Genomic DNA, 56,312 nt, shown 5'->3' with positions numbered 1-56,312 from the left:
CCTCGGTCGTCTCCACGGTCGAGCGGGCGATGCCACCGGCGTCCAGCGTGACCTCCGTCTCCGCGCCGGTTGCGGTGATCTTGCCCGGCAGCAGGTTCATCGCCGGCGAGCCGATGAAGGTCGCCACCATCTCGTTGCGCGGGTTCTCGTAGAGCTCCAGCGGCGCGCCGACCTGGGCGATGCCCTTGTTGGCCAGCACCACGATCCGGTCGGCCAGGGTCATCGCCTCGACCTGGTCGTGGGTGACATAGACCATCGTCCGGTCGGGCATCTCTTCCTTCAGGCGGGCGATCTCGATCCGGGTGGCGACGCGCAGCGCCGCGTCGAGGTTCGACAGCGGTTCGTCGAAGAGGAAAATCTTCGGATCGCGGACGATCGAACGGCCGATGGCGACCCGCTGACGCTGCCCCCCCGACAGGGCCTTGGGCAGGCGGTCGAGGTAATCTTCCAGCTGCAGCTTCTTCGCCGCATCCATCACCGCCGCGTCGATCTCCTCCTTCGACTTCTTCGCCAGCTTCAGGGCGAAGGCCATGTTTTCCCGCACCGTCATGTGCGGGTAAAGCGCGTAGGACTGGAACACCATGGCGATGCCGCGCTGCGCAGGCGGCACGTCGTTCATCCGCTGGCCGTCGATCTCCAGCGTGCCGCCGGTGATCTTCTCCAGTCCCGCGATCATGCGCAGCAGCGTGGACTTCCCGCAGCCGGAGGGGCCGACGAAGACGATCAGCTCGCCGGCCTCGATCTCGAGGTTGATGTCATTGAGGACGTTGACCGCGCCCCCGTAGGTCTTCGAGACATCCGTCAGCGTCAGGTTGCCCATTCTTCCTCACTCCCCTTCTTTTGCCAGCACAGCATAACCCCAGCCGGGCAGTTTGACAGCCTTGCCCTCCGGCGCGACGGTCCCCTGCAGCCCGTCGGCGACGCTGGTCCAGTTGCCTGCGGGCAGGGTCAGATCGGCCTCGGCCTCACCGAGGTTGAAGGCACAGAAGAGGGTCTCGCCCTCCCCGTCGCGGATGAAGGACAGCACCGTGCCCTCGGCCGACAGCGGCGTCTGGCTGCCGCGCTTCAGGACCGGGTGATCTTGGCGCAGCGCCACCGAGCGGCGGTAGTGGTTGAGGGTCGAGGTGGGGACGTTTTCCTGCAGGTCTACGGCCTTGGCGGCCTGGCTGCCGCTGACCGGAAGCCAGGGGCGTGCGTCACCGCCGGTGCCGAAACCGGCGTGAGGGTTGTGCGCCTCCCAGACCATCGGGGTCCGACAGCCGTCGCGGCCCTTGAACTCGGGCCAGAACTGAATGCCATAGGGATCCTGCAGGTCCTCGTAGGCCACGTCGGCCTCATAGAGGCCCAGCTCTTCGCCCTGGTAGAGGCAGACCGAGCCGCGCAGGCACATCATCATCACGTTGAAGCAGCGGATACCCGCATCTTCCAGCTTCCACCGGGTCGGATGGCGCACAACGTCGTGGTTGGAAAACGCCCAGCAGGCCCAGCCGTCGCTGGCGACCTGGTCGACCAGATCCATCGTGGTCTTCACGTAGTCGGCGGAGGGCGTGTCACCGGCCAGCAGTTCGAAGGCATAGCACATGTGCATCAGGTCGTTGCCGCGGGTGTACTGGCCCAGGATCTCCAGCCCACGCTGGTCGTCGCCCACTTCGCCGACGGCGGCGGCATCATAGGGCTCCATCACCGCGCGCAGCTCGCGCAGGAACTCCAGGTTCTCCGGACGCGACTTGTCGTAGAGGTGGTCCTGCCAGATGTAGGGGTTCACCGCGGGCGCCGTGTTGGCCACCCGTTTCTCGGGCGGCAGCGCGGGGTTGTCGCGCAGCTCGGCGTCGTGGGTGTAGAAGTTGATCGTGTCCAGGCGGAAGCCGTTGACGCCGCGGTTCAGCCAGAAGCGGGCCACGCTCAGCAGTTCCTGTTTCACCGCCTCGCAGTGGAAGTTCAGGTCGGGCTGCGAGGTCAGGAAGTTGTGCAGGTAATACTGCTGGCGCCGCGCGTCCCATTGCCAGCCCGAGCCGCCGAAGATCGACAGCCAGTTGTTGGGCGGCGTGCCGTCGGGCTTGGCGTCGGCCCAGACGTACCAGTCGGATTTCGGGTTTTCGCGGCTGGCACGGCTTTCGGCGAACCAGGGGTGCTGGTCCGAGGTATGTGACAGCACCAGGTCGATCAGCACCTTCAGGCCCAGCTCGCGCGCGCGGCTGGTCAGGTCGTCGAAATCGCGCAGGGTGCCGAACATAGCGTCGACGTCGCAGTAGTCGCTGACGTCATAGCCGAAGTCCTTCATCGGGGAGGTGAAGAAGGGCGAGATCCAGATCGCGTCGGCGCCGAGAGAGGCGATATGGTCCAGGCGCTGCGTGATGCCGGCCAGATCGCCGATCCCGTCACCGTTGGCGTCCTGGAAGCTGCGCGGATAGATCTGGTAGATCACGGCACCGCGCCACCATTCCGCGGTCTTTTCGGCAGAAGCAATCGTTGTCGTCATGGGGAGCATTCCTATTTCACGGACCCGGCCAGAAGGCCGCGGACCAGGTATTTCTGCATGAAGAAGAAGACGAGCAGCGGCACGGCGATGGAGACAAAGGCCGCTGTGGCCAGGATCTCCCAGTCACCGCCCCGGGTGCCCATCAACTCGACAATCTGGTTGGTCATCACCGTGGTTTGCCCCGAGGCGTCGATCAGGAAGACCTTGGCCACCAGCAGGTCGTTCCAGGTCCACAGGAACTGGAAAATGGCGAAGCTGGCCAGCGCGGGGAAGGACAGCGGCAGGATGATCCGGGTGAAGATCTGGAATTCCGTCGCGCCGTCCACCCGGGCGTTCTCGATGATGTCGCGGGGCAGGCCCGCGATGTAGTTGCGCAGAAGGTAGACCGCCATCGGCAGGCCGAACCCCGTATGCGCCAGCCAGACGCCCATGTAGCCCTTCCCGATGCCGATGTTCAGGTGCAGCTTCAGCAGCGGGATCAGCGCCAGTTGCAGCGGCACGACCAGCAGGGCCACGACGCCGGCGATCAGCAGGGCGCGGCCGGGGAAATCCATCCAGGCCAGGGCATAGGCCGCGAAAGCGGCGATCAGGATCGGAATGACGGTGGCGGGAATCGTCACCGTCATGGTGTTCAGGAAGGCCTTCTGCATCCCATCGGTGCTGGAGCCGGAGAAGAGGACGCGGTCATAGTTTTCCAGGGTGAAGGTGGGCGGTTCGGACACGGTGCCGAAGACCCGCTCCCCCCGGCTGCCCTCGAAGGGTTCGCTGTTCTCCAGCCGGTAATCGCCGTTCTCCGCGATGGTGATGGTGCCGCCGTCGCGCAACTCGGCCACGTCACCGGGCGCATAGGCGCTGACATCGCGAGAGGAGGTGCCCCAGGCCGACAGCGTGTTGGCCTCGGCCCCGCCATCGGTGAAGACATTGCCCTCGATCACGTAGAGATCGCCCTCCTGCACCTGGTCCTCGGGCGAGGCAATGCGGAACCCCTCCACCTGTTCGGTGGCAAAGAGCGATTTCCACCAGCCGCTGGTGGAGATCTGGTCGCCGGTGCGGAAGGACGAGACCAGAAGGCCGAAGGTGGGGATGATCCACAGGATCACCATGAAGGCCACGGCAAGATGCGTCGCCCAGAGAAGTGCGGGTTTCTGTCCGGCAATATTTTTCATCACCGCCTCCTCAGTTCATTTCCTTGCGCGCGTTGCGCACGTTCCAGACCAGGATCGGCAGCACCAGCACCATGATGACGATGGCCGAGGCACTGCCCACGCCCCAGTCCCGGGCGACGAAGAGCTTGGCGTACATGTAGTTCGCCAGAACCTGCGTCCCCCACTGGCCGTTGGTCATGGCAAAGACGATGTCGAAGATCTTCAGCACGATGATGGTGGTCGTGGTCCAGACGACCATGATCGTGCCCTTGATCTGCGGCACCTTGATCTTGAAGAAGATCTGCATCGGGTTGGCGCCGTCGACGATGGCGGCCTCGATGGTTTCTTCCGGGATGCCGCGCAGGGCGGCCGACAGGATCACCATGGCAAAGCCCGTCTGGATCCAGACCAGCACGGCCATCAGGAAGAAGTTGTTCCAGAAGGGAATGGTCAGCCAGGTCTCGGGCTGTCCGCCCAGGGCGACCACGATGGCGTTGAGGATGCCGATCTGCTCCTGCCCTGCGGGGCGGGCGTCATAGACCAGCTTCCAGATCACCGAGGCCCCGACGAAGCTGATCGCCATGGGCATGAAGATGATCGACTTGGCGATATTGCCCCACTTGATGCGGTCGGTCAGCTGGGCGGCCAGCAGACCGAAGACCGTGGCCAGCCCCGGCACCACCAGCAGCCAGAGCATGTTGTTGATGATCGCTTCCCAGAACTTCGGCTCGTTGGCCATCTGGATGTAATTGTCGAGCCCCGCCCAGACATAGCCGCCGCCCGGGACCCGCTCGGTCAGCGACAGGCGCAGCGTCTCGACCACCGGGTAAGCCAGGTAGAGGCCCAGGGCGAACATGGCGGGGAACAGGAACAGCCAGGGCCGCACCATGTTGGCGATGTTGATGTTGCGCCCGGCGCGCGGGCCGCGTGGCGGAAACAGGGTATCCAGCAGCAGGTTGGACCCGAGAAAATATCCGATGCATACGCTGATGCCGATCACGATCGTCAGCAATCCCTGCAATGCCGGTGCCATGGTACCCTCGTCTGCTTGTCGCCGAAGTCAGGCGCGGCCCGGAAAGTTGCCTCCGGGCCGCGCGATCGCAGGTTTCCCCGCGATTGGGTTTACTTGATGGCGTCCCAGGACGCCTGGATGTCCGCGCCGACATCTTCGGCAGACTTGCCACCGACGTAGTCCACCATGCCGGTCCAGAAGGACCCGGCGCCGACCGCGCCCGGCATCAGGTCGGAGGCGTCGAAGCGGAAGGTGGTGGCGTTCAACAGGATGTCGTTCATGTTCTTCAGGGTCGGATCCCCGAAGACCGAGGTGTCAACATCCTTGTAGGGCGTCAGGAAGCCGGACATGGCCATCCAGGTTTCATGCGCCTCGGTGGTCTGCAGGTACTTGATCAGATCCTGCGCGCCCTGGCTGTCGTTGGTGATCGCCCAAAGCGTGCCGGCGCCCAGCACCGGGGTGCCCAGATCGCTGTCGCCATAGGCCGGGAAGTAGAAGAAATCGACGTCTTCGCCGACCACCGCATCATCCGGGAAGAAGGTCGGGATGAAGGACGCCTGCTTCAGCATGTAGCACTGCGGCGGGAAGGAGAAGAGGCCCTGCGGTGCATCGCGGAAGTCGGTCGCGGCCACGGCATTGGCGCCACCGGCGACGAAGTCGTCATTCTTGGCGAACCAGCCGAATTCCTTGATCGCCTCGATCACCTTGGGATCGTCGAAGGGCATGTCGTTGCTGACCCAGGCGTCGTATTCCTCGGGGGTGGCGACGCGCAGCATCAGGTCTTCGACCCAGTCGGTCGCCGGCCAGCCGGTTGCGGCGCCCGACCCCAGGCCAATGCACCAAGGCGTCTCGCCGTCTGCCGCCATCTGCTCGGTCAGCGCCTTCAGCTCTTCCATGGTCTCGGGCACGTCGTAGCCCGCATCCTCGAAGTTCTCGGGCATATACCAGACGAGGGACTTCACATCGACCTTGAAGAAGAAGCCGTAGAGGCTGACTTCACCATCGGGGCCGGCAAAGCTGCCCAGGTCGACCCAACTGTCACCGGCGGCGTAGTGCTCGCGCACCCAGTCGTCGGTGCCGTCGGCCAGCGGCGTCAGGAAGCCGTTACGCGCCATGTCCTGCGCCAGGCCCGGCTGCGGGAAGATCGCGATGTTCGGCGCCGAGCCCGCCTCGGCGTCGATGACGATCTGCTGTTCAAAGCTGTCGGAGCCCACGTAGGACACGTCGTGGCCGGAGGCTTCCGCGAAGCCTTCCAGAACCTTTTCGACCTGCTCCTGGTCAGGGCCGAGCCAGGGACCGAAAACGGTGACCTGCTCTGCTTGTGCCGCGCCGACCGTCAGGGCCAAGCTCGCCACGCTCGTGTAAAGTACTTTGTTCATAGCCAAATTCCCTCCCGAATGCGCCATGCGCCATCTTGTTTGCTCCGAATCCAGTTCAAAGCGCTTTGAGGCGTGTGACGATAAATGACACGCACCCCAGTGATGTCAACAATTTGCCGAAAATTCAAGTTTAGCAGGACGTCAGGTCAGCACTCACGCCCTTTTATCAAGGGCATTGACGTGACGGGTCTTTGATTGCACACAGAAAGCCGCACCGATTTTCAAAGCGCTTTGGATAGCTGATGAACCTGAAAACCCTGGCAGAAGCCCTCGGCCTGTCGCAGACCACGGTCAGCCGCGCCCTGAACGGCTACCCGGAGGTCAGCGCGGCGACGCGCCGCAGGGTCGAGGAAGCCGCCGCGCAAATGGGCTATCGCCCGAACAGCCGGGCCAAGGGCCTGGCGACGGGGCGCGCGATGCTGATCGGCCAGGTCATCCCCACCTCGACCGAGCATGAGATGGTCAACCCGGTCTTCGGGGATTTCGTCGCCGGCGCCAGCCAGAACCTGGCGCGGGCGGGCTACGACATCCTGCTGACCCGGGTGCCCGGCGACGACGAGGGCAAGGTGTACCGCGAGTTCCGCGCCCGGGGCGCCGTCGACGGGGTGATCGTCCAGGCGCCAGCGGTGAACGACGAACGCATCGCGCTGCTGAACGACATCGGCCTGCCCTTCGTGGTGCACGGCCGCTCCACCGGGGTCGACCTGCCCTATTCCTGGATCGACGTGAACAACACCCAGGCCTTCCGCCGCGCGACCGAGTTCCTGATCCAGCTGGGCCATCGCCGCATCGCGCTGATCAACGGGCTGGAACGGATGGATTTCGCCTTCCGCCGGCGCAAGGGCTACACCCACGCGCTGGAGGCCGCAGGGCTGAGCTCCGATCCCATCCTGATGTGCACCGACGAGATGACCGAGGAATTCGGTTTCAAGAAGACCCGGCACATGCTGTCGCTGGAGGACCCGCCGACGGCGATCATCTGTTCCTCGATCCTGTCGGCCATCGGCATCCGCCGCGCCCTGCAGGAAGCCGGGCTGGTGATGGGCCGCGACCTGTCGGTCATCACTCATGACGACGACCTGTCCTACCTCAAGAACGGCCAGGACCTGCCGATCTTCACCGCCACCCGGTCCTCCGTCCGCATGGCGGGCGAGTTGCTGGCCGATGCACTGGTGCAGCTGATCTCCGCACCGGACGAGGGCCCGATCACCCGCCTGCTGGAAGCGCAGCTGGTGGTCGGCAGCTCGACCGGCCCCGCCCCTCTTCAGGCCGCGCGCCTGGGCTGACACCCCTTTCCGACCCGGGCCCCGGCCCGCAGCAGATGAGAGACCCATGACCTTCTCCCGACAGGATTTCCCCGAAGGCTTCCTCTTCGGCACAGCCACCTCCTCCTACCAGATCGAGGGGCACGCCTTCGGCGGCGCCGGTTCGACCCACTGGGACACCTTCGCCGCCACCCCCGGCAACGTGGTGCGCTCTGAAAACGGCGACCGTGCCTGTGACCACTACCACCGCTACGAGGAAGACCTGGACCTGGTGAAGGGCGCGGGCTTCGACTGCTACCGCTTCTCCACCTCCTGGGCGCGGGTCCTGCCCGAGGGGCGCGGCACGCCCAACCCCGAGGGCCTCGATTTCTACGACCGGTTGACCGATGCCATGCTGGAGCGCGGCATCAAGCCCTGCGCGACGCTGTATCACTGGGAACTGCCCAGCCCGCTGGCCGACCTGGGCGGCTGGCGCAACCCCGACATCGCCAACTGGTTTGCCGATTTCGCCGAGGTCATCATGGGCCGCATCGGTGACCGCATGCATTCCATCGCGCCGATCAACGAACCCTGGTGCGTGGCCTTCCTGTCGCATTTCCTGGGCCACCAGGCGCCGGGGCTGAAGGACATCCGCGCCACCGCCCGCGCCATGCACCACGTGATGAAGGCCCACGGTACCGCCATTCAGGCGATGCGCGCCATGGGCCTCAAGAACCTGGGCGCCGTGGTGAACATGGAATGGGCCGATCCGGCCGATGACACCCCCGAGGCGGCCGAGGCCGCAGCCCTTTACGACGGCTACTACAACCGTTTCTTCCTCGGCGGCATGTTCAAGAAGGAATATCCCGCCAATGTCATGAAGGGGTTCGAGCCGCATATGCCCGAGGGCTGGCAGGACGATTTCGACGTGATCGCCAGCCCGCTCGACTGGGTCGGGGTGAACTACTACACCCGCAAGCTGATCGCGCCCGACGACGGCCCCTGGCCGCATCACCACGAGGTCGAAGGCCCCCTGCCCAAGACCTTCATGGACTGGGAGATCTACCCCGAGGGCCTCTACAAGTTCCTGAAACGCACGGCGGAGGAATACACCGGCGACCTGCCCCTGTTCGTCACCGAGAACGGCATGGCCAATGCCGACGTGATCCAGCCTGACGGCACCGTCAACGACCCGGAGCGTCTGGACTTCGTGCAAAAGCACCTGGCGATGATGAAGAAGGCGGCGGACGAAGGCGTGCCGGTGAACGGCTACTTCCTGTGGTCGCTTCTGGACAACTACGAATGGTCGCTCGGCTACGAGAAACGCTTCGGCCTGGTGCATGTCGACTTCGAGACGATGAAACGGACGCCGAAAAGCTCCTACTATGAGTGGCAAAAAGCGCTTCGCTGAGCAAACCCGGGCCGCGCCTTGACGCGGCCCTGACCCCTTTGACAGAATCCGTCAACGTATGGATGCCACCGGAAGAGGGCCGCCGATGATCTATCTCTGCGGATTTCTGTCACTCGCCCTGATCGGGCTGTCGGCCGGGGCCTACCTGCAGCTGCCCCGTGCCAGTCACCTTCCCATGCAATGGGGGCTGGATGGCCGCCCGACCTGGTCAGCGCCCCGCGGGCTGGCCCTGTGCCTGACGCCGCTGCTGGCCGGCGGTTTCGCGCTTCTGTTCCACCTGCTGGCCGATGCCGGACCCGCGGCGATCGCGCTGATCCTCGGCGCCTTCACCGCCGCCCATATCCTGCACCTGGTGCTGGTGCGCCGACACCTGACGCAGGACTAGGCCCTACTTGATCCCTGCCCGCAGGAAGGCCTGGACGAACTGGCGCTGGAACACCAGGAACAGCACCAGCAGCGGCGCGATGACCATCACGGTCGCCGCCGAGATCACCGAGATGTCCACGCCGTTCTCCGGCGCGCCGAAGATCGACAGGCCCACGGTCAGGGGCCGGGCGCTTTCGGTGTTGGTGACGATCAGCGGCCAGAGGAAGTTGTTCCAGTGCGTCGCCACCGAGACCAGCGCATAGGCGATATAGGTGGGCCGGGCGGCGGGGACGTAGACGCGCCACAAGACGCCCAGCAGGGAACAGCCCTCGACCCGGGCGGCCTCGTCCAGTTCCATCGGCACGCCCTTGAAGGCCTGGCGCATCAGGAAGATGCCGAAGGCAGAGGCCATGTAGGGCACCCCGATCCCCGCGATCGTGTCCACCAGCCCCAGCGAGGCGGCGATGGCGTAGTTCTTCACGATCAGCACTTCGGGCAGGATGAAGAGCTGCAGCAGGATCAGGGTGAAAACCGTGCCCTTGCCGCGAAAGTCGATGCGGGCGAAGGCAAAGCCCGCGAGGGTGCAGAGGAAGAACTGCCCGGCCAGCACCAGCGTCACCAGCAGGAAGGTGTTAAGGAAATAGCGCAGCCAGGGCGCGCCGTCCCAGGCGGTGCGGAAGTTGTCGAGGATCAGAGGCGCCGAGAGGGTGAAATTCACCGCATCCGTCGTGGCATGAAATGCCGCCCAGAGGGCAAACAGCAGCGGAGAGATCCAGACCAGCGCCAGCAGCAGGGCCAGCGCCGCCTCGATCCGGGGCATCAGGCGCGTCATTGGTAGTGGGTCCTTCTGTCCAGCAGTCCGAACTGCAACGCCGCCACGATCCCCAGCACTGCCAGTACCAGCACGGTGGTGGCCGCCGCCATGGGACTGTCGAAGAAGGCGAAGCTGAGCTCCCAGATATAGTAGAGGATCAGTTTCGAGCTGTCCGATGGCCCGCCCTTGGTGAGGATGAACAGGTGGTCGATCAGTTTCACCGAGTTAATCAGGGCATTGACCAGGATGAACAGCGTCGTGGGCATCAGAAGCGGCAGCACGATGCGGCGGGTATAGGTCCAGCGGCTGGCCCCCTCGATGTCGGCGGCCTCTTTCAGCTCTGGCGGGATGGTTTGCAGCGCCGCCAGGTAGAAGATCATGAAGAACCCGCTCTCCTTCCAGATGGTCACGATGCAGATCGCCCAGAGGGAGGTTTCGGGCCGCCCGAGCCAGTTCATCGAGCCCAGGCCGACGAGGCCGAAAAGCTGATCCAGCACGCCGATGTCCGGTGTGTAGAAGAACAGCCACAGGTTACCTGCCGCGATCATCGGCAGGACCGTGGGGGTGAAATAGGCGGTGCGCAGGAAGGATTTGCCGGGGATCTTCGAGTTGGCCCAAAGCGCCATCACCAGCGCCAGCGCGATGGAGATGGGGATCGTCACACCGGCATAGAGCAGGTTGTTGCCCGCCACCTTCCAGAAGGTCGGATCCTCGAAGAGGAAGCGGTAATTGTTCAGCCCGATGAACTCGGACGGGCGCCGCCGCGTCTCCCGCGAGAAGAAGCTGGCCCAGAGCGTGGCGACGGAGGGATAGAAGGCGAAGGTGCTCAGCATGACCAGCGCGGGCGAGAGCAGGAGCCACCCGTGGATTGCCCGGCGCCTTGTGGCGATGCGGAATGCGTCTGTCATGCTGAGCCTTTTCTGACCCGCGCCCGGGGATGCAGGCATGGGCGGGATCCGGGGGCCCGTAGGCCCCCGAGGGGAGTACAGCCGGGGGCCCGCAGGCCCCCGGGGGAAAGATTACTGGTAGGCCCGCAACAGGCGCTCGGCGGCGGATTGCGCCTCGCCCAGGGCCTCCTCGGCCGACTTCTCGCCGGTCAGAGCGGACTGGATGGCGTTGTTCAGCCCTTCGCGGACGCGAGCGGTTTCAAAGGTCGAAAACTCGGCCACGGCCACTTTCAGCTGATCCCGGGCGACCAGCGCCGGAGGGAACTCCTCGGCATAGGCTTGCAGGGCCTCGGTCTCATAGGCGGCAGGGGAGACGCCCATGTAGCCGGTGGCGATGGACCACTCGGCCGCCTTCTCGGGCTGGGTCATGAACTGGATCAGCTTCAGCGCGGCGGCCTTTTCCTCATCGGTGCTGTCCTTGAAGAGGTAGAAGTTGCCGCCGCCCGTGGGCGAGCCGGGTTGCACATTGGCGGGCAGCATGGCGACGCCGAAGTCGAACTCGGCCGCGTTCTTCACCGCGGTCAGGTTGCCAGTGGAATGCCACATCATCGCGGTCTGCCCTTCGAGGAAGGCCTGACGCAGGGTGCCCCATTCGACGGTGCCCTCGGGCATGATGCCCTCGTCGACTGAGAGCGACTTCCAGAACTCCAGCGCCTCGACGGCCTCGGGGGCGTCGAAATAGGTTTCCAAACCGTCGCCCGACATCAGCTCGATCCCGTTCTGCACGGCCAGGGCCTGGAACATCCAGTAGGGGTAGCCGGTCGAGGGGATCATCAGACCGTAGTGGTCGTCATTGGTCAGGGCGCGGCCCATCTCGACCATCTCGTCCCAGGTTTCCGGGGCGTGCTCGGGGTCCAGGCCCGCCTCGGCGAACATGTCCTTGTTGTAATAGGCCACGATGGTGGAGCGCTGGAACGGGATGCCCCAGGTCTTGCCCTCGACCTGGCCGTTGGCCATCAGCCCGGGGTAGAAGCTGTCGATCCACGCCTGGCCGCCCTCGCCCAGAACGTCGTCGAAGGGTACGATCATGTCCTGTTCGATCAGGTCGTAGGCGTCAATGGAGAACATGACGGCCAGCTGGGCGGGCTCGCCCGCGTTCAGCGCCGCCAGGGCCTTGATGCGGGTGTCGTCGTAGTTGCCGGCGTAGATGGCGTTGACGGTGATGTCGGGGTTCGCGGCCTCGAATTCCTCGACCATGCCATCGACCACCTTGGTCAGCGGGCCGCCCACGGCGATCGGGTAGTACATGGTCAGTTCGGTGGCGCTGGCCGGGTTGACGGCAAGGGCGCCGGCGGCGAGCATGGCCGCGGCAGAAACTTGGCGGATCATCGGGATACCTCTTCGGTCTGCTGGGATGGGGCCTTTCGGCCATCACGGGGTGCGGTTTGGCGATCGGTCGCCCCGTAATTCTGCTGCGGGTCCTTTTGTCCGCCCGGGGCGGGGAAAAGGACCCGGTGTTCGTCCGGCAGGGCCAGGCCCATGGCCGTGCCCTCCGCCAGCTCGCGCCGCCCGGTCAGGATTAGGCCAAGACCGCGCGCCCGGGGATGGCCCAGCAAAACCCGGGTCTCGCCGCCCAGAAACTCGCAGGCCTCCACCTGGGCCACCAGATCGGCGTCATCGACATGCGCCCGCTCGATCTTCTCGACCCGGATGCCGATCTGCGCGGCGCCTTGCCCCAGGGCTGCGCCTTCGACCAGGGCCATGGGCGGGTCACCGATGAACTCGGCCACGAAGGGTGTTGCAGGGCGGGTGTAGAGGTCTTCCGGGGCGCCCTGCTGCTGCACCGCGCCGTCCTTCATCAGCACCACGTGGTCCGACAGCGACATCGCCTCGGACTGGTCATGGGTGACATAGACCACGGTCAGCCCCAGGCGCCGTTGCAGGGTCTTGATGTCGCGGCGCACGGAATGGCGCAGCTTGGCGTCGAGGTTCGACAGTGGCTCGTCCATCAGGCAGAGGGGATGCCCCGCCACCACGGCACGGGCCAGCGCCACGCGTTGCCGCTGGCCGCCAGAAAGCGCGCCGGGCTTGCGATCCTCCAGCCCTTCAAGGCCGGTCATCGCCACCGCCTCGGCCAGCTTCTCGGCCTGGGCCGCCCGGCTGGCGCGGCGGACCTTCATGCCAAACAGGATGTTTTCGCGCACCGAGAGGTGGGGGAAAAGCGCGTAGCTCTGAAACACCATCGACAGGCCGCGCGCGGCGGGCGCGGCATGGGTCACGTCCTGCCCACCGATCAGGATTTGCCCCGATTGCGGCACCTCCAACCCGGCCAGCAGGCGCAGCAGCGTGGACTTGCCGCAGCCCGAGGGGCCCAGGATCGACACGAAGGCGCCGCGCGGCACCGAAAGCGAGACGCCGCGCACCCCGCCCTTGCCGTCCCATTGACGACGGATCTCGCGCAGCTCGACGAAGGGATCAGACATGAACCCCCTCCATCGCCAGCACCAGCTTGCCCGGGTAGCCGTCCAACAGCGGCTGCCAGTCAGCCCCCGGCGCGCGGTCCAGCACGACCATGCCCGCCTCGTTCAATTGCCCGCCCACGGCCGCGGCGCGGCGGCCGAATTTCGTCCGGTCGGCGACAAGGATCGAGCGGCGGGAATTGGTCCGCATCTGTTCGCGCATCTGCACCTCGGCGGCGTTGAAATCCAGCAGACTGCCGTCATGGTCGATGCCGCCAACGCCATAGATGCCGAAATCCGCCCGGTAGGTGCGGAACAGCTCCACCGCCTCGGGGCCCAGGATGTCGCGATCCGGCAGGCGCATCTCTCCGCCCGGCAGGATGATCCGGTTGCCGGGGTTTTCCGACAGCGCCAGGGCCGCGTTCAGGTTATTGGTGATGACGGTCAGCGCCTGCTTCTCGGCCAGGGCGCCCGCGACAATGGCGGGCGTCGTCCCGATGGAGATGAACAGCGTCGCGCCGTCGGGGATGACACGGGCCACCTCGCGCGCAATCGCCGACTTCTCGTCGAAGTTCAGCACCGCGCGGGCGTGGTAGGGCAGGTTCGCCTGGCCCTCGATATACTCCGCCCCGCCGTGCAGGCGCCGCAGCTTGGCCTCTTCGCAAAGCGCGTTGATATCGCGGCGAATGGTATGGGCGGAGACGCCAAACGCCTCGGCCAGCCCGTCGACCATCACGCGGCCCTCGCGGCGCGCCAGCTGCAGAATCTGTTCCTTGCGGTCCATGGCGCTCACTTCAGCATTTCACATGCTCAGTTGAGCGGACTTCCATGTCAGTTTTGCTACGTTTCGTGGAAATTCCTGCGACGATTGCCGAGCCGCGCATCCTGCGGTCAATCCCGGCCTGAAAAGCACCGACATCGCAGAGGGGGCGGCGCAGGCCGCGCACAAGCATACGCCCCGCACCCGCGCAGGGAACGGGCCGTGGTGCCCGCGGGGCCTACTACGCCTGACGGCTCAGGCGCGGCTGCGCAGGGCCGCCAAGATCTCTTCGGTATGTTGCCCGAGACCCGGCGCGGGGGCGCTGACGCCGGGGCCATCATGGGCAAAGCGGAAGCCCGCGTTGAGGATCTGCGCGCTGTCGCCGGTGACCGGGTCCGGCACGTCGAGGAACAGATCACGTCCCTGGATCTGCGGCATCTCCATCGCCTCGGCCAGGGGACGCACCTTGCCGGCGGGCACGCCGGCCCCGGCCAATACATCTTCCCAGTCGCTGGCGCTGCGGGTGGCGAAACGGGGGCGCAGGATCGCCTGCAACGCGGCGTCATGGGCCAGCCGCGCGGGCGGGGTGGCGAAACGGGCGTCCTCCAGCAGGTCGGCCAGATCCATGGCGCGGAACAGCCGTTCCACCTGCACCTGCTGCACGGCGCCTATCGTGATCTCGCCCTCGGCGGTGTCGAAGGTGTCGGCCGTGGGTGCGCCCGAAAAGCCGCGATTGCCGGCCCGAACCGGTTCGGTGCCGGTCAGCAGATAGGGACTGATGACCGAGGACATCAACACCATCGTCGCATCGAGCATCGAGACATCGACCACCTGTCCCTGCCCCTGCGGATCCGCCTGCCGCTGCGTATAGGCGGCCAGAACGGCAAAGGCCGTCAGCAGGGCCGTGTAGGTGTCGACGATGGGAAAGCCCACGCGCTGTGCCGGGTCGCCCTCCTGGCCGGAGAGGTACATCAGCCCAGACATGGACTGGATCACCTGATCGATCGCCGGGTAATCCCGCATCGGCCCGGCCTGGCCGAAGCCCGAGACGGAGCAATAGATCAGCCCCGGATGCGCGGCGCGCAAGTCGGCCTCCCCCAGCCCCAGGCGGGCGGCGACGCCGGGGCGGAAGTTCTCCACCAGGATGTCAGCGCTGGCGACGATGGCGCGGGCGGCCTCGCGGCCCTCCTCGCTTTTCAGGTCCAGCACCACGGATTTCTTGCCGGCATTGGCCCCGACGAAGGGTTCCGCCATGCCCCGGCGCGCCTCCGCCCGGGTGTAGTACCGCATGGCATCCCCCGCCGGCGGTTCGATCTTGATGACCTCCGCCCCCAGCAGGCACAGGAACTGCGTGGCTAGGGGACCCGCGATCACATGACTGAAATCGGCGATTCTGACCCCCGCGAGCGGCTGCGCCATGGTCCTCTCCCTCTCCTCCAAATTAGTTCACAATGGAAACCGTATGAAGGTGGATTGTCAAGCTCCCTGCCCAGGCCGCCGACGCAGCGACCCTCAGCGGCTGCGGATCACCCGCCAGATCATGTCGAAAAGCTGTGCCCGTTCGGCGTCGCTCAGCACGCCCAGGATCGTGTCCTGAAGGCCCAGCATGTCAGTGCGCATCGCGGCCACGCGGGCCAGGCCCTGCTCGCTCAGGTGCAGGGCATTGTACCGCTGGTCGCCGCCGGACTTGCGTCGCTCGATCAGCCCGTTGCGCTCCAGCTCGTTGATGGCCTTGGTCAGGGCGGATTTCTTCAGCACCACCGCCTCGGCCAGCTCTTTCTGCGAGACACCGGGGTTCAGCGCGATCAGGTTCAGCAGCGCGACCTGCCCCGAGGCGACGCCGTGTTTCTCGAAGAAATCGCCCGTCTGTTCCAGCAGCTGCGCCCGCAACACCCGGGTGACAAAGGAAATATCCGTCGCAAGGTGCCCCAGAGACACCTCCGATCCGTCTGTTTTTTCGGACTTTTCTTCACTCATGACCAACCCCCGGCTTTCAGATTGGCTAGCCGCAGGAGGCGATCCTGTCAATTTCGGGAGTTGACAAAGGGGGCAAACAGTTTCCAAAGTAAACCAATTGGAGGCCTGCGGCAGGGAGGAGACCAGCCGCTGCCCTCGACAAAGGGAGGAGGAACATCGTGCCAGCGATGGAAGAGCTCATGCGCGTCTTTCGCGACCGGGCGGATCACGTCACGCCATCGGGGGCGCCCCTGGTCGGCACCTTCGGCGACGGCCTGCCCGAGGCGCTGATCCGGGCCGCCGGCGCGCGTGCCGTCGAGGTGAAAGCGCCGCCGCTGGCAGATGCCGCGAGCGGGCCGCAGGTCGCCGCGGTGACCCGCGTGGCCGAGGGCTTCCTCGACGATTTCACCGCGCGCTTCCTGCATCGCTTCGCCGCCGGTGCCTTCGACAGCTACGCGATGATCGTCTTTGCTCGCGACGACGTGGCCGGGCTGACCGCCTACCAATACGCCACCGAGTTGCGCCGCCTGGGCCATGTCCCCCCGACAGGCCCGCGCCTGCACCTGTGGAACCTGCTGCATGGGCAGAGCGAGGCCATTGCCCGGTTCAACGCCACCGAGGCGGAACGGCTGGATGCAGCCCTGACGGAAGCGACCGACGCGGCCCTGTCACCCGACACTCTGACCGAAGCCCTGAGCCGCGAGGCGGCCCGGGCGCAGGCGCTGACCCGGCTGGAGGGGCACCCCGACCTCTTCACCCTGCGCAACGCCGGTCGCTGGCTGGAGGCCGAGGCCCATGCCGCGCTGCTCGACACCGTCGAGACGGTGGAGGAGCCGCAGACCGGCCTGCGCATCGGGCTGATCGGCACCGCCTGTGACCTGCCGCTGCTGCATGACCTGGCCCGCCACTTCGGTCGCGTCACCGCCGACCTGACCCCCTATGGCGATCCCTGGCCCGGCCAGCACCTGGGCCAGTCAGAGACCCTGCTGCGCGACGTGGCCGAGGTGCCGCTGCACATTCGCGCCAACCCGCCCCGCCGCTATGGCGAGGCCCTGCGCGCCGGGCTGGCGAGCTGCGATCTGGTCATCGCCTCGCCCGATCACAACGACGACAGCTTCGGCTGGGACCTGCCGACCCTCGCCCGCGACCTGGCAGGCCAGGGCACGCGCTTCGCCCGGCTCCCCCTGCGCCCCTTCCGCCCCGATGCCGCCTGGATCGACACCGCCCACAGCCGTATCGAGGAGGCCCTCGCATGACCATGGCCGCCGCCGCCACCAGCTATCAGCGCGACTGGATCAAGGGGCTCCGGGCCGAGATCACCCAGGGCGCGCCCTTTGCCTTCGTCAACGCCGACACGCCGCATGAGATCTTCCATTTCATGGACGTGCCCATGGTCACCAACCAGTGGTGGTCCGCCGTCATCGCCGCGAAACAGCAGGCGCCTTTCTACTTCGACTGGATGGAGGACGCGGGCTTTCACCGACATCTGCCGAAGTATTCCTCGCTGCCGCTGATGGCCCTGCTGGAGGGCGACGCCGCGCGTCAGCCCTGGGGTGGCCTGCCCGCGCCCGCCCTGCTCTGCGCCCGGGCCAGCTCCGACGAACATGCCCGCATCTTCCAGCTGTGGTCCGACGAGACCGGCGCGCCGCTGCACCTGCTTTCGGCCCCCGCCGTTCCGGACCCCGCCCCCGACTGGTGGGTGCAGGCGCGCAGCAAATGGGAAGATTTCTACGGAACCGCCCGGCTGGACCTGATGGTGGCCGAGATCGAAGAGCTGATCGGCGCGGTCGAAAAGATGACCGGCCGCACCTTCGATCGCGACGCTTTCGCGGCCTACATGGATCGCATCGACCGGCAGGAGAAGATCCTGGACGAGGTCAGCCAAATGATCGCCGAGGCGCCCAAGGTGCCCGTGGGCATCGGGGAACAGATGCCCAATGTGATGATCCCGCAATGGCATCGCGGATCGGACTGGGCCCTGCAGCATGTGGAGGCCTTCCGCGACGAGGTGGCCCAGCGGATCCGGGACGGTCACGCCGCCTGCCCGAACGAGAGGATCCGCATGATGTGGATCGGTGCCGGGCTGTGGTTCGACACCTCTTTCTACAAGGCCTTCGAGGAGAGCCACGGCGCCACCTTCGCCTGGTCCATGTACCTGCCCTTCGCCGCCGACGGCTATATCCGCGAAGATCACGGCGACCCGCTGCGCGCGCTCGCGGCGCGGGTCTCGGCGATGAACGAACAGCTGCACCAGCCGCCCTGGGTTAACGCCTGGATGGTCGAACAGGCCAAACGCTATCGCATCGACGTGGCGCTGCTGCTGATCCCCGAACATGACCGCTTCTCGGGCTACGGCTCTCTCTTCGTCAAACAGGCGCTGGAGGCAGCGGGCGTCACGGTGATCGAGGTCTGGTCGGACATGGTCGACCCGCGCGACTGGGACCGCGAGGCGGTCGTGGCGCAGGTGACAGAGGCCCTCGACAAGTTGGAGGAAAGAACATGACCGGAGCCCTTCACGGTCTGAAGATCGCGGATTTCAGCTGGGTCGGCGCGGGGCCGCGCGCCACCAAGGACCTGGCCGACAATGGCGCCACGGTGGTGAAGATAGAAAGCGCGCGGCGCCTCGATCTGGGCCGCCGCTCTCCCCCCTTCGCCAAGGGACAGTCGAAGAACCACGATGCTTCGCTCTTCTTCGCCCAGACCAATACCTCGAAGAAAAGCGTCACCATCAACCTCTCCGATCCGGCGGGTGTCGAGGTGGCCAAGCGGCTGGTGGCCTGGGCCGATGTGGTGGTCGAGAACTTCGGTCCCGGCTACATGGATCGCATCGGCCTGGGCTACGAGACGCTGCAACAGATCCGCCCGGGGATCATCCTGGCCTCCGTCTCGGTCGCCGGGCGCACCGGGCCGATGGCAGGCTTTCGCGGCTACGGCAATATCGCCGCCGCGCAGTCCGGCCATGCGGACATGACCGGCTGGCCGGGCACCGAGCCGCATATGCCCCCCTTGGCCTATGGCGACGTGGTGGCGCCGATGTTCCTGACCGTGGCGATCCTCTCGGCGCTGGAGGCCCGCGACCGCACGGGCCAGGGCTGCCACGTCGATGTCAGCCAGATCGAATCCATGGTGCATGTGGCCGGTGACCTCTTCGCCGGTATGCCCGAGGAGAAGCCCGCCAACGATGATCCCGTCATGGCGCCGCACGGGGTCTTCCCCTGTGCGGGCGAGGACGCCTGGATCGCCATCGCCTGCGAGGATGACAGCCAGTGGCGCGCCCTTTGCGCAGTACTGGGCGCCGGCGATCTGGCGACCCGCCATCCCGATGCCGCTGCGCGCCGTGCCGCCGCACCGGTGCTCAGCCAGGCTCTGTCCGACCTGACCGCCGCCCGCGACGGCGCGACGCTGGAACAGGCGCTTGCCGCAGCCGGCGTGCCCGCCTCCCTGGTGCTGGACGGCAAGGGAGTGGCCGAAAGCACCGCGTTGCAGGCCGCAGGCCACTTCGCCCCCACCGATCACCCGGTCATCGGCCCCGCACGCATGCCTGCGCCGCCCTATGACCTGCCCGACACGCCCGTCGCGATCACCGCCTCCCCCTGCCTCGGCCAGCACAACGCCGAGGTCTTCGCCGAGATCGGGTTGAGCGCAGACGACATTGCCCGCCTGACCAAGGAAGGAGCCCTGGCATGAGCGATCAGACGCAAGCGACGGCCCTGCTGTCCGGCCTCAAGGTCGTCGTCCTGGCTGACCGGCTGGTCGACTTCGGCGGCGAGATGCTGGCCCGGCTGGGTGCCGATGTGACCCTGGCCGACACCGGCGAGGTGACCGAGATCCGGCAGGCGGCCTGGCACGGGGGGATGCGGTCCTCCCCCGCATCATCCATCCCCCTGGCCGAGCTGCTTGCCGGTGCCGATGTGCTGCTGGACGACCGCCGCCGCAACCCCCGCCCCGAGGTGGACGCCCTGGCCGCCAGCCATCCGCAGCTGGTCCACGTCGTCGCCACCGCCTGGCCCGAAGGGCAGCCGCCCCGTCCCGCCACCGACCTGACGCTGATGGCGCAATCCGGGTTGATGCATGTGATCGGCACCGCCGAGGATCCGCCCCTGCGCCTGCCCGGCGAACAGGCCTATGCCCTGACCGGCATCCAGGTGGCCACCGCCGCCCTGATGGGCCTGCGCGCTCGGGCCCGGACCGGCCGGGGCCAGCGCATCCCGGTCTCGGCGCTGCAATCGGTGACGCTGGCCAATTACCGCGAGGCGGTGATGTATGAATGGACGGGCCGCATCGGGCGGCGTGTCGGCAACAAGCTGGTGCGCGGTGCCTCCGGCGTGCGCCAGGTCTGGCCCTGCGCCGATGGCTACGTCACCTGGTCGATGATCGACAACCCCGGCATGATGCGCGCCGTGGTCCGGGTCATGGACGAGGAAGGCTGCGCCGGGGAACTGGCCGGGATCGTCTGGGAAGACATCCTGGTCGCCGACACGGATCAGCAGATTATCGACCGCTGGCAGGACATCGTCGGCGCCTTCTTCGCCCGCCACACCCGGGCCGAGCTGGGCGACTGGTCGTTGAAGCTGGGCTGGGGCCTGTCGCCGATCACCAAGCTGGCCGAGGTGCCCGACAGCCCGCAGATGCAGGCGCGCGGCATCTTCGTGGACACGCCGCAGAGCAAGCTGACGCGTGGCCCGCTGTTCGCGGTGCATCCCGAAGGGCAAAGCGCATGACGGCCGCGCTGCCCCCCTCTCTCGACGGTCTGCGCGTGCTGGATTTCTCGCGCCTGCTGCCCGGCCCCTACTGCACCTGGTTGCTGGCCGATCAGGGGGCCGAGGTGATCCGGGTGGAAAACCCGCGCGAGCTGGCGAAACAGGCCAAGGTCTTTGGCTGGGACAAGATGGATGCCGAGGACCAGGCCCGCCAGCGCGGTCGCGACATGCTGGCGCGAGGCAAGAAATCCCTGCGGCTAGACCTTGGCGACAGCGACGCGCAGGCGGTGCTGAAACGGCTGGTGGCGCGGGTGGACGTGGTGGTCGAGGACTACCGCCCCGGCGTTCTGGCGGGCCTCGGCCTGAGCTATGAGGATCTCAGCGCGCTGAACCCCGCGCTGGTCTACGTCAGCCTGACCCTTTGCGGTCAGACCGGCCCGCTGCGCGACAAGCCCGGGCATGACCCGGTGGCGCTGGCCCTCTCGGGGGTGATGTCGCGCACCGGCGAGGACCCGGAGGCGCCCGGCCTGCCCGGCACGCCCGCCGCCGACGTGCTGACCGGCAGCCACGCGGCCTTTGCAACCCTGGCCGCCGTCATGTCCGCCCGCGCCACCGGCCTGGGGCGCCATGTGGACGTGGCGATGACCGAATGCGCCATGACGCTGACCGCGAACCTTCTGTCGCGCTACGAAACACCCGCCGACGCGCCCCCGCGCGGCAGCCGCCGGGCCGACCTCGGCCTCTGGCGCTGCGCCGACGGGCGCTGGCTCTGCACCACCGACATGGAACCCCGCTACTGGGCGACGTTCTGCGAGGTGATGGGACGCCCCGATTTCATCCCGCTGCAACTGGACGCCAGCCGCCGCGACGAGATCCGCGAAACGCTGCAGGCGCTGTTCGCGGAGAAACCCCGCGCCCACTGGCTGGCGCTATTCGCAGAGGCCGGCACCCAGTTCGCACCCGTGAACGATGTGACCGAAGCGCTGGCAGAGGAGCAGTTCCGCACCCGCGGCGCGGTCGTCGACGTGACCCTGCCCGGCGGCACCCGCCAGCCGCAACTCGGCCCGCCCGTCCGCCTGGGCGGGGAACCCGCGCCCCGGCCCGCGGCCCTGCCGGGCCACGACAATGCCGAGATCCTCGAACGCCTTGGGCTCGAACAGGAGGAGATCACCGCGCTGAGCGGCTGACGCCCCGGCGCCACCGACCGGGGAGACAACTCCGGCAATCTACGCAATCGTGTTTCCAGGGAGGAGAACCATGAAACATGTAATGATGACCGTCGCAGCGATCGCCTTCGGCGTCTCTGCCACCGCCGCTGTCGCGGCGGATTTCAATCTGACTTATGCCTCGCCCTATACGACGGCCCACCCCTACGGCCAGGCCGACGCGGAATGGATCGCCCGGATCGAGGAGCAATCCGACGGGCGGGTCGCGATCACCCCCTACTGGGGCCGGGCCCTGATCACCAGCCGCGAAGGGGTGGACGAACTGGCCGCCGGCATCGCCGATGTCTCCTATATCGCGCCGATCTACGCGCGGTCGGGCTATGACATGAACCGCTTGGTGCCCGGCATGTTCTACGGCTACATCGATCCGCAGAAGGTACTGGGCGTCTACATGGACCTGGTGGAGGACTACCCCGTCTTCCAGCAAGAACTGGGCGTGCACGTAGTGGGCTACAACGTCGGCACGCCGATGCACCTGCTGCTGCGCAACGCCCCGCTGGAGACGCTGGACGACCTGAAGGGGCTGCGCATCCGCTCCGCCGTCGACTTCATCGGCCCGCTGGCGGCCTTCGGCGCCGAGGGCGTGACCATGCCGATGACGGAGACCTACCCTTCGCTGGAAAAGGGCGTGCTGGACGGGGTGATCGCCCCCTACGAGGCGCTCAAATCCCTCAGCTTCGCCGAGGTGGTCAGCTACTACTCCGAACTGCCCCATTCGCGCGGCGCCTATCCGTCGCGGGCGGTGAACATGGACACCTGGGAGAGCCTGCCGGAGGACATCCAGGCGATCTTTGACGCCAATACCGACTGGCTGAGCCAGCGCACGTTGGAGCTGTCGATGGAAGCCGAAGCCGAGGGGCGCGCCTACGGTGCAGAGGAAGGCGTGGAATTCAACAGCGTCGCCCCCGAAGTGGTCGCGGAGTATTCCCAGGCCTTCGCCCCGGCGCTTGCCGAGGTTGCCGAGGAGCTGGACGCCATGGGCAAGCCGGGCACCGAGGTGCTGGAGCGGATCCGCGCGGCCCACGAGGAATGACGGACGAGCGAGAGCGGCGGCCCCGCCGCTCTCGTCCCCTGACGGGTGGGAGGACCCATGTTGAAGATCCTTGAAACCGGGCTCGGCGCGCTGGTGCGCGCCTCCGCCCTGATGGGCGTGCTGACCCTGCTGGCCCTGATGGGGCTGATCGTGGTGACGGTGGTCTTCCGCGCCATCGGCATCGCCTTTCCCGGCACCTACGTGCTGTCGGAACTGCTGCTGATCCCCACCATCACCCTGTCGCTGGCCTATGCCGCTTGGGACGGGGCCCATACGAAGGTCGATCTGCTGACCCAGACCCTGCCGACGCGGCTGGCGGACTGGCTGGAGGGGCTGATGCTGCTTCTGGGCTGCGGTTTCTGGGGCTTCGTGCTCTGGGCCGGCATCCATGACGCGCAGCGCCATGGCGCCCAGGGGGAAAAGACCCCGCTGATGGACATCCCCGTCGCCCCCTTCCGCTGGCTGATCGTCGGCGCCACCGGCCTGCTGATTGCCGTGCTGGTGCTGCGCGCGCTGCAACGGTTCGCGCCCCGCACAGATGGGACCGGCCCCTCTACGCCCCAGGAGCATGCAGAATGACCCCCGTGGAAATGGGCCTGATCGGCCTCGCCGTCCTCTTCACCTTCCTGGCCTTCGGCATGCCCATCGGGTTCGCCATGGGCCTGGTGGGCGTGATCGGCTTCGCCTCGCTGCTGACGGTGAAGGCTGTTCTGATCAAGGTCGGCGTGATCACCTTCGACCTGGCCACCAACTATGCCATCGGTACAGTGCCGCTGTTCCTGTTCATGGCGCATATCTTGTTCGCCTCCGGCATCGGCAAGGACCTCTACGATTTCGCCGCCCGCTGCCTTGGCCACCGCCGGGGCGGGCTGGCCATGGCCACGGTGGGCGCCTCGGCGGGCTTTGCCGCGGTCAATGCCTCGTCGCTGGCCACCACGGCCACCATGGGCCTCGTGGCCCTGCCGGAAATGCGCAAGCACGGCTATTCGCTGCCCCTGGCCTCGGGCTCGGTCGCGGCGGGCGGCACCATCGGCTCGCTGATCCCGCCCTCGGGGATGTTTATCATCTACGGCATCCTGACCGAAACCTCGATCGGCGACATGTTCGCCGCCGGGATCATCCCGGGCATCCTGCTGGCGCTGATGTACATGACAGTGATCTGGATCCAGTGCCGGGTGAACCCCAAGGCAGGCCCCGCCGGCCCACGCGCCAGCTGGGCCGACCGCTGGCAGGGGTTCAAGGGCTGCGGCGACGTGATCGTGCTGTTCCTCTTCGTCATGGGCGGGATCGTCGGCGGCCTCTTCACCCCGACCGAGGCCGGCGCCATGGGAGCCTTCGGCGCGCTCATCATCGCCGCCGTGCGGAAGCGGCTGACCTGGGCACGGCTGGTCGATGCGGTCTACGAGACCTTCAAGACCACCGGCATGATCTTCGGCATCCTCTTCGGGGCGCTGGTGTTCAACGCCTTCATCACGGTCACAACGATCCCGATGCAGCTGACCGGCTGGGTGGCCGGCGCCGACCTGGCGCCGCTGGCGATCCTGCTGGTGATCCTGGCGGTCTATTTCTTCCTCGGGATGATCCTCGACGCCTCGGCGATGATGACCCTGACGGTGCCGCTGTTCTTCCCGCTGGTGACCGGGCTGGGCTATGACGCCGTCCTTTTCGGGGTGCTGGTGGTGCGGATGACCGAGATCGCCCTGATCACGCCACCCGTAGGCATGAACGTCTACGTCCTGTCGGGCGTGGCGCGCGACATCCCGCTGTCGTCGATCTTCCGTGGCACGGCGCCCTTCGTGCTGGCCGACATGATCCACGTCACGCTGCTGATCGCCCTGCCCGTACTGGTGCTCTGGCTGCCGTCGCTCTAGGCACCCGCGCCGACCAATCCATCGACATGACCCGACCGCCGGAGGCCCTGTGCCTCCGGCGGTGGCGCTTGTGGGCCCGCGTCCCGGCAAGCCCGCAAGATGCTTGCTCACAGCACGCATATCGGCAACATTGTCGACAATATGGAGGAAACCATGACCAAGGTGATTCACGACCGCCGCGCCCCCGAAGGCACGGAGCGCTTCAGCAAGCGCCACGATTTCGACGCCGAGACAGACCCATCGGACTTCGACGCCGCGCATGAGCTGTTCAGCGATCTGCGCGCCCGCTGCCCCGTCGCCCACTCCAACGACATGGAGGGGTTCTGGATGCTGACCCGCTACGAGGACATCGAGACCGCCATGTCGGACCCGACCCTCTATTCCACCGCCGTGCAGAACGTCGTACCCCGCGTCGCCACCACCGGGCGCCGCCCGCCGCTGCACCTGGATCCACCGGAACACACGCCCTACCGCAAGGCCATCGCGCCGCTGTTTCGCAGGGAACGGATGCAGCACTGGAACAAGGTGGTGCGCGAGATTTCGGACCGGCTGTTCAAGGACATCCCCGCCATGGGCCGCGCCGACATCTGCGGCGAGTTTTCCTTCCACCTGCCGATCCACGTCCTGGCCGAGTTCTTCATGATCTCGGAGGAGGACGCCTTGCGCATCCGCAACATCGGCCATGCCTTCAACCTAGCCCTGCAAACCAAGGATTTCGACGCGATCCAGAAGCATTCCCTGGTGCTGTACGACATCGCCCAGGGGATCATCGACGACCGCAAGGAAAACCCGCGCGACCCCGGCGCGGACCCGGCCAGCGCCCTGCTGGCAGCGCGGGATTTCGACGGCGAACCGCTGCCCGACCAGGGCATCCTGGGCACCATCCGGCAGCTGCTGGTGGTGGGCATCATCGCCCCCACGACCTTCCTCGGCTCGGCCGCCGTGCATTTCTGCCGCCACCCGGAACACTTCCAGCTGCTGAAGGATCACCCCGAGAAGACACCGCAGATCACCGAGGAATTGCTGCGCCTCTATACGCCCTATCGCGGCTTTGCCCGCACGCCGACGCGGGACGTGGAGATCGGCGGCGAAAAGATCTGCAAGGACGAGCCGATCGCCCTGTGTTTCACCTCGGCCAACCGTGACGAGACGGTGTTCGACTGCCCGCATGAGTTCCGCCTGGACCGCGACAACCCCAAGCCCGCCATCGCCTTCGGGCGCGGGCCGCACCGCTGCGCGGGGGAGCCGATCGGGCGGCTGATGATCGAGGCGGCGCTGGAAAGCTGGGCCAAGTATTGCAACGGCTTCGCGGCCGATGGCCCCACGCCGATGACCACCTGGCCCGAATACGGCCCCTTCGCGGTACCGGTCCGCTTTCTCTGAACGCGCCGCGCGAGGGCGGCGCCCGGGGCCCTAGCGCCCCTCGAACACCTCATCGGGCAGGCGCGCCACATGAGCATTGCCGTCCCGCACATGGGTGCGCATGGCCACCTCCGCCGCCTCGGGCGCGCCTGCCAGGATGGCGGCGGTGATCACCCGGTGGCCACGGTTCGACCGCCCCACGGATTCCGCCACCTCCTCCCAGGGCATCTGCACGCGGATCAGCGGAATACGGACACGCGTGATGAACTCCGAGGCATGCACATTGCCCGACAGATCCTCGATCAGTCGGTGATAGGCGCGGTTCTCCACGCCGAAGGCATCCAGGTCGCCCGCCACCTCGGCCGCATCCATGCGCGCCTGCGCCGCCTCCAGGTCGTGACGCTGCACCACGGTCAATGCCCGCTCGGCCGCCAGCCGCGCCGCCAGCCCCTCCAGCACCTCACGCACGCGGCCCATCTCAATCAGCTCGACCCGGGAATAGCGACGCACCAACACGCCGCGATTGGCCACGAATTCCAGATAGCCCTCGCCGGTCAGCATGCGAAAGGCCTCGCGCACGCGCCCGCGCCCGACGCCAAACTCTTCGGCGAGGTCCATCTCGATCAGCCGCTGCCCAAGCCCGTAGTCACCGCTGAGGATGCGGCCTCGCAGCGCCGCCGCGATTCCTTCCGAACTCAGATCCTGCTTCGGCATGTCATCCGCCATCCTGCGCCTCCCCCACGGGCCGTTCGGGCCATCATCTCGCGAATGGTCGACAAAGGCCAGCGCAAGATTGTTGACAATGCAAGGCAGCAATAGGACACTCAAGACACTAAAGGAGCGGCCCGCGACCGGGTTGCAGGGAGGAAAAATGAAACATCTGACACCGCGCCGCCGCGCGGCAGTGATGGGTGCGTCCGCGCTCGCGCTGCTCGCCGCCTCGCCGGGGGCGGCGGAGACGCTGACCGTCGCCATCCCCACCTTCTCGGAACAGACCATGACCCCCTGGGCCGGGTCGGGTCAGCGCAAGACCTACCTCGACCTGGTCTATGACTACCTTGTCTACCTGGATGCCGACGGCAACGCGCAGCCGGGCCTCGCCACCAGCTGGGAGATGGAGAACGAGGGCCAGACCTGGACGTTCCACCTGCGCGAGGGCGTGCCGTTTTCCGACGACAGCTGCGGCACCGTCACGGCGGAGGACGTGGCCTATTCCATCGAGCGGATCATCGACGAAGACAGCCGCGCCGGCCCTGCCTCGACCATGCGCCGGGTGATCGACAGCGCCGAGGTTGTGGATGAACATACCGTGCGTCTGAACCTGAAGGCCCCCGACTTCCTGCTGGCCACCGGTTACATGGGCGAGGCCCAGCAGGTCGGCATCGTCTGCAAATCCTACATCGAGGCCCAGGGAGAGGGCGCCGACAGCGCCATGCCCGTCGGCAGCGGCCCCTATGTGGTGTCGGAGTCGGTTGATGGCTCGGAGATCACCCTGTCGCTGCGTGAGAGCGTCGAGCATTGGCGGGTCTCACCCGATTTCGACACCATCAGCTTCAAGGCCGTGCCGGAGGAGGCCACGCGCGTCGCCATGCTGCAGGCGGGCGAGGCCGACATCGCCCCGGTCAGCTTCGACTCGATCCCGGGTCTGGAAGCCAGCGACCTGCGGATCGTCTCGGCCGAAAAGACCTGGTCGCCAGTGATCCGCCTGGGCGGCATCGTCCAGACCGACCCCGAGCGGTTCAACCCCGACAACCCCTGGGCCGACGTGCGGGTGCGCCAGGCGATGAACTATGCCGTCGACAAGCAGACCATCATCGACGAGCTGTTCCAGGGCGAGGGCACCGTGGCCAACGGCGACACGCCGATCGCCGCCTGGGACAGCGTCGAGCCCTACCCCTACGACCCTGAGCGCGCCCGCGAATTGCTGGCCGACGCGGGCTACGCGGATGGCTTCGACATGACGTTGAAGACCTTCACCACCACGCCCGGCGCGGAACTGCCGCTGATGGCCGAGGCAGTAGCGCTTTACTGGGCGGACGTGGGCATCAACGTGACGATCGAGCCCGGTGACTGGCCCTCGATCCGCGCCGAATGGACTTCGGGCAAGCCGCTGGACTTCGCCATGACGCACCGGGGCTTCCCCTTCGCAAACCCGGAAAACGGGGTCGAGGCGGGCTTCTCGACCAAGTCGCTCTTCGCCTCCTTCACCTCGCAGGAGTTGGAAGAAAAGCTGGCAGGCCTCGGTGCCGAGACGGACCCGGCCAAGCGCACCGAGCGGCTGACCGATATCGGCCAGTACCTGCGCGACGAGGCCGCCAATGTCTTCATGGTGCTGGCCAACGAACCCTACGGCGTCGGGCCGCGCGTCGGCGACTGGGGGATCGACACCTCCTACGTCTACAACTTCGACCAGGCGGAACTGGCCGAGTAACGGTCCCGTCCCGCCGCGGGCGGCGGCCCTGTCGCCGCCCGTCGCAAGGAACCGGCGCGACATCCCCGGCACGGCCCGTCCCGTGCCCGCGCCCCCAGCGAACAGGTTTCCCATGCTGAAACATCTTGCCGGCAGGCTGGCCGAGGCGCTGGTGGCGCTTTTGCTGATGAGCCTCGTGATCTTCCTTCTCAGCCGGGTCATCGGCGATCCGGTGGCGCTGCTGCTGTCGGACAGCGCGACCGAGGCCGACCGCCAAATGCTGATTGCCCAGCTCGGGCTCGATCAGCCCGGCTGGCGGCAATACCTGACCTTCCTCGGCAATGCCCTGCAGGGCGATTTCGGCCAATCCGTCACCGCCGGGCGCGAGGATGCGCTGCACCTGGTGCTGTCGCGCCTGCCCGCCTCGCTGTCGCTGGCCGGGATCGCGCTGCTGTTCACCCTGGTCGTGGGCATCCTGCTGGGCGTGCTGGCCGCCGTCACCCGCGGCACCGTGGCCGACCTGGCCGTGCGCCTGCTGGCCCTGCTGGGCCAGTCCGCCCCCAGCTTCTGGCTGGGCATCATGCTGATCTACCTCTTCGCGGTGAAACTGGGCTGGCTGCCCACCTCGGGCTTAGGCGGCGCCGTCTACTACGTGCTGCCCGCCCTGACCCTGGGCCTGTTCACCCTGGCCGCCATCACGCGACTGGTGCGCGCCTCGATGCTGGAGGCGCTCGGCTCGGAATACGTGAAGCTGGCGCGCATCAAGGGCGTTTCGGAATGGGCGGTGGTGCTGCGCCATGCGCTCGGCAATTCGCTGATCCCGGTGGTGACCTTCATGGGCACCTTCTTTGCCACGATGATCACCGGCGCGGTGGTGGTCGAAACCGTGTTCGCCTGGCCCGGCATCGGGCGGCTGGCCTACGAAAGCATCATGGCCCGCGACTTCCCTGTCATCCAGACCGTCGTGCTGGTCATCACCGCCTTCTTCATCCTGGCGAACCTGATCGTCGATCTCCTGTACCTCGCCATCGACCCGCGCATGCGGGCGCGCAGCTGAGCGGCGCGAAAGGACCCATCATGCCCCGTGATCTCTCCTTCAAATGCGCCCTCGGCCTGCTGATCCTCTTCGCGATCGTGGCGCTGATCGGGCCTTTCTTCCTGGAACATGACCCGCTGCGCGGATCGCTGCGGGCGCGCCTCGACCCGCCCGCCTGGGCGCCCGAGGGGTCGGCCACCCACCTTCTGGGCACCGACCGGCTGGGCCGCGACGTGCTGGCGCGCATCGTGCAGGGGGCGCGGATTTCGCTGGCCGTCTGCGTCGTGGTGATCGCCATCGCCGGCACCATCGGCACCGCGCTTGGCACCCTGTCGGGCTATGTCGGCGGCTGGCTGGACAGGGTGCTGATGCGCCTGGTCGACCTGGCCCTGTCGCTGCCCGTCATCCTGTTGGCTCTGCTCTTTGCCGCAGTGGTCGGGCCGTCCTTCCTCAATATCGTCATCGTCATCTCGCTGGTGCTCTGGTCGCAATACGCGCGGATGTCACGGGGCGAGACGCTGCGGGTGAAAAACGAGGATTACGTGGACCTGGCCCGCACCTCGGGCCTGGGCCACGCCGCGATCATCTTTCGCCACGTGCTGCCCAATATCGCGCCCTCGCTGATCGTCGTGGCGACCCTGCAGGTCGGCGTCGTCATCATCCTGGAGGCCTCGCTGTCCTTCCTCGGCGTGGGCGTGCCGCCACCCAACCCCAGCTGGGGCGGCATGGTGGCCGAGGGCCGCAGCTATATCGTGTCCGCCTGGTGGGTCTCGGCCCTGCCCGGCCTGGCCATCGTGCTGGTCGTCATGGCCGTCAACGTGGTGGGCGACGCCCTGACCGACCGCATCAATCCCGGCCTGAAAGGACGTGGCGCATGACCGACCCCCTTCTTTCCATCCGCGGCCTAACGGTGCGCGTGGGCAAACGGTCGGACGCGCCCTCGATCCTCGACGAGGTGTCGCTGGACCTGATGCCGGGCGAAACCCTGGGGCTGGTTGGCGAAAGCGGCTCGGGCAAATCCACGCTGGGCATGTCGGTACTGCGGCTGACCTCGCCCACGCTCACCGCCGGCACCTCCGGGCGCATCGCCTGGAAGGGGCAGGACATCCTGACCATGCCGAACCGCAAGCTGCGCCATATCCGGGGCGAGGAGATTTCCATGATCCTGCAGGATCCCATGGCCTCGCTGAACCCGGTGCAATCCATCGGCACCCAGTTGAAGGAGGCGCTGCGCCGCGGCGGCAAGCGGAACCTCTCGGCCGCGGCCGAGGCGGCGCTGGCGGAGGTCAACATCCCCTCGCCCGCCGAGCGGCTGCGCGCCTTCCCGCACCAGATGTCAGGCGGCATGCGGCAACGGATCGTCTCGGCCATCGGGCTGGCGCAGGATCCCGAGCTGCTGATCTGTGACGAGCCGACCACGGCGCTGGACGCCACCATCCAGTACCAGTTCCTGGAGCTGCTGAAGGCCCTGCGCGCGGCGCATCACATGGCGATGCTCTTCATCACCCATGACTTCGGCGTGGTGGCGCGGATCTGCGACCGGGTGGCGGTGATGTATGCGGGCCGTATCGTGGAAACCGGCCCGGTGGCCGAGATTTTCTCCCGGCCCGCCCATCCCTACACCAAGGCGCTGCTAGCCTCGGTCCCCTCCACCAGCCACGCGCCGCACCGCCTGCCGGTGATCGAAGGCGCCCCGCCCGCCGTGGGCCACCGCCCCCAGGGCTGCCCCTTCCATCCGCGCTGCGCCGCAGCCTCGGCCCATTGCCGCCATGCCCCGCCCCGGACGGAGCTGCGCCCGGGCCACACCCTGAACTGCTGGCATCCGCAGGAGCACCCCCATGAAATCGCCTGATCGCGCTCTGCGCGTCGTGCCCAGCCCGGAAACCCCGCCCCGCGCCGCACCCGCCGGCCCCGCCATCCTGGAAACCCGCCGCCTTGGCCGCGCCTTCAAGGTGCGCGGCGGGCTGCTTCATGCCCTGTCGGAGGTCACACTGGCCTGCACGCCGGGCACCTCGCTGGGGATCGTGGGGGAATCGGGCTGTGGCAAGACCACGCTGAACCGGCTGCTGCTGGCTCTGGACCAGCCGACCAGCGGTGCGGTCATGTTCAAGGGCAAGGACCTGTCGGACCTGCGCGGGGCCGAGCGGCGCGCCTATCGCCGGGCCGTGCAGCCCGTGTTTCAGAACCCCTATTCCTCGCTTTCGCCGCGCATGAAGGTCCGCCGCATCATCGCCGAGCCGCTGTCGGCCTCGGGCGAAATGACCCGGTCTGAGGTCGACGCGCGGGTGATCGAGGTACTGGAACAGGTGGGCCTGTCGGCCGACGTGGCCAATCGGCTGCCGTCCGAGTTCTCGGGCGGTCAGCGCCAGCGGATCGCCATCGCCCGCGCCTTAGCCTCGCGTCCCGAGTTGCTGCTGCTGGACGAACCCGTCAGTTCGCAGGACATCTCGATCCAGGCGCAGATCCTGAACATCCTCAAGGACCTGCAGGAGGACTACGGGCTGGCGACGCTGTTCGTCAGCCACGACCTGGCCACCGTGCGCTTCATGTGTGACGAGGTGGTGGTGATCTACCTGGGCCAGGTGGTCGAACGCGGCCCCGCCGCGCGGATCTGCACCCGTCCCGATCACCCCTATACCGCCGCCCTGCTGGCCGCGGCATTGCCTGCCGACCCCGCCGCGCCGCCCACGGCCACGCCGCCCATGGGCGAGCTACCCTCGCCGCTGAACCCGCCTTCGGGCTGCGCCTATCACACCCGCTGCCCCTTCGCGCAGGAGGTCTGCAAGCGTGACCGACCCACACTGAAGGAGACTCCGCGCGGCCAGGTCGCCTGCCACCGCGTCACGGCGGAGGGCTGGACATGAGCCTGCGCTTTGTCGCCGTGGGCGACGTGGCCCCGGATCGCGACGATCCGGCGTCCATCTTCGACGCCGTGCGCGACCGGCTGACTGCTTCGGACCTGGGCTATTGCCAGTTGGAGGTGAACCTGACCACGCGCGGCACCCGGATGCCCCAGGCCCGCCACACCATGCGCGGCAAGCCCGAGATCGCCGAGGCCCTGGTCGGCGCCGGGCTGGAGGTGGTCAGTTTCGCGGGCAACCACACGATGGACTGGGGCCCCGAAGGCATGTTCGACACGCTTGCCAACCTGGAACGCGCCGGCGCGCGTCAAATGGGCGCCGGCGCCACCATCGCCGAGGCCCGCGCCCCGGTAATCGTCGAGCGGGGCGGTATCACCGTGGGGTTCCTGTCGGTGAACTCGATCCTGCCCGCCAACTACTGGGCGGAGGAGGACAAGCCCGGCTGCGCCCCGATGCGCGGCCATACGATTTACGAGCAGATCGAGACGGACCAGCCGAGCACCCCCGCGCGCATCCATACCTTCCCGCATCGCGAGGATCTGGCGGCGCTGGTGGCCTCGATCCGCGATCTGAGGGCGCAGGTCGACGTGGTGATCCTGTCGCATCACGCTGGCATCCATTTCGTCCCCGCCGTGATCCCCGACTACCAACGCGACGTGGCCCATGCCGCCATCGACGCGGGCGCCGACATGGTGCTGGGCTGTCATGCGCATATCCTGAAGGGGATGGAGTTCTACAGGGGCCGGCCGATCATCCACTCCCTCGCCAACTTCGCCCTGGACCTGAAAATGGACGCGAAACACGCGGCCTCGAAGGGGTTCAGGGAGATCCAGAAACTGAACCCCGACTGGGTGCCCGATCTGGACAGCAGCTATAATTTCCCGCCCGACAGCGCCATGTCGATGATCGTGGAATGCACGCTGGACCGGGGCGGGGTGCAGGATCTGCGTCTGGTGCCGGTCTGGATCGGGCGGGATGCCGTGCCGCGCATCGTTCCGCCCGAGGAACCCCGGTTCGACCGCATTCTGGCCTATCTGCGCCAGATCACCGCCGAGGCCGGGCTGGACACGCTTTACACGCCCGAAGGGGACGTTCTGCGCGCCCACACCCCCGCATGAGCCTGACGCGCAGCCTCGCCGCGCGGGTGCTGGCGATCCACACCTTGCCGCCCCGCGCCGCCCATGCGGCACGGCTGTCACTGCTGGACGGGCTGGCCACCATGGCCGCCGCCGTGACGCTGGAACCCGCTGCCCGCCCCTTCGCCAACATGGCGCGCGGCCCGGGCGCCGCGACGCTGCTGGCCGGAGGCACGGCCCCGCCAGGGCTGGCCGCGCTGGCCAATGGCGCCCTGTCCCACGCGCTGGATTTCGAGGACACGTTCGACGCCACCGGCATGCACCCGAACGCCGTCGCCCTCCCCGCCCTTCTGGCCCTGGCCGAGACCGAAGGCGCCCCGTTGACCGACCTGCTGACATCGCTGGCCCTGGCCTGCGACCTGACCTGCCGGATCAGCCTGTCCCTGCCCGCCGACCCCGCGTCACGCGGCTGGTATCACCCGCCGATGATCGGCTGCGCCGGTGCGGCTTTGGGGGCGGCGCACCTGCTAGGCCTGTCGCCCGATCAGGCTGTCGCGGCGGTCGCCCTCGCGCTGGTCCAGTTTTCGCTGACTGACGCGCTGAAGCGCAGCCCGGCCAGCGACCTGCGGGCGGTGCGTGACGGTTTCGCCGCCCGGGCGGCGGTCGAGGGCGCCCTGCTGGCCCGCGCCGGCGTCAGCGGCACGCTGGATCCGCTGGCCGAGGCGGGCGGATTGGGGCCGCTGCTGGCGGGCAGCCCACCCGAGGCGGCGGCCTTCGACAGCCTGGGCCATGTGTTTCACGGGGAAGAGGTCACGCTGAAGCTCTGGCCGTGCTGCCGGGGGACGCACCCGGCCGTCGCTCTCGGCCTGGCGCTGCGCGCCGAAGGCATCGCCCCCGAAACGCTGGCGGCTGCCGCCTTCACCCTGACCCCGCCCGACGACATGCTGTTTCACCCGCTGGCGGATCGGCAACGGCCAAGCTCAGCCATCGGAGCCAAGTTCTCGATCCCCTACACCTTTGCCCATGCCTGGCGGCAGGGCGCGCCCGGTTTGGCCACCTTCGCCGAAGGTCCGCGCAAAGACCCCGAGACCCTGGCCCTGGCGGCAAAGACCGTCATGCGGGACTGCGCGCCGGGACTGACACCTGCCGCACACCTGCGCTTCACGGACGGGCGGGAGGAGATCCGTCCCTTGCCCGCCCCGCCGGTCCTGCCGGCCGGGACGGCGCAATTGCCGGACCTCGGGACGAAGCTCTCCGATTGCCGTGCCCATGCCCCGGCGGCGGCCCGGCCCTTGTTGGATGCGCTGGCCGCAGAGGCGCTGCCTGAGAGCTTGGCGCCCCTCCTGGCGCCCCTCCGGTCATGAAAAAGGGGAGGCTATCCGCCTCCCCTCGCACCGGGTCCCTGCAACAAATCAGTCCCGGAACAGAGCCTCGATATGGGCCGGGCCGACGGGGCGGATACGTGTCGGGTTCAACGCCTTGATGGCGTAGTAGCCCCGGGTGATGTGATCCATGTTCACCGTTTCGCGGATACCCGGCAGGTCCAGCACCCGCTGCGTGTAGGCCCAGAGACGGGGATAGCCCTTCACCTGCCGCAGGTTGCACTTGAACACCCCGTGGTAGGCCGCGTCGAAACGGATCAGCGTGACGAAGGTACGCAGGTCGGTCTCCGTCAGACGGTCACCGAAGAAGTAAGGCCCCTCGGCCAACCGCTCCTCCAGCCTGTCCAGCGTCTCGAACACCCCGGCCACGGCCTCGTCATAGGCCTCCTGGCTGGAGGCGAAACCGGCCTTGTAGACGCCATTATTGAAGCGATCGTAGACTTGGGCATTCAGCGCGTCGATCTCCGGGGCCAGATCCTCGGGGTAGAGGCGCAGATCGGAGGGCACCAGCCCCTCGAAGGCGGTGTCGAACATGCGCACGATGTCGGCGCTTTCGTTGTTCACCAGCATGTCGCGCTTCATGTCCCACAGCACCGGCACCGTGGCGCGACCGTTCACATGGGGATCGGCGCGGGTGTAAAGCTCATGCATGTAGCGGGCCCCGTGCAGCGGGTCCTCTTCGGCGCCCGGATAGCCGCCGAACTCCCACCCCTGCGGACCCAGCACGGGGTTCACCACCGTCACGGGAATGATCTCCTCCAGCCCCTTCAGCTTGCGCGCCATCAGCGCGCGCGAGGCCCAGGGGCAGATATAGGCCACGTAGAGGCGATAACGCCCCGCCTCGGCCGGGAAACCTCCCTCGCCCGTCGGGCCGGCGGATCCGTCCGGCGTCACCCAGTTGCGGAAGGTCGAGACCTGACGCACGAACCGCCCCTTGGCATCCGCCTTCTGGACCGGGTCCCAGTCCTTGGTCCATTTGCCATCTACCAGCATCTCTGTCTCCTTCGTGTCGTCTGTTGCGGCCCGGGCCGCGCGGGCCCTGGGGAAGGTCGTATGGGGCATCAGTAGTAGACGAAGCTACGCATCGAGACCGAGCCGAGGTCGATGTCGTCGGTCATGAACAGCAGGCTGTCCCTGGCGTCCGCCGCCCCCGCCACGGTCAGCGCGGGCAGGTAGTGGTCGACCGAGGGATGCGCCATCTGCAAGAGCTTGCCCAGCTTGCCGCGGTCGGCCAGCGTGTCGATGTCTCCCGCCCCCAGCCGGTCGGCGAAGAGAGCGTCGAATTCCTCGGCCCAGTCCCAGGCGGCAGCGCCCTTGTCCCAACGGACGGCCCGCAGGTTGTGCACCACGTTGCCCGAGCCGAGGATCAGCACGCCGCGGTCGCGCAGGGCGCGCAGGGCCTGGCCGATCTCGACGTGGTGCGGCAGGTCCTTGGTCATGTCGATCGACAGCTGGAAGACCGGCACGTCGGCACCGGGATAGAGGAACTTCAGCACCGACCAGGCGCCGTGGTCCAGCCCCCAGGTCTCGCCGCCCTCGGCAGGGTGGCTGGCCAGGATCGACACGACCTCCTTCGCCACATCGGGCGCGCCGGGGGCCGGGTACTGCAGATCGAACAGCTGCTGCGGGAAGCCGTAGAAATCGTGGATCGTCTGCGGCATGGCCGAGACATTGACCAGGGTGGACCCCCGGGTCATCCAGTGGGCCGAGACCACCAGGATCGCCTGGGGCCGCGGCAGGGTTTCCCCCAGCTTGGTCCAGCTGCGGGAATAGTCATTGTCCTCGATCGCATTCATGGGCGAGCCGTGGCCGAGGAAGACCACCGGCAGCCGGTCGGAACGTTGCAGGCCCTCGGCCAGCTTCCGCAGATCCTGTGCAATGGACATGGGTCCGATCCTTTCCTCCTGGGGGCGCCGGGTCGGGTCGACCGCCGCGCGCCCTGTGGTTTCGTGTTGCAGGCAAGATGCCCCTTGCGACGCTTGAATGAAATGGGGGAGATATGGAATGACTACGACCGATTTGTTCCGAATGGAAATGGCATGGACCTGATCGACGGGCTGCGCGCCTTCGTGGCCACGGCCGAAACCGGCTCCTTCACCGCCGCTGCCGACCGGCTGGGGCTGTCGAACCGGCTGACCTCGAAATACGTGGCGGAGCTGGAGGAACGGCTGGGCACGCGCCTGCTGCAACGCACCACCCGGCGTGTCGGCATCACACCCGCGGGCGAGACACTGCTGGCCCGCGCCCCCGCCCTGCTGGGCGAGATGGAGGCGATGCTGCAATCGGTGACCGAGGACAGCCGCGGCTTTTCCGGCACCCTGCGCATCTCCGCCCCCGTGACCTTCGGTGAGGTCTACGTGGCGGGCCTGCTGGCGCGCTTTGCCGCGCCGCATCCGGAACTGACGATCGACCTGCGTCTCAGCGATGCCTATGTCGACCTGGCGGCCGAGGGCGTCGACCTGGCCTTCCGCGTGGGCGACACGGCCATCCCCTCGCTCAAACGCCGGCGCCTGGGCCAGATCGGCAGCCTCGCCGTGGCCGCGCCGGCCTACCTGGAGGAGCATGGCACGCCCGAGGCCCCGCAGGATCTGGCCGGGCATCAGTGCATCGCCGACACCAACCGCGCCGATCAGGCCCGCTGGGTCTTCCGGCACGAGGGGCAGGAGGTGGTCGCCCCCATCGCCTCCCGCTTCCTGGTCAATTCGGCCCGCGCCGCGCGTGACATGGCAGAGGCAGGGCGCGGCATCGCCTATTGCCCGCGCTTTATTCTGACGGAGGCGCTGGAGGCCGGACGGCTGGTGCCCCTGCTGCCGGGCTATGAGGGCCTGCCGCATCCGCTGCACGTGGCCTACCTGGAGGGCCGCGCCCTGCCGCCCAAGCTGCGCGCGCTGATCGACTTCGCGGTGAAGGACATACACCAGGCCGCTGACCTTTAGGGCGCGGCGCGCAGACGGAAGGGGGCGCTGCCCCCCTTTAGCCCTCGCGGGCCCAATTCCCCCCGGGATATTTCTGGCCAACAAATGGAGAGGGGGCGCGGCGCGTCAGGTCAACGCTGTGCCTGATGACTGACGTCACAGCCGGACACTCCCCCTCAGCCGGCGGCCCGGGCCAGATATTGCGCGGTGAAAGGATCCAGATGCGCGGCGCAGGGTCTCGGCATCGGCCTCGCGCATGTCGGGGCTGCAGGGCCCCACGAGGCCCACGTACGAGCCGCGTTGCAGGGATGCTCACCTTGGCGGCTGACGCAGGCAATGGCGGCGCGGCCTGCGGCCCCTGCCGCGGTGCCGCGCCTGCCGCCAGGATGACCACGGCCTATCATATTCCTCGGACCGCCCCGCGGGATCCGCCGAACCGCCTTGTCCCCGCTCGGCTGCGGCGGTACCGCAGGACACACCCCCAGGCCGCAGAGGACCATCATGCTGAAAACGCCGGAAACCCCGCTCGTCGTCGCCCACTGGGGCAGCTTCCGCGCGGAGATGGAAAACGGCCGCCCCAGGCGCCTAATTCCCTTGGCACAGGACCCCGACCCCTCGCCCTTGGGCGACAGCATGATCGAGGGGCTGAACGCGCCGTCCCGCATCCGCAAACCCGCCGTGCGGGCCTCTTTCCTCGCCGCGCGCGAGGCCGGCAAGATCGCGACCCAAGGTGCCGGGCGCGGCCGCGAGCCCTTCGTCGAGCTGCCCTGGGACGAGGCGCTGGACCTCGCGGCGCAGGAGATCGAGCGGGTCCGGCAGCAGCATGGCAACCGCGCTATCTATGGCGGCTCCTACGGCTGGGGCTCGGCCGGGCGGTTCCACCATGCGCAAAGCCAGGTGCACCGCTTCCTCAACAGCATCGGCGGCTACACCCGGTCGGTGCAGAACTACAGCTATGCCGCCGGGGACACGATCGTGCCCCATGTCATAGGATCGAAACGCGGGCTGGTTAGCCACCACACCTCCTGGCCACGCATCGCGAAGACGACGGAGACGCTGGTGATGTTCGGCGGCGTGCCGGCGAAGAACGCGCAGATCTGCTCGGGCGGGCTGTCACGCCACATCCTGACCGAGAACCTGGAACGGCTGCGGGCCCGCGGCGCGCGGATGATCTCGATCTCGCCCATCCGGGACGACACCGTGGTCGAGGGCGTCGAATGGCTGCCCCTGCGCCCGGGCACCGACACCGCCCTGCTGCTGGCCATGGGTCATGTACTGCTGAGCGAGGGCCTGGCCGACCGCGCCTTCCTGCAAAGCCACACCACCGGCGCCGCGCAGCTGGAGGCGCATATCCTGGGTCAGGACGACGGCACGCCCAAGACGCCGGACTGGGCCGCCGGTATCACCGGCCTTCCCGCCGAGCGTATCGCGGATCTGGCGCGCGAGATGGCCGCCACCCGCAGCTTCGTCATGATGGCCTGGTCGCTGCAACGCTCCGACGGGGGCGAACAGCCCTACTGGGCCGCCATCGCCCTGGCGGCGATGCTGGGCCAGATCGGCCTGCCCGGCGGCGGCTTCGGCTTCGGCTATGCCTCGACCAACGGCATCGGCAACCTGCGCCCCGCCTTCTCCTTCCCGGCGTTGCCGCAGCTGTCGAACCCGGTGACCGATCATATCCCCGTCGCCCGCATCGCCGACGCCCTGCTGGAGCCCGGCGCGCCCTACCCGTTCAATGGGGCCGAGCGGCACTATCCCGACCTGCGGCTGATCTACTGGGCCGGGGGCAACCCGTTCCACCACCACCAGGACCTGAACCGCCTGGCCCGCGCCTGGCAACGGCCCGAGGCGGTGATCGTCAACGAAAGCTGGTGGAACCCGCTGGCGCGACACGCCGATATCGTCTTCCCCGCCACGACGGCGCTGGAACGCAACGACATCGCCTATTCAAGCTACGACCGCTTCATCTCTCCCAGCCACGCGGTCGCCCGGCCCCATGCGGAGGCGCGGGACGACTACGCCATCTTCGCCGGACTGGCCGAGCGCCTGGGCGCGGGGGAGAAGTTCACGGAAGGCCGCGACGCCGAAGGCTGGCTGCGTCACCTCTACGCGCGCGGGCAACGGGTGGCCGAAGCCGCCGGGCAGGCCCTGCCCGAGTTCGACGACTTCTGGACCGGACCGCAGATCGTGCTGGAGCCGACCGAGGACAGCCGCAACGGCGACCTGATGCAGGCTTTCCGCGCCGATCCCGAGGGCGCGCCACTGACCACGCCGTCGGGCCGGATCGAGCTTTATTCCCGGACGATTGCCGGGTTCGACTATGACGACTGCCCGCCCCACCCGACCTTTCTGCCGCCGCAGGAATGGCTGGGATCCGAGGCGACCGCGCATTTCCCGCTGCACCTGATGTCGAACCAGCCGGCCACGCGGTTGCACAGCCAGTACGACATGGCGGGCGTGTCGCGTGCCTCGAAGGTCGAGGGGCGCGAGGTGATGCGCATGCACCCCGATGACGCTGCCGCGCGGGGGCTGAAAACGGGGGACGTCGCGCGGGTCTTCAATGATCGCGGCGCCTGCCTGGCGGCGGTGGAGACCTATGACGGGCTGCTGCCCGGCGTGGTGCAACTGCCCACGGGCGCCTGGTGGGACCCCGACCCCGCTGCGCCCTCGGATAGGCTGCCGCTGGACCGGCACGGAAACCCCAATGTGCTGTGCCCCGACCGGCGCACCTCGAAGCTCAGCCAGGGGCCCTCGGCCCATTCCTGCCTGGTCGAGGTGGAGGCCTTCACCGATCCCCTGCCCCCGGTCGAGGTCTTCGATCAGCCCCGTTTCACCGGCCGCGACTGACCCGTGCGCGCGGCGAGGGGTGCGACCGTCCCAGTTCGTGCTATGAACCCGCCTGAAGGGATGGCGGGGCGGCTGTGGCAGGGCCGCGGCGCTGCCCCGTTGACATGAATCACATGCGCGTCAATTATTTTCGCGCGTAAACTTACTAAAACCGCAGACGCGGTCAGGGACGGCTGAATGGGTCAGGAAAGAGTTCGCACGATGGAGGAGCTGGCCACGGTCAGCGGCATTTCCCGTCCCACATTGTCGAAGTATTTCAACGACCCGACTTCGGTGCGGCAATCCACCAGGGTCCGCATCGAGGCGGCGCTGGAACGCTACGAGTACACGCCCAATGTTCACGCCATCAACCAGAACCGCCACCTGACGCGCAACATCGGCATCGTGGTCCCCTTCCTCGCAGACCCCTTCTTTGCCGAGATGGCGCGGAGCCTCGAAATGCTCTGCACCTCGGCGGGGTACAACCCGATCCTGCTCAGCTCCCACGGGGAACCGGACCGCGAGATCGCGAACCTCGAAAGCCTGCGCGGCATCCGCCCTGCCGGCGTCCTGCTGGGCCCCATCGGACGCCTGTCGCGGCGCGAGGCGCTGGACGCCTTCTGCCGTGATGTGCCGACCGTCCTCTTTGACTGCGACGTCGAGGATGTGGGTGACGCGATGTTCGGCACAAACTATGTCCAAAGCACTGGGGTCATTGTGGAATATCTCTCCCAAACCGGCGAGCCACCGGCCCTTTTCGAGATGCGCAACGCCCCCAATCCGAACGCCAACAAGCGGCGCGCGGTCTACGAGGACACGATGCGCCGCCTGGGTCACGAACCGATGCTGCTGGTGGCCGAGGGCACCGGCTGGGCCTTCGAGGAGATCGCTCACCGCGAGGCCACCCGGATGATCGAAGAGCGCGCCCTGCCCACCAACACGGTGCTGTGCTCCAACGACCGTCTGGCCATCGGCTTCCTCGCCGCCGCCTACGAGCAGGGTCTGCGCGTCGGCATCGGCGACGGCCACGCCATGCGCATCGCCGGGCACGACGACCACCCGGTGGCCCGCTTCACCTGCCCGGCCCTGACCACCGTGTCGCAGGACTATGACCGGATCACCGGGCGCAGCCTTGAAAAGCTTCTGGAAATCATCGCCGAAGGGGCCCGCCCGGAGGCGAAAATCTCCACGCTTTTCGACGGCACCCTGGTTCTTCGCAAGTCCGCATAACTTTTCGCGCGTAAAATTTTAGGTTGACGCGAATCTGTGCATTGGCCTACCGCTACTGGCATCACATCCAATTCAGGGAGGATACGGATGTCACTGAAGCGCGTTCTCGGCGCCACCACGGCGCTTACCCTGTGCTCGGCTGCTGCCGCCTTTGCACAGGACACCACGATCACCATCGCCACCGTAAACAACGGCGACATGATCCGCATGCAGGGTTACACCGACCAGTTCACCGAAGAGACCGGCATCGGCGTGGAATGGGTCACGCTGGAGGAGAACGTGCTGCGTCAGCGCGTCACCACCGACATCACCACCAAGGGTGGCCAGTTCGACATCATGACCATCGGCATGTACGAAACCCCGATCTGGGGTGCGAACGGCTGGCTGGTGCCGCTGGATGACCTGTCGGAAGAGTATGACGTCGACGACATCCTGCCCGCCATGCGCGACGGCCTGAGCCATGACGGCACGCTCTACGCGGCGCCCTTCTACGGCGAAAGCTCGATGATCATGTACCGCACCGACCTGATGGAAAAGGCCGGGATGGAAATGCCCGACGCCCCCACCTGGGAGTTCATCCGCGAGGCCGCCGCCGCGATGGATGACGACGCCAACGACATCAACGGCATCTGCCTGCGCGGCAAGGCCGGCTGGGGCGAGGGTGGCGCCCTCATCACCGCCATGTCCAACTCCTTCGGCGCGCGCTGGTTCGACGAGGACTGGACCCCGCAGTTCGATCAGCCGGAGTGGAAGGAAACGCTGTCCTTCTTCACCGACATGATGAACGAATCCGGCCCCGCCGGCTACGCCACCAACGGCTTCAACGAAAACCTGTCGCTGTTCCAGCAAGGCAAGTGTGGCATGTGGATCGACGCCACCGTGGCGGCCTCCTTCGTGACCAACCCCGAGGAGTCCGCCGTGGCCGACCAAGTCGGTTTCGCCCTGGCGCCGAACAAGGAAGGCGTCGAGAAGCGCGGCAACTGGCTCTGGGCCTGGGCGCTCGGCATCCCGGCCGGCACGCAGAAGGCAGACGCGGCCAAGCAGTTCATCGAATGGGCAACCTCGAAGGACTACATCGAGCTGGTGGCCGAGAACGAAGGCTGGGCCAACGTGCCCCCGGGTGCGCGGACCTCTCTCTATGAGACGCCCGAATACCAGGAAGTGCCCTTCGCCGAGATGACGCTGAACTCGATCGAGGCCGCCGATCCGACCAACCCGACGGTCGATCCGGTGCCCTACGTCGGCGTGCAGTTCGTCGCGATCCCCGAGTTTGCGGGCATCGGCACCCAGGTGAGCCAGGAGTTCTCCGCGGTCTATGCCGGCCAGCAGTCGGTCGACGAGGCACTGGAGAAGGCCCAGGCCATCACCCAGGAAGAAATGGAAGCCGCCGGCTACTGAGCCCGGCCTTCCCGCGGGCGGCGTGACCCCGCCGCCCGCGTCCCCTGACGTTCCCGACCAACTGCGAGCCAGGCAAAACGCCTGACCGGAAAGGCTTCCCCGATGGCCACCCAGCATTCCCGCTCTGCCGCGCGCCTGATGATGGCCCCCGCCGTGATCCTGCTTCTGGGCTGGATGCTGGTGCCTCTGACCATGACGCTGTGGTTCTCCTTCCGCCGCTACCTGCCGCTGCGAGGCGGCGACTTGGGGTGGGCGGGCTTCGACAACTTCACCCGCTTCGTGACCTCTTCCGCCTTCTGGCCCAGCGTGCAGACGACGCTGGTGATCGTCGGCGGCGTCCTCGTCATCACCATCGTTCTGGGCGTCCTGCTGGCCCTGCTGCTGGATCAGCCGATGTGGGGCCAGGGCATCGTGCGCATCCTGGTCATCGCCCCCTTCTTCGTCATGCCCACCGTCTCGGCGCTGGTGTGGAAGAACATGTTCATGGATCCCACCAACGGCCTGCTGGCGCACCTGTGGCGCTTATTCGGGGCCGATCCCATAGCCTGGCTGTCCGAGGTGCCCACCACCTCGATCGTGATGATCGTCTCCTGGCAATGGCTGCCCTTCGCCACGCTGATCCTGCTGACCGCCGTGCAGTCGCTGGACCGCGAACAGCTGGAGGCAGCGGAGATGGACGGGGCCAGCCCGCTGTCGCGCTTCACCTACATCATCCTGCCGCACCTGGGCCGCGCCATCACCATCGTGCTGCTGATCCAGACGATCTTCCTGCTGTCGATCTTCGCCGAGATCTTCGTGACCACCGGCGGCGCCTTCGGCACCCGCACCCTAACCTACCTGATCTTCCAGCGCGTGCTGGAGAGCCAGAACGTGGGCCTGGGCAGCGCAGGCGGCGTCTACGCCATCATCCTCGCCAATATCGTCGCCATCTTCCTGATGCGCATCGTCGGCAAGAACCTGGACCGCTGAGGAGATCCCGCCCATGGCCCGTGCCGTCTCGACCCGCCGCAAGACCATCGCCACCGCCGCCGCCTGGGGCATCGGTCTGCTGATCTTCTTCCCGATCCTCTGGACGATCCTCACCAGCTTCAAGACCGAGGCCCAGGCGATCGCGGATCCGCCGATCTTCCTCGGCTTCGACTGGACGCTGGAGAATTACCGCGTGGTGCAGGAACGCTCCGACTACATGCGCTTCCTGTGGAACTCGGTCATCCTGGCGGGGGGCTCCACCATCCTCGGCGTCATCATCGCCGTGCCCGCCGCCTGGTCCATGGCCTTCGTGCCCAGCAAGCGGACCAAGGACATCCTGCTGTGGATGCTGTCCACCAAGATGCTGCCCGCCGTGGGTGTCCTTTACCCGATCTACCTGATCTGCATCCGCTTCGGCCTGCTGGACAGCCGCGCGGCGCTGGTGGCGATCCTGATGCTGATCAACCTGCCGATCATCGTCTGGATGCTCTACACCTACTTCCGCGAAATCCCGGGCGAGATCCTGGAAGCCGCGCGCATGGACGGGGCCGGGCTGAAGGAGGAGATCCTCTATGTCCTCACGCCCATGGCCGTGCCCGGCATCGCCTCGACCCTGCTGCTGAACTTCATCCTCGCCTGGAACGAGGCCTTCTGGACGCTGAACCTGACGGCGGCCAATGCCGCCCCGCTGACGGCCTTCATCGCCAGCTACTCCAGCCCCGAGGGCCTCTTCTACGCGAAACTTTCGGCGGCCTCGACCATGGCCATCGCCCCCATCCTCATCCTCGGCTGGTTCAGCCAGAAGCAACTCGTGCGCGGCCTGACCTTCGGCGCCGTCAAGTAAAGGAACAGTTCAATGGGACAGATCACGCTCGAGCAAGTCACCAAGTCCTTCGGCGACGTCCAGGTCATTCCGCCCCTGGACCTGACCATCGAGGACGGAGAGTTCTGCGTCTTCGTCGGCCCGTCGGGCTGCGGCAAATCCACCCTGCTGCGCCTGATCGCGGGGCTGGAGGACATCTCCTCCGGGGCGATCCGCATCGACGGCACCGATGCCTCCTCCACCCCGCCGGCGCGGCGCGGGCTGGCCATGGTGTTCCAGAGCTACGCGCTCTACCCGCATATGTCCGTGCGCCGCAACATCGCCTTCCCGATGAAGATGGCCGGCGTGCCGAAGGCCGAACAGGACAAGCGGATCGAGGCCGCGGCCAAGGCGCTGAACCTCACCGATTACCTGGACCGGCGCCCCGGCCAGCTGTCGGGCGGTCAGCGCCAGCGGGTCGCCATCGGCCGCGCCATCGTGCGTGAACCCGCCGCCTTCCTCTTTGATGAGCCGCTGTCGAACCTCGACGCCGCCCTGCGCGTCGGCATGCGGATGGAGATCGGCGAGCTGCACGCTAAGCTGAAAACGACGATGATCTACGTCACCCACGACCAGGTCGAGGCGATGACCATGGCCGACAAGATCGTCGTGCTGCGCGCCGGCAATATCGAACAGGTGGGATCGCCGCTGGAGCTTTACCGCAGCCCCCGCAACCTCTTCGTCGCGGGCTTCATCGGCTCGCCGAAGATGAACCTGCTGGAAGGCGAGGTGGCGGCAGCGCAGAACGCCCATACCATCGGCATCCGTCCCGAACATATCGACGTGGTCGACAGCGGGCCCTGGTCGGGCAACGTGGGCGTGGCCGAACACCTGGGCTCCGACACCTTCCTGCATGTCCATGACACCGGTCTGGCCGAAACCGTGACCGTGCGCGCCACGGGCGAGGTCGGGTTGCGCCACGGCGACCGGGTGTCTCTGGCCCCGCGCGAGGATCTGTTCCATCGCTTCGACGCCCAGGGTCTGCGGATCGACTGAGGCAAGAGGCCAGGAAGGACCCACATCATGACCCAGGACCCCGTCCGCCTCGGCCGTGCCATGCTTGGCACCCTGCCCGAGGATATCGCCCGGCCCGGCTATGACCTGGCCGACCTCAGCCCCGGCATCGTTCATATCGGCACCGGCAACTTTCACCGCGCCCACCAGGCCTGGTATCTGCACCGCCTGATGCAGCAGGGGCTGGCCCAGGACTGGGCCATCATCGGCGCGGGCGTCCGCCCCGGCGATGCCGCCATGCGCGACCGCCTTCTGGCGCAGGATTGCCTGACCACGCTGATCGAATTGAGCCCCGAGGGCACCAGTGCCGAGGTCTGCGGCGCGATGATCGACTTCCTGCCCGTCGCCCCGGACAATGCGCCGCTGATCGCGCAGATGGCCGATCCCGCGATCCGCATCGTGTCGCTGACGGTGACCGAGGGCGGCTATTTCGTGAACCCCTCGACCGGCCACTTCGACCCGACCCATCCCGACATCGCCCATGACGCGGCCCACCCCGACACGCCCCGCACCGCCTTCGGCGCCATCGTCGCGGCCCTGCGCCTGCGGCGCGCGGCGGGCCACGGCTCCTTCACCGTGCAAAGCTGTGACAACCTGCGCGGCAACGGCGCCATCACCCGGGACGCGGTCGTCGGCCTGGCGCGCCTGTCCGACCCTGACTTGGCCGCCTGGATCGAGGGGGCCTGCACCTTCCCCAACTCCATGGTCGACTGCATCGTGCCCGCCACCGGCCCGGCAGAGATCGAGGCCGCCCGCGCCTTCGGCATTGAGGACGCGGCGCCGGTGACGCATGAGAACTTCCGCCAGTGGGTGATCGAGGATGCCTTCTGCGCCGGGCGCCCGCCCTGGGACAAGGTCGGCGCGACCTTCACCGACGACGTGCATGACTACGAGGCGATGAAGATCCGCATCCTCAACGCCGGGCATCAGGTGCTGGCCAACGCCGGCGAACTGCTGGGCTGCGCCACCATCGACGACTGCATGAACGATCCCCGCATCGCCCCCTTCTGGCGCCGGGTCGAGACCACGGAGATCGTGCCGCATGTGGCGCCCGTGCCCGGCATGACGCCTGCGGCCTACATGCAGCTGATCGAAACCCGCTTCGCCAACCCCGCGATCCGCGACACCACCCGTCGTGTCGCCTTCGACGGATCATCGCGGCACGCGGGCTTCGTCCTGCCGATCCTGCGCGACGCGCTGGACAAGGACGCCCCGGTCGAAGGGCTGGCCCTGGTCGAGGCGCTCTGGGCGCGGATGTGCGAAGGCACCCGCGAGGATGGTAGCAAGATCGCCCCCAACGACCCCCACTGGGATCAGCTGCGCGCCACGGCCCTGATCGCGCGCGACAGGCCCGCCGCCTGGCTGGCCCAGCCCGCGACCTATGGCGACCTGGCCAGGACGCCCCGTTTCGCCGAGGCCTTTGATCGCTGGCTGCGGATGATCTGGGCCGAGGGCACCGAAGCCGCGCTGGCGGCCTACCTGGCCGGCGACGCAGCGGCCTGAGCCGCCCCATGGGACCACAGACACGCAAACGCCCGCCCCTTTCGGGGCGGGCGTCCTCGTCATTTGGGCCCCGGGATCAGGCGAAGTGGATGGTCTTGCCTTCCAGGTAGTTGTCCAGCCCTTCGATCCCACCTTCGCGGCCATAGCCCGACTGTTTCACGCCACCGAAGGGCATGGTCGGGTCGATGATGTTGCCGTTGATCGTCAGACCGCCCGATTTCACCCGGCGCGCCATCTGGTAGGCGCGTTCACTGTCGGTCGAATAGATCGCACCGTTCAGGCCGTAGTCCGTGGCATTGGCCTTGGCGATGGCGTCCTCGTCATCCTTGTAGGTGATGATCGACACCACGGGGCCGAAGATCTCCTCGCGGGCAATGGTCATCTCAGGCGTGACATCGGTGAAGACCGTCGGCTCGAAGTAGAAGCCTTTCTCCATCCCCTCGGGCGTACCGCCGCCGGTGGCGATCTTGGCGCCCTCTTCGAGGCCCGCCCTGATGTAGCCCTCGACCCGCTCCTTCTGACGGCCCATGGCCAGCGGGCCCATCTGGGTCGCCGGATCGGCGGGGTCGCCCACCTTGATGCCCTTCACCGCGCCGACGAAGAGGTCGGTGAACTCCTTCGCGCGGCTTTCCGGCACCAGGATCCGCGTCAGAGAGAAGCAGACCTGCCCGGTGATCGGCATGGTGTAGACCATCAGCGAGGGCAGCGCGGCCTCGAAGTCGGCATCATCCAGCAGGATCGCCGCCGACTTGCCGCCCAGTTCCAGCGAGACGCGCGCCAGCCGTTCGGAACAGACCGCCGCGATATGCTTGCCCGCCGCGGTGGAGCCGGTGAAGGCAACCTTGTCCACGTCGGTGTGACGCACCAGGTAGTCGCCCACCTCGCGCGCCGCCGGCACCAGGTTGAAGACACCAGCCGGCAGGCCCGCCGCCTCGATGCACTCGGCCAGGATATAGGCCTCCAGCGGGGTTTCGGGCGAGGGTTTGGCCACGAAGGTACAGCCCGCCGCCAGCCCGGCCGCGATCTTGTAGGTCAGCAGCACCATCGGCGCGTTCCAGGGCGTGATCGCAGCGCAGACGCCGACGGGTTCCTTGGCCACCACCACGCGGCCGCCATCGGCGCGTTCGCGTTCATCGGTGAAGCTGTAGGAATTGCTGTCGATCAGGTCGGCGTAGTAGCGGAACAGGGTCACGTTCTGCGGCGCCAGGATCTTCGTCAGGGAGATCGGCGCACCCATCTGGCCGGTCCAGCTGGACGCAATTTCGTCCAGACGCGCCTCGATGTTGTCGGCCACCTTGCGCAGGTAGCCCGCGCGCTCCTTGGGGCTCATCCGCGGCCAGGGGCCGTTGTCGAAGGCATCGCGGGCTGCGGCGACGGCATCATCCACGTCGGCGGTCGAGGCCTCGGGATACTCCATCACCTTCTGCTCGGTCACCGGAGAGATTACCTCCAGCGTCTTGTCACCCTTGGGCGCAACCCACTTGCCACCAATGAAGAACTGCGTCGGGGCCCGAAGGCCGGGGTTTTGGACGTTCATGGTCTCACTCCTCCATCAACCAATTGTTCATTTCTCTACATCGTGCCAGGCAGCCAGAGCGCAAGAGCCGGGAACAGGCACAACGCCAGAATGCGCACTAGGTCGGCGGCCACGAAGGGCAGCACGCCGCGGTAGATCTCGGTCAGTTTCACATCCCGCGCGATCGAATTGATCACGAAGACGTTCATCCCCACGGGCGGAGAGATCAAGCCGATGGAGATGGTGGTGACCAGGACGATGCCGAACCAGATCGGATCGAAGCCAAGCGCCTGCATCGCCGGGAAGACGATGGGCACGGTCAGCAGGATCACCGCCAGTTCGTCCATCACGGCGCCCAGGGCCAGGTAGACCAGCAGGATCAGGCCCAGCACGCCCCAGGCGGGCAGCGGCACCTGCGTCAGGTAGGTGGTCAGGTTCTGGGTCACCTGGGTCACGGTCAGGAAATAGCCGAAGAGCGTGGCGCCCACGGCAATGGTGAAGATCGCGGCGGTGATCTGTAGCGCATCCACCAGGCAGCGCAGGATCACCCGCGGCGGCAGCTTGCCCCGCGCCACGCCGATCAGCAGCGCGCCCACGGCGCCCACGCCCGCCGCTTCGGTCACGGTGACGAAACCGCCGTACATGCCGATGATCACCAGCGCGAACAGCAGCAGCGTGGCCCAGAGCCCGCGCAGCGCGGCGAAACGCTCGCCCCAACTGGCGCGCCGCCCGTGCGGCATGCTGTCCGGGCGGCGGCGCGCGATGATCTGCACCACCAGCGCGTAAAGGCCGAGGCCCAGCAGGCCGGGGATCACGCCGGCCATGAACAGCTCGGCCACGTTCTGTTCGGTGATGATCCCGTAGAGCAGCAGGAAGACCGAGGGCGGGATCATCGACCCCAGCGTGCCGCCCGCGGCAATGACGCCCGCCGCCAGCCCCGGCGCATAGCCCGCGCGCCGCATCTCCGGCAGGGCGACGGTGGTCATGGTTGCCGCGCAGGCCACCGACGACCCGTTGATCGCGGCAAAGCCACCGCTGGCCGCCACGGTGGCCGTCGCCAACCCGCCGCGCACGTGGCCCAGCCAGGTGTTGGAGGCATCGAACAGCTCGCGGCTGAGGCCCCCGGCCCCGGCGAAGACCCCCATCAGCACGAACATCGGCACCACGCTGAGCGAATAGTCCGACATCATCCGATAGGGGGCATTGACCAGCAGGTTCAGCCCGGCGGACCAGTTGACCACGGCGGCGAAACCGCAGACGCCCACGACGCCCATGGCGACCCCGATGGGCACCCGCAGGATGATCAGCAGGAACAGGCCACCAAAGCCCAGGAAGGAAAGCAGTGTCGGGTCCATCAACGGGTCCTGAGTTCCAGAATGTCACGGCCCAGGCGCAGCAAGCCCAGGATGGAAGCGGCGGCGATGCCGGCGGCGGTGGCCGCGACCACCGGCCAGAGCGGCAGCAGCAGATCGGCAGAGACCTCGCCGCTGTCGAGGCTGCTGGCGGTCTTGCGCCAGAGCATGATCATCAGCGTCAGCATCGCGGCGAAGGTCACCGCCGAGGAAAAGACGTTCATCGCCTTCTGCATGCCCCTGGGGGATAGCTCGTAGATGGCGTCGACGGTGATGTGGCGGCGCGTCCAGGTGGTGCAGGCGATGCCCCAGGCGATGGCGATCCCCTGCAACGCGGTGGCGCCGACATAGGCATCGGGAATGCGCATGCCCAAGGCATAGCGCAGGGTCGCCTCGGTCACCGTCAGCGCCGCGATCAGCACGAGAAAGATCCCGGCCACCATTTCGATGGCCGAGATCAGGCGGGCCATGCGGCCCGCCTCGGGGATCATGACGCGATCAGAGGCCGGCATCGTTTTCGGCAATCGCCGCCTCGATGGCCGCCTCTGCCTCGGCGGCATCCACTTCGGCCGCCTCGACCTGCTCGCGCCAGCGCGCGATGGCGGGGTCTGCCGCCTCCAGCCAGGCGGCACGCTGCGCCTCGTTGGGCGCGTTGAAGGTATGCGCGCTGTCCTCTTCCAGCACCGCACGCTCCTCCAGATCCTCCTCGGCCCAGAGTTCGACGATGCGACCGGCCCAGTCGGTCGAGCAATGCTCGTCCATCACCGCCTGCTGCGCCTCACTCATCCGGTCCCAGGCCATGGGCGAGATGACGTAGACGAAGTTGGCCGCATACATCGGCATGTCCAGGTGATGGGTCGCGGCATCGGCAATGCCCCAGGTCACCAGCGAGCTATAGGGGCTGGCGGTGCCATCGGCGGTGCCCCGGGTCAGCAGGTCCCGCATCTCGGCCGCCGAGGCCTGGATGGTGGTGGCGCCCAGGCTGGACAGATAGTTGCCCAGGGTGCCGTTGGCGGGGCGGATCGACAGCCCGTCCAGGTCCTCCGGCCCGCTGACCGGGCTGGTGGTGTGGATCGTGCCGGGCGAATGCATGAAGGCCATGCAGAACTTCACATCCGACATCTCCTCATCGGCATAGGCACGATACCACTGGTCCAGCGCGCGAGAGCCCGCCACCGCGTGATTGAATCGGAAGGGCAGTTCGCCATAGGAAATCACCGGGAAGCGGCCGGCATTGTAGCCGGGGTTCACCAGGGTGATGTCGGCGATCCCGTCGCGGGCCAGGTCGTAGTGGTCCACCGCCGCGCCCAGCTGGCGCGAGGGGTAGAGCGTAATCTCGATCGACCCGCCAGAGGCCTCCTCGATCGCATCCATCCAGGCCTGGGTTCCTTGCATCAGCGGGTGGGCCGGCCCGACCCAGACGCCGAAGCGCAGGTTGACGGGATCGTCCTGGGCAGCCAGCGGGGCCGCCATGGTCGTCGCGGCTGCTGCCGCCAGAAGTACAGAACGCATCATCTCTTCCTCCTCCTAGAGAGTGTTGCCTTGGTCTTGGTCGCGTCAGTGCGCGCCAGGGCGGTCAGCCCCGGTCGATCATCACCTCCACGAGGCGCGGCCCTCCTCCGGCCGCGAATGCTTCGCTCAACACGCCGTCCAGCTTTGCCGGGTCCGAGACCTGCTGCGCCGGGCATCCCTGCCCTTCGGCCAGCGCCGCCAGCGACAGGTGGCCGATGTCGCAGCCGACCACCTCCTTGTTGCCGGCAAAGCCCTTCAGCGCGGCATAGCCGCCGTTGTTGAGCACGACGAAGAGCACGTCGGCGTCATGTTCCACCGCGCTCCACAGCCCCTGGACCGAGTACATGGACGACCCGTCGCCCAGGATCGCCAGCACCGTCTCGCCAGGGTTGGCCATGGCCACGCCGACGGCGGCGGGCAGCGCATAGCCCAGCCCCCCGCTGGCAGTGGCGAAGAAGCCCCCGGCGCGGTCGATGGGCAGATAATCGTGGACGTCATCGCGGCTCGAGGGCGCTTCCTCCACCACGATACCGTCGGCAGGCCGCAGCCGTCGCAGCGCGTCCAGCGCCATGGCCGAGGAAATGCCCCTGGCGGGCGGCGGTGCCTGGATCTCCCGCAGGGGTGCGGGGCGTTTCGGCCGGGGATCCGCGGCGCTGGCCTGCAACGCGCGCAGCGACAGGTCCAGATCGCCGACCAGCGAGGTGCCGCAGACCGCCGAGGCCGCCTGTTTCGGATCGCTGACGATCTGCACCAGCGTCGCCCCTTCGGGCGGGATCTGCCCCGGCATCTCATAGTGATAGGTAAAGACCGGCGCGCCCAGCGTGACGATCAAGTCATGCCCGGTCAGCAGGCGCGAAATGTCAGCCTCGTTCGCGGGCAGGAAGCCGGCGAACAGCGGATGGCTTTCGGGAAAGGAACAGCGCGAGGACAGCGGCGCGACCCAGACCGGTGCCTGGTGGTGTTCGGCCAGTGCCACCGCCGCGTCCCAGGCGCCGTCGGCATCCAGCCCAGCGCCGACGACAAACACCGGATCGGCGGCCCCGTTCAGCTGCGCGGCGATCTCCCCCAGCGTGCCTGCATCGGGCTGCGCCCGGCCCGTGATCTTCCGCAGGGCGGGCAAATCGCAGGGCTGCCCCCAGTCATCCAGCGGGATCGACACGAAGACCGGCCCCGCGGGCGGCAGGCAGGCCATGTGGATGGCCCGCGCGATGGCCGCCGGCACATCCTCGGCCCGCGCCGGTTCGATCGCCCACTTCACGTAGGGCTGCGGCAGCTCGGTCGGCGCCTCGGCATAGAGGAAGGGATCGGCGCGCAGCAACGGGCGGCTCTGCTGGCCGGCGGTGATGACCACCGGCGCCCGGTTGCGGAAGGCCGAATAGATGCTGCCCATGGCATGGCCGACACCGGCGGCCGAATGCAGGTTGACGAAGGCCGGCCCGCCGGAGGCCAGCGCATGACCGTCCGCCATGGCGACCACGACGGATTCCTGCAACCCGGTGACATAGCGGAACCCCTCCGGCAGATCGCTAAACAGCGGCAGCTCGGTCGAACCGGGATTGCCGAAGATCGTCGTCATGCCATGGTGGCGCAGCAGCTGGAACACAGCCTCGCGCACGGTCGTGCCATGCGCCGAACCCGATCGGGTCATATCTCCTCCCCACCCCGGGCTGGCCCGGGGGTCTTCCTCTTCATGCATACATCTTCGCAGATCCAAAACTCCAAAGGGAATTGTCATTCTCTGCTCATACTCATACCGTTTCGGTATGACCTGGGATCAGCGCACGCTTTCAACCTTCCTCGCCACCGCGAAACACGGCAGTTTCGGCCGCGCCGCGCGGGAGATGCACCTGACACAACCCGCCGTGACCCGGATCATCCGGCGGCTGGAGGCCCATCTGGGCGCCCCGCTGTTCGACCGGACCACCACTGGCGTGACGCTGAATGTATACGGCAAGGCCTTCCTGCCCTACGCCAGCACCGTCGATGCCGAGATGGCCAATGCCGAGGACCTGCTGGATTCGCTGCGCGGCGCCAGCAAGGGCGTGGTGCGCGTGGGCGGCGTCGGCAGCGTCGTCTCGGGCCACCTGGCGACGGCCCTGCAATCCCTGCTGGCGGACCAGCCCGGCCTGCAGGCGCAGGTCACCGAGGAGATCGAGGACAAGCTGCTGATGGCGCTGAAGCGGGGCGAGGTCGATCTGGCGATCTCTCCCGAACCCTACCTGGACGATGAGATCACCCTGGCCTGCCCCGATCCCCTGCACGACCTGGTCGAGGTCTTCGCATCGCCCCGCCACCCGCTCGCGGGTCGCGACAGCATCCCCCTGCCCGAGGTCGCCAGCCACCCCTGGGCGCTGCCGCCGCTCGACACGCCGATCACCCGCGAGCTGCAACGCCGTTTCTTCGCCCGAGGCGTCGAGACGGTGGAGATAGGGGTGCTGTCGCGCTCGGTAAACATGCTGAAGAGCATGACGGTCCAGGGCGGTCAGATGTGCTGGATGCCGCGCGGCCTGGTCGCGCTGGAGGTCGAGGCGGGCGATCTGGTCGCCCTGCCGATCCCGGAACTGACCTTCCGCCGCACCTTCCAGATCTACCGCCGTCGCATGGGTCAACTTCCCCCCGCCGCGGTCAAGCTGCTGCGCGCCCTGCAGGCCCTGGCGCACAGTCAGGCCGGCGACGGCAGCGGCGACGGCAGCGGCGACGGCTAGCGGTCGGTCGAGCTCTCTTGCCTTTCGCGATGCGCGCGACGGTTTGACCGCGTCGCGGAGCCGCCCGTCGTAGATCCCATAGTCCGGCACAGTATCCAGATGCGCGCCAAGCGCCAGCGCCGGGCCGTCCCCGCGACACCTGCCCGTCGCTGTCCGCCGTCCTGCGTGAGATCGGCCTGCGCGCCGTGGTCGACGTGCACTAGGTCGCGGCCTACGAATGGGGTGCGGCCCACGCCGTCAGGGCCAAGGTGATCGGCATCCCCCTGCATGAGGATATCCTGCCGACCTCGAACGCCCCGCTGCGCCTGGCACCGTTCTGGTTGCGGTCCGACCACCTTCCGGCGGTCGACTGACGATCCCCTTCCCGCCGAGGGGCGGGAGGGTAACCTCCACAGGGTTCTTGGTGGCTCGGCGGTTGGCGACTGCGCCGGGACGCAAAACGGCCCCTGCACACGGATCCCGCCTAAAGCCGCCGCAGGACTTCCTCAAGCACGCGTTCGGTGGCGCGCGGCAATTGCTGGCCCCTGTTGGCGAGCACGAAATAGGGGGAGACGGTGATCCGTTCGGCCATGTCCAGCGCGATCAGGCTCGCACCCAGGCTGTCTCCTGCAAGGATTTCGGCGACCTCTTCGGATTGCGGGGCGATGACGTCGGAATAAGCCAGCAGGGACAGCACCACCAGCAGCGACGAGGAGTTCGAGACATTGCCCGGCACCGCCGTACCCGATTGCAGGAAGGCGGCCTCGACCGCCTGGCGGATCGGCGAGCCCCGTTCCTGCATCACCCATTCATAGCCCGTGACCGCGTCTAGCGGCAGGGCGCGGTGATGGGCCAGCGGGTGGCTGTCGCGCACCATCAGCGCCACGTTTTCGGACCGGGCGGGGTAGACGTGGAATTCGTGGCTGTCCTGATCCGGCATCAGGCGGGCAATGATGAAATCGAACCGACCTTCGCGCAGACCGCGCACCAGCTCGACCGAGGGGCCCACCTCGATGGTTGCCTCGATGTCGGGACTTTCGGCTTTCACCTGGCGCAGGGCGGGCATCAGGAATCCCATGGCCGGCCCGGTCACCGCGCCGACGCGGATCTCGCCCGCCCGCCCTTCGGCAAGGTTGCCGACCTCGGACTGCAGCGTCTCCAGCTCCCTCAGAATGACCCGGATGTGACGCAGGAAAGTCTCCCCCACGGGGGTGGGCTCCATCCAGCGGGGATGGCGAACGAACAGAGGCGCCCCCAGTTCGGCCTCGACATCGGCCAGCATGCGGCTGGCCGCGGGCTGCGACATCGCCAGCGCCTCCGCCGCAAGCTGCAGCTTCTGGCGCCGGGCGATCTGATCCACCAGCCTGAAATGTATGGGTTTGAGGCGTTTTATAAGGTCCATGACGCCTGCATAGCATGAAGCATAACAATCTAGGTATGGAAATCATCAGAAATAGAATTTTACAGATATGAACCGAAAGGGCTACCCAAGGCGCGGTTGAGGAGACCAAACAGATAATGCGGCCCCCCGGCGAAAAGCCCGGCAAACCGGCCGTGAAAGTGGAGGAGATCATGACTTTCAAGACACTCGCGGCCAGCACGGCCGCCGCTCTCGTGTTCGCAACCGGCGCCTATGCCGACGGTCTGATCGGCATCGCCATGCCG

The 56,312-nt window shown here is 67.4% G+C and carries 50 protein-coding genes (2 of these 50 only partly in view); 29 read left to right on the top strand and 21 right to left on the bottom strand.

All coding sequences use genetic code 11. The features are described from left to right. The 5 genes from CVM50_RS17610 to CVM50_RS17590 form a co-directional block, all read right to left on the bottom strand. Nucleotides 1-820 carry the 5' portion of an ABC transporter ATP-binding protein gene (locus CVM50_RS17610; RefSeq protein WP_085889821.1) on the bottom strand. 272 nt of this gene lie to the left of the window's left edge, so only the first 820 of its 1,092 coding nucleotides appear in the window; the start codon lies at nt 818-820; its stop codon lies off the left edge, out of view. Between the two features lie 6 nt (nt 821-826). Beyond that, nucleotides 827-2,479, bottom strand: coding sequence for an alpha-glucosidase (locus tag CVM50_RS17605; RefSeq protein WP_085889820.1), 1,653 nt, complete (start codon nt 2,477-2,479; stop codon nt 827-829). Between the two features lie 11 nt (nt 2,480-2,490). After that, a complete protein-coding gene (locus tag CVM50_RS17600) occupies nt 2,491-3,645 on the bottom strand; it encodes a carbohydrate ABC transporter permease (RefSeq protein ID WP_085889819.1) in 1,155 nt (384 codons plus the stop codon). A gap of 10 nt (nt 3,646-3,655) precedes the next feature. Then, nucleotides 3,656-4,657, bottom strand: a complete 1,002-nt coding sequence (locus CVM50_RS17595) for a carbohydrate ABC transporter permease (RefSeq protein WP_085889818.1) — start codon at nt 4,655-4,657, stop codon at nt 3,656-3,658. An 89-nt stretch (nt 4,658-4,746) separates the two neighbouring features. Next, entirely contained in the window at nt 4,747-6,015 is a 1,269-nt protein-coding gene (locus CVM50_RS17590; RefSeq protein ID WP_085889817.1) for an ABC transporter substrate-binding protein, read from the bottom strand. Between the two features lie 242 nt (nt 6,016-6,257). On the opposite strand from CVM50_RS17590, the gene CVM50_RS17585 reads away from it, so the two are divergent. The 3 genes from CVM50_RS17585 to CVM50_RS17575 all read left to right on the top strand — a co-directional run bounded on the left by CVM50_RS17585 (nt 6,258) and on the right by CVM50_RS17575 (nt 9,055). Further along, on the top strand, nt 6,258-7,301 hold the full coding sequence (locus CVM50_RS17585; RefSeq protein WP_085889816.1) for a LacI family DNA-binding transcriptional regulator: 1,044 nt from the start codon (nt 6,258-6,260) through the stop codon (nt 7,299-7,301). Between the two features lie 46 nt (nt 7,302-7,347). Then, complete coding sequence (locus CVM50_RS17580; RefSeq protein ID WP_085889815.1) at nt 7,348-8,670, top strand: GH1 family beta-glucosidase; 1,323 nt, start codon at nt 7,348-7,350, stop codon at nt 8,668-8,670. An 85-nt stretch (nt 8,671-8,755) separates the two neighbouring features. Continuing rightward, nucleotides 8,756-9,055 (top strand): hypothetical protein, encoded by a 300-nt coding sequence (locus tag CVM50_RS17575; RefSeq protein ID WP_085889814.1) that lies wholly within the window; start codon nt 8,756-8,758, stop codon nt 9,053-9,055. 3 nt (nt 9,056-9,058) lie between these two features. On the opposite strand, the gene CVM50_RS17570 is transcribed toward CVM50_RS17575, so the two are convergent. The 7 genes from CVM50_RS17570 to CVM50_RS17540 all read right to left on the bottom strand — a co-directional run bounded on the left by CVM50_RS17570 (nt 9,059) and on the right by CVM50_RS17540 (nt 15,933). Then, nucleotides 9,059-9,868: a carbohydrate ABC transporter permease gene (locus tag CVM50_RS17570; protein WP_085889813.1), complete on the bottom strand. Its 810-nt coding sequence runs from the start codon at nt 9,866-9,868 to the stop codon at nt 9,059-9,061. Continuing rightward, nucleotides 9,865-10,758, bottom strand: a complete 894-nt coding sequence (locus CVM50_RS17565; protein ID WP_085889812.1) for a carbohydrate ABC transporter permease — start codon at nt 10,756-10,758, stop codon at nt 9,865-9,867. Before CVM50_RS17565 ends, CVM50_RS17570 begins: the two co-directional genes overlap by 4 nt. A 111-nt stretch (nt 10,759-10,869) precedes the next feature. After that, nucleotides 10,870-12,126 (bottom strand): ABC transporter substrate-binding protein, encoded by a 1,257-nt coding sequence (locus CVM50_RS17560; protein WP_085889811.1) that lies wholly within the window; start codon nt 12,124-12,126, stop codon nt 10,870-10,872. After that, the gene (locus CVM50_RS17555; RefSeq protein WP_085889810.1) at nt 12,123-13,220 is read right to left on the bottom strand and encodes an ABC transporter ATP-binding protein; all 1,098 of its coding nucleotides are present in this window, start codon (nt 13,218-13,220) and stop codon (nt 12,123-12,125) included. Before CVM50_RS17555 ends, CVM50_RS17560 begins: the two co-directional genes overlap by 4 nt. Then, nucleotides 13,213-13,980 (bottom strand): DeoR/GlpR family DNA-binding transcription regulator, encoded by a 768-nt coding sequence (locus CVM50_RS17550; protein WP_085889809.1) that lies wholly within the window; start codon nt 13,978-13,980, stop codon nt 13,213-13,215. The genes CVM50_RS17555 and CVM50_RS17550 overlap by 8 nt, the downstream gene beginning before the upstream one ends. 231 nt (nt 13,981-14,211) lie before the next feature. Then, nucleotides 14,212-15,375: a CaiB/BaiF CoA transferase family protein gene (locus tag CVM50_RS17545; protein ID WP_085889808.1), complete on the bottom strand. Its 1,164-nt coding sequence runs from the start codon at nt 15,373-15,375 to the stop codon at nt 14,212-14,214. 93 nt (nt 15,376-15,468) lie between these two features. Continuing rightward, the gene (locus CVM50_RS17540) at nt 15,469-15,933 is read right to left on the bottom strand and encodes a MarR family winged helix-turn-helix transcriptional regulator (protein WP_085889807.1); all 465 of its coding nucleotides are present in this window, start codon (nt 15,931-15,933) and stop codon (nt 15,469-15,471) included. A gap of 179 nt (nt 15,934-16,112) precedes the next feature. On the opposite strand from CVM50_RS17540, the gene CVM50_RS17535 reads away from it, so the two are divergent. From CVM50_RS17535 to CVM50_RS17495, 9 genes are all read left to right on the top strand, one after another. After that, nucleotides 16,113-17,168 (top strand): hypothetical protein, encoded by a 1,056-nt coding sequence (locus CVM50_RS17535; RefSeq protein WP_232618284.1) that lies wholly within the window; start codon nt 16,113-16,115, stop codon nt 17,166-17,168. After that, the gene (locus tag CVM50_RS17530; RefSeq protein ID WP_085889805.1) at nt 17,165-18,415 is read left to right on the top strand and encodes a 2-hydroxyacyl-CoA dehydratase family protein; all 1,251 of its coding nucleotides are present in this window, start codon (nt 17,165-17,167) and stop codon (nt 18,413-18,415) included. The genes CVM50_RS17535 and CVM50_RS17530 overlap by 4 nt, the downstream gene beginning before the upstream one ends. Continuing rightward, complete coding sequence (locus CVM50_RS17525; RefSeq protein ID WP_085889804.1) at nt 18,412-19,599, top strand: CaiB/BaiF CoA transferase family protein; 1,188 nt, start codon at nt 18,412-18,414, stop codon at nt 19,597-19,599. Before CVM50_RS17530 ends, CVM50_RS17525 begins: the two co-directional genes overlap by 4 nt. Further along, nucleotides 19,596-20,633 (top strand): CoA transferase, encoded by a 1,038-nt coding sequence (locus CVM50_RS17520; protein WP_085889803.1) that lies wholly within the window; start codon nt 19,596-19,598, stop codon nt 20,631-20,633. Before CVM50_RS17525 ends, CVM50_RS17520 begins: the two co-directional genes overlap by 4 nt. Continuing rightward, complete coding sequence (locus tag CVM50_RS17515; RefSeq protein ID WP_085889802.1) at nt 20,630-21,799, top strand: CaiB/BaiF CoA transferase family protein; 1,170 nt, start codon at nt 20,630-20,632, stop codon at nt 21,797-21,799. The genes CVM50_RS17520 and CVM50_RS17515 overlap by 4 nt, the downstream gene beginning before the upstream one ends. Nucleotides 21,800-21,869: 70 nt before the next feature. After that, complete coding sequence (locus CVM50_RS17510; RefSeq protein WP_085889801.1) at nt 21,870-22,871, top strand: TRAP transporter substrate-binding protein; 1,002 nt, start codon at nt 21,870-21,872, stop codon at nt 22,869-22,871. Between the two features lie 57 nt (nt 22,872-22,928). Next, nucleotides 22,929-23,450, top strand: coding sequence for a TRAP transporter small permease (locus tag CVM50_RS17505; protein ID WP_085889800.1), 522 nt, complete (start codon nt 22,929-22,931; stop codon nt 23,448-23,450). Further along, nucleotides 23,447-24,742: a TRAP transporter large permease gene (locus CVM50_RS17500; protein WP_085889799.1), complete on the top strand. Its 1,296-nt coding sequence runs from the start codon at nt 23,447-23,449 to the stop codon at nt 24,740-24,742. The genes CVM50_RS17505 and CVM50_RS17500 overlap by 4 nt, the downstream gene beginning before the upstream one ends. Before the next feature lie 153 nt (nt 24,743-24,895). Continuing rightward, on the top strand, nt 24,896-26,125 hold the full coding sequence (locus tag CVM50_RS17495; RefSeq protein ID WP_085889915.1) for a cytochrome P450: 1,230 nt from the start codon (nt 24,896-24,898) through the stop codon (nt 26,123-26,125). Nucleotides 26,126-26,155: 30 nt separating this feature from the next. On the opposite strand, the gene CVM50_RS21500 is transcribed toward CVM50_RS17495, so the two are convergent. Continuing rightward, nucleotides 26,156-26,830 carry a GntR family transcriptional regulator gene (locus tag CVM50_RS21500; RefSeq protein WP_159457070.1) on the bottom strand — a complete coding sequence of 225 codons (675 nt, stop codon included), beginning with the start codon at nt 26,828-26,830 and terminating at the stop codon, nt 26,156-26,158. Between the two features lie 145 nt (nt 26,831-26,975). Here CVM50_RS21500 and CVM50_RS17485 point away from each other — a divergent pair, with 145 nt between their 5' ends. The 7 genes from CVM50_RS17485 to CVM50_RS17455 all read left to right on the top strand — a co-directional run bounded on the left by CVM50_RS17485 (nt 26,976) and on the right by CVM50_RS17455 (nt 34,851). Beyond that, nucleotides 26,976-28,535 carry an ABC transporter substrate-binding protein gene (locus CVM50_RS17485; RefSeq protein WP_159457069.1) on the top strand — a complete coding sequence of 520 codons (1,560 nt, stop codon included), beginning with the start codon at nt 26,976-26,978 and terminating at the stop codon, nt 28,533-28,535. Nucleotides 28,536-28,647: 112 nt separating this feature from the next. Then, a complete protein-coding gene (locus CVM50_RS17480) occupies nt 28,648-29,571 on the top strand; it encodes an ABC transporter permease (protein WP_085889797.1) in 924 nt (307 codons plus the stop codon). Nucleotides 29,572-29,591: 20 nt separating this feature from the next. Next, nucleotides 29,592-30,428 carry an ABC transporter permease gene (locus CVM50_RS17475; RefSeq protein ID WP_085889796.1) on the top strand — a complete coding sequence of 279 codons (837 nt, stop codon included), beginning with the start codon at nt 29,592-29,594 and terminating at the stop codon, nt 30,426-30,428. Further along, complete coding sequence (locus CVM50_RS17470; protein WP_085889795.1) at nt 30,425-31,402, top strand: ABC transporter ATP-binding protein; 978 nt, start codon at nt 30,425-30,427, stop codon at nt 31,400-31,402. Before CVM50_RS17475 ends, CVM50_RS17470 begins: the two co-directional genes overlap by 4 nt. Beyond that, the gene (locus tag CVM50_RS17465; protein WP_085889794.1) at nt 31,389-32,414 is read left to right on the top strand and encodes an oligopeptide/dipeptide ABC transporter ATP-binding protein; all 1,026 of its coding nucleotides are present in this window, start codon (nt 31,389-31,391) and stop codon (nt 32,412-32,414) included. The genes CVM50_RS17470 and CVM50_RS17465 overlap by 14 nt, the downstream gene beginning before the upstream one ends. Then, nucleotides 32,411-33,529 carry a CapA family protein gene (locus CVM50_RS17460; RefSeq protein ID WP_085889793.1) on the top strand — a complete coding sequence of 373 codons (1,119 nt, stop codon included), beginning with the start codon at nt 32,411-32,413 and terminating at the stop codon, nt 33,527-33,529. The genes CVM50_RS17465 and CVM50_RS17460 overlap by 4 nt, the downstream gene beginning before the upstream one ends. Next, the gene (locus CVM50_RS17455; RefSeq protein WP_085889792.1) at nt 33,526-34,851 is read left to right on the top strand and encodes an MmgE/PrpD family protein; all 1,326 of its coding nucleotides are present in this window, start codon (nt 33,526-33,528) and stop codon (nt 34,849-34,851) included. The genes CVM50_RS17460 and CVM50_RS17455 overlap by 4 nt, the downstream gene beginning before the upstream one ends. Nucleotides 34,852-34,899: 48 nt before the next feature. Here the strand turns inward: CVM50_RS17455 and CVM50_RS17445 are convergent, their stop codons facing one another. Further along, entirely contained in the window at nt 34,900-35,862 is a 963-nt protein-coding gene (locus CVM50_RS17445; RefSeq protein ID WP_085889791.1) for a glutathione S-transferase family protein, read from the bottom strand. Nucleotides 35,863-35,930: 68 nt separating this feature from the next. Next, entirely contained in the window at nt 35,931-36,755 is an 825-nt protein-coding gene (gene ygiD, locus CVM50_RS17440) for a 4,5-DOPA-extradiol-dioxygenase (protein ID WP_085889790.1), read from the bottom strand. 153 nt (nt 36,756-36,908) lie between these two features. Between ygiD and CVM50_RS17435 the strand changes: the two genes are divergently transcribed. From CVM50_RS17435 to CVM50_RS17400, 8 genes are all read left to right on the top strand, one after another. After that, a complete protein-coding gene (locus tag CVM50_RS17435; protein WP_085889789.1) occupies nt 36,909-37,805 on the top strand; it encodes a LysR family transcriptional regulator in 897 nt (298 codons plus the stop codon). Nucleotides 37,806-38,285: 480 nt separating this feature from the next. Next, nucleotides 38,286-40,628 carry a molybdopterin-dependent oxidoreductase gene (locus CVM50_RS17430; RefSeq protein ID WP_085889788.1) on the top strand — a complete coding sequence of 781 codons (2,343 nt, stop codon included), beginning with the start codon at nt 38,286-38,288 and terminating at the stop codon, nt 40,626-40,628. A 177-nt stretch (nt 40,629-40,805) separates the two neighbouring features. Then, nucleotides 40,806-41,837 (top strand): LacI family DNA-binding transcriptional regulator, encoded by a 1,032-nt coding sequence (locus CVM50_RS17425; RefSeq protein ID WP_085889787.1) that lies wholly within the window; start codon nt 40,806-40,808, stop codon nt 41,835-41,837. An 87-nt stretch (nt 41,838-41,924) separates the two neighbouring features. After that, nucleotides 41,925-43,235: an ABC transporter substrate-binding protein gene (locus CVM50_RS17420; protein WP_085889786.1), complete on the top strand. Its 1,311-nt coding sequence runs from the start codon at nt 41,925-41,927 to the stop codon at nt 43,233-43,235. 102 nt (nt 43,236-43,337) lie between these two features. After that, the gene (locus CVM50_RS17415) at nt 43,338-44,204 is read left to right on the top strand and encodes a carbohydrate ABC transporter permease (protein ID WP_085889785.1); all 867 of its coding nucleotides are present in this window, start codon (nt 43,338-43,340) and stop codon (nt 44,202-44,204) included. Nucleotides 44,205-44,217: 13 nt separating this feature from the next. Further along, nucleotides 44,218-45,048 carry a carbohydrate ABC transporter permease gene (locus CVM50_RS17410; RefSeq protein ID WP_085889784.1) on the top strand — a complete coding sequence of 277 codons (831 nt, stop codon included), beginning with the start codon at nt 44,218-44,220 and terminating at the stop codon, nt 45,046-45,048. 12 nt (nt 45,049-45,060) lie between these two features. Next, a complete protein-coding gene (locus tag CVM50_RS17405; protein WP_085889783.1) occupies nt 45,061-46,062 on the top strand; it encodes an ABC transporter ATP-binding protein in 1,002 nt (333 codons plus the stop codon). A gap of 27 nt (nt 46,063-46,089) precedes the next feature. Next, nucleotides 46,090-47,583 (top strand): mannitol dehydrogenase family protein, encoded by a 1,494-nt coding sequence (locus tag CVM50_RS17400; protein WP_085889782.1) that lies wholly within the window; start codon nt 46,090-46,092, stop codon nt 47,581-47,583. A gap of 76 nt (nt 47,584-47,659) precedes the next feature. On the opposite strand, the gene CVM50_RS17395 is transcribed toward CVM50_RS17400, so the two are convergent. The 5 genes from CVM50_RS17395 to mdlC form a co-directional block, all read right to left on the bottom strand. Next, nucleotides 47,660-49,120: an aldehyde dehydrogenase gene (locus CVM50_RS17395; RefSeq protein ID WP_085889781.1), complete on the bottom strand. Its 1,461-nt coding sequence runs from the start codon at nt 49,118-49,120 to the stop codon at nt 47,660-47,662. 35 nt (nt 49,121-49,155) lie between these two features. Beyond that, nucleotides 49,156-50,454 carry a TRAP transporter large permease gene (locus tag CVM50_RS17390; protein WP_085889780.1) on the bottom strand — a complete coding sequence of 433 codons (1,299 nt, stop codon included), beginning with the start codon at nt 50,452-50,454 and terminating at the stop codon, nt 49,156-49,158. Then, nucleotides 50,454-50,921 carry a TRAP transporter small permease gene (locus tag CVM50_RS17385; RefSeq protein WP_157792220.1) on the bottom strand — a complete coding sequence of 156 codons (468 nt, stop codon included), beginning with the start codon at nt 50,919-50,921 and terminating at the stop codon, nt 50,454-50,456. The genes CVM50_RS17390 and CVM50_RS17385 overlap by 1 nt, the downstream gene beginning before the upstream one ends. 28 nt (nt 50,922-50,949) lie before the next feature. Further along, on the bottom strand, nt 50,950-51,966 hold the full coding sequence (locus CVM50_RS17380; protein WP_085889778.1) for a TRAP transporter substrate-binding protein: 1,017 nt from the start codon (nt 51,964-51,966) through the stop codon (nt 50,950-50,952). 61 nt (nt 51,967-52,027) lie between these two features. Further along, nucleotides 52,028-53,611, bottom strand: a complete 1,584-nt coding sequence (gene mdlC, locus CVM50_RS17375) for a benzoylformate decarboxylase (protein ID WP_085889777.1) — start codon at nt 53,609-53,611, stop codon at nt 52,028-52,030. Between the two features lie 115 nt (nt 53,612-53,726). Between mdlC and CVM50_RS17370 the strand changes: the two genes are divergently transcribed. Next, the gene (locus CVM50_RS17370) at nt 53,727-54,668 is read left to right on the top strand and encodes a LysR family transcriptional regulator (protein WP_159457068.1); all 942 of its coding nucleotides are present in this window, start codon (nt 53,727-53,729) and stop codon (nt 54,666-54,668) included. Nucleotides 54,669-55,131: 463 nt separating this feature from the next. On the opposite strand, the gene CVM50_RS17365 is transcribed toward CVM50_RS17370, so the two are convergent. Further along, a complete protein-coding gene (locus tag CVM50_RS17365; RefSeq protein ID WP_085889776.1) occupies nt 55,132-56,049 on the bottom strand; it encodes a LysR family transcriptional regulator in 918 nt (305 codons plus the stop codon). A 170-nt stretch (nt 56,050-56,219) separates the two neighbouring features. On the opposite strand from CVM50_RS17365, the gene chvE reads away from it, so the two are divergent. Further along, a protein-coding gene (gene chvE / locus CVM50_RS17360) for a multiple monosaccharide ABC transporter substrate-binding protein (RefSeq protein ID WP_085889912.1) crosses the window boundary here: on the top strand, nt 56,220-56,312 show its 5' end (the start). 960 nt of this gene lie beyond the right edge of the window; the window shows 93 of its 1,053 coding nt (coding positions 1-93); it begins with the start codon at nt 56,220-56,222; the stop codon falls past the right edge of the window.

The sequence above is a fragment of the Pseudooceanicola marinus genome, from assembly GCF_002786295.1.
GTDB lineage: Bacteria > Pseudomonadota > Alphaproteobacteria > Rhodobacterales > Rhodobacteraceae > Pseudooceanicola > Pseudooceanicola marinus.
This window is presented reverse-complemented; position numbering and strand designations above follow the sequence as displayed.

Excerpts from the sequence above, each read along its gene's own strand:
- CVM50_RS17605 (WP_085889820.1), bottom strand. The coding sequence starts at position 2,479 with ATGACGACAACGATTGCTTCTGCCGAAAAGACCGCGGAATGGTGGCGC.
- CVM50_RS17600 (WP_085889819.1), bottom strand. The coding sequence starts at position 3,645 with ATGAAAAATATTGCCGGACAGAAACCCGCACTTCTCTGGGCGACGCAT.
- CVM50_RS17595 (WP_085889818.1), bottom strand. The coding sequence starts at position 4,657 with ATGGCACCGGCATTGCAGGGATTGCTGACGATCGTGATCGGCATCAGC.
- CVM50_RS17590 (WP_085889817.1), bottom strand. The coding sequence starts at position 6,015 with ATGAACAAAGTACTTTACACGAGCGTGGCGAGCTTGGCCCTGACGGTC.
- CVM50_RS17585 (WP_085889816.1), top strand. The coding sequence starts at position 6,258 with ATGAACCTGAAAACCCTGGCAGAAGCCCTCGGCCTGTCGCAGACCACG.
- CVM50_RS17580 (WP_085889815.1), top strand. The coding sequence starts at position 7,348 with ATGACCTTCTCCCGACAGGATTTCCCCGAAGGCTTCCTCTTCGGCACA.
- CVM50_RS17575 (WP_085889814.1), top strand. The coding sequence starts at position 8,756 with ATGATCTATCTCTGCGGATTTCTGTCACTCGCCCTGATCGGGCTGTCG.
- CVM50_RS17570 (WP_085889813.1), bottom strand. The coding sequence starts at position 9,868 with ATGACGCGCCTGATGCCCCGGATCGAGGCGGCGCTGGCCCTGCTGCTG.
- CVM50_RS17565 (WP_085889812.1), bottom strand. The coding sequence starts at position 10,758 with ATGACAGACGCATTCCGCATCGCCACAAGGCGCCGGGCAATCCACGGG.
- CVM50_RS17560 (WP_085889811.1), bottom strand. The coding sequence starts at position 12,126 with ATGATCCGCCAAGTTTCTGCCGCGGCCATGCTCGCCGCCGGCGCCCTT.
- CVM50_RS17555 (WP_085889810.1), bottom strand. The coding sequence starts at position 13,220 with ATGTCTGATCCCTTCGTCGAGCTGCGCGAGATCCGTCGTCAATGGGAC.
- CVM50_RS17550 (WP_085889809.1), bottom strand. The coding sequence starts at position 13,980 with ATGGACCGCAAGGAACAGATTCTGCAGCTGGCGCGCCGCGAGGGCCGC.
- CVM50_RS17545 (WP_085889808.1), bottom strand. The coding sequence starts at position 15,375 with ATGGCGCAGCCGCTCGCGGGGGTCAGAATCGCCGATTTCAGTCATGTG.
- CVM50_RS17540 (WP_085889807.1), bottom strand. The coding sequence starts at position 15,933 with ATGAGTGAAGAAAAGTCCGAAAAAACAGACGGATCGGAGGTGTCTCTG.
- CVM50_RS17535 (WP_232618284.1), top strand. The coding sequence starts at position 16,113 with ATGCGCGTCTTTCGCGACCGGGCGGATCACGTCACGCCATCGGGGGCG.
- CVM50_RS17530 (WP_085889805.1), top strand. The coding sequence starts at position 17,165 with ATGACCATGGCCGCCGCCGCCACCAGCTATCAGCGCGACTGGATCAAG.
- CVM50_RS17525 (WP_085889804.1), top strand. The coding sequence starts at position 18,412 with ATGACCGGAGCCCTTCACGGTCTGAAGATCGCGGATTTCAGCTGGGTC.
- CVM50_RS17520 (WP_085889803.1), top strand. The coding sequence starts at position 19,596 with ATGAGCGATCAGACGCAAGCGACGGCCCTGCTGTCCGGCCTCAAGGTC.
- CVM50_RS17515 (WP_085889802.1), top strand. The coding sequence starts at position 20,630 with ATGACGGCCGCGCTGCCCCCCTCTCTCGACGGTCTGCGCGTGCTGGAT.
- CVM50_RS17510 (WP_085889801.1), top strand. The coding sequence starts at position 21,870 with ATGAAACATGTAATGATGACCGTCGCAGCGATCGCCTTCGGCGTCTCT.
- CVM50_RS17505 (WP_085889800.1), top strand. The coding sequence starts at position 22,929 with ATGTTGAAGATCCTTGAAACCGGGCTCGGCGCGCTGGTGCGCGCCTCC.
- CVM50_RS17500 (WP_085889799.1), top strand. The coding sequence starts at position 23,447 with ATGACCCCCGTGGAAATGGGCCTGATCGGCCTCGCCGTCCTCTTCACC.
- CVM50_RS17495 (WP_085889915.1), top strand. The coding sequence starts at position 24,896 with ATGACCAAGGTGATTCACGACCGCCGCGCCCCCGAAGGCACGGAGCGC.
- CVM50_RS21500 (WP_159457070.1), bottom strand. The coding sequence starts at position 26,830 with ATGGCGGATGACATGCCGAAGCAGGATCTGAGTTCGGAAGGAATCGCG.
- CVM50_RS17485 (WP_159457069.1), top strand. The coding sequence starts at position 26,976 with ATGAAACATCTGACACCGCGCCGCCGCGCGGCAGTGATGGGTGCGTCC.
- CVM50_RS17480 (WP_085889797.1), top strand. The coding sequence starts at position 28,648 with ATGCTGAAACATCTTGCCGGCAGGCTGGCCGAGGCGCTGGTGGCGCTT.
- CVM50_RS17475 (WP_085889796.1), top strand. The coding sequence starts at position 29,592 with ATGCCCCGTGATCTCTCCTTCAAATGCGCCCTCGGCCTGCTGATCCTC.
- CVM50_RS17470 (WP_085889795.1), top strand. The coding sequence starts at position 30,425 with ATGACCGACCCCCTTCTTTCCATCCGCGGCCTAACGGTGCGCGTGGGC.
- CVM50_RS17465 (WP_085889794.1), top strand. The coding sequence starts at position 31,389 with ATGAAATCGCCTGATCGCGCTCTGCGCGTCGTGCCCAGCCCGGAAACC.
- CVM50_RS17460 (WP_085889793.1), top strand. The coding sequence starts at position 32,411 with ATGAGCCTGCGCTTTGTCGCCGTGGGCGACGTGGCCCCGGATCGCGAC.
- CVM50_RS17455 (WP_085889792.1), top strand. The coding sequence starts at position 33,526 with ATGAGCCTGACGCGCAGCCTCGCCGCGCGGGTGCTGGCGATCCACACC.
- CVM50_RS17445 (WP_085889791.1), bottom strand. The coding sequence starts at position 35,862 with ATGCTGGTAGATGGCAAATGGACCAAGGACTGGGACCCGGTCCAGAAG.
- ygiD (WP_085889790.1), bottom strand. The coding sequence starts at position 36,755 with ATGTCCATTGCACAGGATCTGCGGAAGCTGGCCGAGGGCCTGCAACGT.
- CVM50_RS17435 (WP_085889789.1), top strand. The coding sequence starts at position 36,909 with ATGGACCTGATCGACGGGCTGCGCGCCTTCGTGGCCACGGCCGAAACC.
- CVM50_RS17430 (WP_085889788.1), top strand. The coding sequence starts at position 38,286 with ATGCTGAAAACGCCGGAAACCCCGCTCGTCGTCGCCCACTGGGGCAGC.
- CVM50_RS17425 (WP_085889787.1), top strand. The coding sequence starts at position 40,806 with ATGGGTCAGGAAAGAGTTCGCACGATGGAGGAGCTGGCCACGGTCAGC.
- CVM50_RS17420 (WP_085889786.1), top strand. The coding sequence starts at position 41,925 with ATGTCACTGAAGCGCGTTCTCGGCGCCACCACGGCGCTTACCCTGTGC.
- CVM50_RS17415 (WP_085889785.1), top strand. The coding sequence starts at position 43,338 with ATGGCCACCCAGCATTCCCGCTCTGCCGCGCGCCTGATGATGGCCCCC.
- CVM50_RS17410 (WP_085889784.1), top strand. The coding sequence starts at position 44,218 with ATGGCCCGTGCCGTCTCGACCCGCCGCAAGACCATCGCCACCGCCGCC.
- CVM50_RS17405 (WP_085889783.1), top strand. The coding sequence starts at position 45,061 with ATGGGACAGATCACGCTCGAGCAAGTCACCAAGTCCTTCGGCGACGTC.
- CVM50_RS17400 (WP_085889782.1), top strand. The coding sequence starts at position 46,090 with ATGACCCAGGACCCCGTCCGCCTCGGCCGTGCCATGCTTGGCACCCTG.
- CVM50_RS17395 (WP_085889781.1), bottom strand. The coding sequence starts at position 49,120 with ATGAACGTCCAAAACCCCGGCCTTCGGGCCCCGACGCAGTTCTTCATT.
- CVM50_RS17390 (WP_085889780.1), bottom strand. The coding sequence starts at position 50,454 with ATGGACCCGACACTGCTTTCCTTCCTGGGCTTTGGTGGCCTGTTCCTG.
- CVM50_RS17385 (WP_157792220.1), bottom strand. The coding sequence starts at position 50,921 with ATGGCCCGCCTGATCTCGGCCATCGAAATGGTGGCCGGGATCTTTCTC.
- CVM50_RS17380 (WP_085889778.1), bottom strand. The coding sequence starts at position 51,966 with ATGATGCGTTCTGTACTTCTGGCGGCAGCAGCCGCGACGACCATGGCG.
- mdlC (WP_085889777.1), bottom strand. The coding sequence starts at position 53,611 with ATGACCCGATCGGGTTCGGCGCATGGCACGACCGTGCGCGAGGCTGTG.
- CVM50_RS17370 (WP_159457068.1), top strand. The coding sequence starts at position 53,727 with ATGACCTGGGATCAGCGCACGCTTTCAACCTTCCTCGCCACCGCGAAA.
- CVM50_RS17365 (WP_085889776.1), bottom strand. The coding sequence starts at position 56,049 with ATGGACCTTATAAAACGCCTCAAACCCATACATTTCAGGCTGGTGGAT.